The organism is Agromyces sp. NPDC058484 (genome assembly GCF_042720415.1).
Taxonomy (GTDB): Bacteria; Actinomycetota; Actinomycetes; order Actinomycetales; family Microbacteriaceae; genus Agromyces.
The window spans coordinates 1-57671 of sequence record NZ_JBHXMP010000022.1 but is presented as its reverse complement, the minus strand read 5'-3'; the positions used below and the strand labels follow the sequence as shown (position 1 = coordinate 57671).

Genomic DNA, 57671 nt, shown 5'->3' with positions numbered 1-57671 from the left:
CGCGGGTCGAGATCGCCGCGGCCGAGAACGCGGTGCGCCGCGGAGACCGGCCGGGTTCGGGCGGCGGGGCGCCGCGGCATCCGTACGTCCTGGTGACCCAGCCCAGCGTCGCCGACCCCAGCCGTGCCCCTGCGGGCAAGCAGGTGCTATGGGCGTACACGCACGTGCCGGCGGGGTCGACCTTCGACGCGACCGAGCTCGTCGCGGCGGAGGTCGAGCGGTTCGCGCCGGGGTTCCGCGACCTCGTGCTCGCCTCGGCGGCGAGCTCGGCGACGGAGATCGCCGGCCGCAACCCGAACTACGTCGGCGGCGACATCTACGCCGGTGAGCTCACGATGGCGCAGCTCGTGAAGCGGCCGGTCGTGTCGACCGCGCCGTGGCGCACGCCGCTCGAGGGCGTGTACCTGTGCTCGAGCGCGACCCCGCCCGGGCCGGCCGTGCACGGCATGAACGGGTGGTGGGCGGCGAAGCTCGCGCTGCGCGAGCGGTTCGGCATCAGGTCGTAGTCGAGGGTCTCGACGCGCCCGACTTCGTCGGGTTGTACTCGACCACCGGTGCCGCTCGACGCGCCGGAGACGGTGTCCCGTTCGCTCGTGTGAGCCGCGCCTCACATGAGGCGACGCGCACACGACGCATCGGGAGGAACTTCGCGGTCGGGTCGGGGGGCTCGATACGCGCCCGACTGCGTCGGGTGCTACTCGACCAACGCGGCGCGGCGTAGCGTGAGGACGTGGACTGGCTCGACTGGTTCGACGCGCACGACTACGAGATCGCCCGCCAGGTGCTGCAGCGCGGGGTGGGCGTGCTCGCGTTCGTCGCCTTCCTGTCGACGCTGAACCAGTTCCGGCCGCTCCTCGGCGAGCACGGGATGCTCCCGGTGCCCGAGCTGCTGCGGCGCTCGTCTCGACTGCGCGGACCGACCCTGTTCCGCTGGGGCTACACCGATCGGCGGCTGGTGGCGCTCGCGATCGCGGGGCTCGTGCTCGCGGCATCCGTCGTCGTGGGTCTTCCGCAGCTCGGCCCGCCGTGGGTGCCGATGCTCGTGTTCGGAGCGCTCTGGATCGGCTACCTCTCGATCGTGAACGTGGGACAGACGTTCTACGGGTTCGGCTGGGAGATGCTGCTCTGCGAGGCGCTGTTCACGGTGGCCTTCCTCGGCTCGAACGGCCAGCCGCCGCCCATCACGATCATCGTCGCCGTGTGGTGGCTCGTATTCCGGCTCGAGTTCGGCGCGGGCATGATCAAGATCCGCGGCGGCCGCGAATGGCGCGACCTCACGGCGCTCATGTACCACCACGAGACGCAGCCCATGCCGAACCCGATGAGCCGGCAGGCGCACCTGCTGCCGAAGTGGTTCCACCGTGGCGAGGTGCTCGGCAACCACTTCGCGCAACTCGTCGTGCCGTTCCTCCTGTTCGTGCCGGGGCCCGTCGGGTCGACGGCCGCCGTGGTGGTGATCCTCACCCAGCTCTGGCTCATCGTCACCGGCAACTTCGCGTGGCTCAACTGGATCACCGTCGTGCTCGCGGCATCCGCCATCACCGATTCGGCCTGGCACTGGCTGATCCCGGCGATTCCGGCGGACCTGGGCACGGATGCCGCCACGACGCCCATCTGGTGGGCGATCGTGGTGCTCGCGGCATCCGCTCTGCTCGTCCTGCTGAGCTTCTGGCCGATCCGCAACCTGCTCTCGCGGCGGCAACTCATGAACGCGAGCTTCAACCGGTGGATGCTCGTGAACGCCTACGGCGCGTTCGGCACCGTGACGAAGCGGCGCATCGAGATCGTGGTCGAGGGCACCCTCGACGAGACGCCCGGCGATGAAGCCGAGTGGCGCGAGTACGGCTTCAAGGGCAAGCCGGGCGACGTGCGGGCGATTCCCCGGCAGTGGGCGCCCTACCACCTGCGGCTCGACTGGCTGATGTGGTTCCTGCCGCTCGGGCGCATGTGGGAGCCGTGGTTCGAGGTGTTCCTGCTGCGGCTGCTCGAAGCGGATGCCGCGACGCTCCGCCTGCTCGCCATCGACCCGTTCGACGGCTCGCCGCCGCGGTGGGTGCGAGCGCGCGCCTACCGCTATCGGTTCACGACGCACGCGGAGTTCCGGGCGATGCGGCAGCGATGGGTGCGCACGCTCGAGGGTGAGGTCATCCGGCCCGCCGGCCTTGGGTGACGGTGACGCTCGGCGGTCGAGTAGCGAGCGCAGCGAGCGCGTACCGAGACCGGGGGTCGGACGCGCCGTCGACAGTCACGACGCAAAGAGGTCGAACGCAGGGGCGAGGAGACGTGCACAAGCGAGGAGATCTGCACAAGCGAGGAGACCTGCGCAAGGGAGGGCAACACGGGAGTCGACGATTCATTCCCGGAAGCGTCTCGGGCGCCGACGGTCGAGAGCGTGCACCACGGCGCGGCGCACCGTTCGTCGGCGACGAAGGCGTAGCGTCACTCGCATGTGGACACGGAGACGCCGCCCCCGCGCACTGGAGGAGACGCCGGCGGCCGAGGTCACCGGGAACGCCGGGTCGGGCGGTCCCGAGGTCAGGATCCGGGCATTCCGCATCGGATTCGTCGGCGCGCTGGGCGTGCTGCTCGCGCTGCTGCTCGGTGCCATCGTCGGCCAGCTCGGCACGGTGATCCTCTACGTGGCGCTGGCGCTCTTCCTCGCGCTCGGGCTCGACCCCGTCGTCAGCTGGCTGCAGCGCCACGACGTGCCGCGCTGGCTCGCGATCCTCCTCGTGTTCGTGGTCGTGATCGGGGTGTTCGTCGGGCTCATCGCGACGATCGTGCCGATCGTCGTCGAGCAGACGACGATCATCGTGCAGGACTGGGACACGATCGTCGAGAACGTGCGCAACAGCGATCTCGTCGCCTGGCTCAACTCCCTCACCGGGAGCGGGCACGCCATCCAGGAGGGCATCGATGCTGCGGGCGCGTGGCTCGCCGATCCCGCGAACCTCGGCATCCTGGGCGGCGGCATCCTCGCCGTCGGCGCGGGAATCGCGGGAGGGTTCACCGGCGCGACGATCGTGCTCATCCTCACGCTCTACTTCCTGGCCTCGCTCGACTCGATGAAGCGCTACGCGGCGAGGTTCGTGCCGGCCAGCTCGCGCGGCGGGTATCGCGCGGTCTCCGAGGAGATCACCGGCTCGGTCGGCCGATACGTGATCGGCCAGGTGAGCCTCGGCGCGATCAACGGCGTGCTGAGCCTCATCTACCTCTCGATCATCGGCGCGCCGGCCCCGATCCTGCTCGCGTTCATCGCGTTCCTGTTCTCGCTCGTGCCGCTCGTCGGCACGATCACGGGCGCGATCGTCATCTCACTCGTGTGCCTCGCCGCCTCGCCGGCGACGGCCCTCGCCGCGGCGATCTACTACCTGATCTACATGCAGCTCGAGGCGTACGTGCTGAGCCCGCGCATCATGACCCGGGCCGTCGCGGTGCCGGGCGCACTCGTGGTCATCGCGGCCGTCGCCGGCGGCACCCTCGGCGGCGTGCTGGGAGCGCTCGTCGCGATCCCGGTCGCGGCGTCGCTCATCATCATCATCGAGAAGGTGGTGTTCCCGCGCCAGGACGCGGTCTAGCCCCTTGAGTGCCCTGAGCCCGTCGAAGGGGCACCGCCCGGGCACGCTCGCTTCGACCGGCTCGCTTCGACGGGCTCGCTTCGACGGGCTCGCTTCGACGGGCTCGCTTCGACGGGCTCGCTTCGACGGGCTCAGCGAGCGAGCTCAGAACCAGATGCTGAGGTGCGGAGTGCGTTCGGCCGCGAACATGCGGTCGGCGAGAGCGAGCGACCGCGGCGAGAGCTCGGTGATGCGCGCGGCCCTGCCCAGCACCGACGGGCGCACCCCGCCGAGGTAGATCGCGCCGAGTTCCTGCACCCCGAGGCGCAGAGCGGGGGCGGATGCCGCGACATCGCCCTCCTCGACCCGCTCCACCTCGGCGCGCCCGCGGTCGTCGACGGCCAGCCGGAACCGCCCCGCCGCGAATCCGAGCGCGTCGCGGACCTCGAGCGCGAGAGTGCCGGCGGCCCCGTAGCGTCGAGCACCGAGCGCCTCGACGGGGTCGAGGACGCGCACCCACAGGTGATCGACGACGTCGCTGATCGTGACCGCGCGAGGATCCTCGAGCAGCCACGGCAACGGCTCATCGACCGAGCGGAGCCTGCCGCGCACGCCGTCCACGAAATCCTGCTCGACGAGGAACCGCCAGAGGGCCCGCTCGGCGTCGTCGGTTGCCGCGACGAGGAACTCGAACTCGGCGAAGCCGGGTGCATTGGGCTCGCGCGAGATGCGGTAGGCGACGAACCCCTGCGGCTGACCGCGCTCATCGTCGTAACGGACCGTGCGCAGGCTGCGGGCTGCCTCGCTCTCGGGATCGACCAGGCCGAGCGCACGGTCGAGGATGCCCGGCCACCGGTCGATCTCGCCCGGGGTGCGGGCGACGGCGCGACGCGCGATCGCGGGTGCGGCCTTGCGGAGGTCGCCGGGCTCGACGAAGTGCACGCGGCCCGGGACATCCGGACCGATCCAGTGGGCGCGGCGGCGGTCGACGGTGACCGTCGCGGCCTTCGCGGCGGGCGCGTACCCGTAGCGCCCGTAGATCGTCGCCTCGGTGACGGTGAGCATCGCGACGGCCGCGCCGGCACTGCGTGCGTTGGCGAGTTCGCCCTCCATGAGCGCACGCGCGATGCCGCGGCGCCGATGCGTGGGTGCGACGGTCACGGCGCTCACGGCCCAGGCGTCGACGCTGCTGCGGCTGCCGGGAACGCTGAGTCCCGTCGGCCAGCCGTCGACGGTCGCGACCGGCACGCCGGGGTCGGCGGCGGCAGGGTCGTACACCCCGTGCACCCGCCGCTCCGAGGCGACCGCGAGGTCGTACGCACGGTCGACCTCGCGCGGCCGGGGGTGGTGGAAGCCGCGATTCTCAGCCTCCACCCACGCGCGCATCGCGTCGTCGTCGTCGGGGTCGAGGAGTCGATACTCGAGGCCGTGGCGGGCGAGGGCGGCGGATGCGGCGGGGTCGACCGGGATGCTTCGAGGATCGAACGACATCCAGCCAGCGTACGTCGTCGCCCGCCCGACTCGATCAGCGGTGAGGTTCGTCCACGCGCTCCGTGCCGTCGCCGTCGAGCCTGCGGCCGACCCGGCGCCGGGGATGCTGTCCCGATTCGTCGTGTGAGGACTGCCTCATATGAGGCAGTCCTCACACGAGCGTGGGGCGAACGATGGCGGGGAACCGAGTGAGCGGGGCGAACCGGAGTGAGGGCGGGGCGAACCGAGTGAGGGCGGGGCGAACGATGGCGGGGAACCGAGTGAGCGGGGCGAACCGAGTGAAGGCGGGGCGAACCGAGTGAAGGCGGGGCGAACGATGGCGGGGAACCGAGCGAGCGGGGGAAATGAACGGCAGCCGATTCCGGGCGACGCGTCACCCGCCCGCGTGCGCCCCGAGGTGCGCGTGCACCGAGGAGACCACGACCGACCCCTCGCCGACGGCGGACGCGACGCGCTTCACCGAGCCCCGCCGCACGTCGCCGACCGCGAAGAAGCCCGGCACCGACGACTCGAGCAGGCCCGGTTCGGTGCCGGCGTGGCCGAGCCACGCCCGGCGCCCGCCCTCGGCGAGCACGTCCGTTCCCGTGATGACCGAGCCCCAGCGGTCCCGCAGCACCTCCGGCGCGAGCCACTCGGTGTGGGGGCGGGCTCCGATGGTGATGAAGACGGCGTGCGCGGGCACCTCCACGCGCTCGTCCGACTCGGCGCGCTCGAGCACCACGTGATCGAGCCGGTCGGCGTCGGCGGCGCCGGCGTCGACGACGCGCGAGCCCGTGATGAGACCGACGCCCGCGGCATCCAACTGGTCGATGAGGTACCGCGACATGCTCGCGGCCAGCGACTCGCCGCGCACCACGAGCGACACCGACCGTGCGTAGCGGGCGAGGTGCAGCGCCGCCTGTCCCGCCGAGTTGCCGCCGCCGACGACGAGCACGTCGCGGCCCGACTGCGCCCGCGCCTCGACCGATGAGGCGCCGTAGAAGACGGATGCCCCGACGAACGGCACGAGGCCCGGCGCGCTGAGGCGTCGATAGCTCACGCCCGTGGCGAGCACGACCGACCGTGCGCGCACGACGTCACCCGGCGCGCCGTCCGGTGCGCCCCGCGCGCCGCCCCGCGCGCCCCCTGTCGCAACGTCGAGCTCGAAGCCGCCGTCGACGACCCGCATGCCCACCACACGGCGGGTGTGCGCGAAGCGCGCCCCGAACACCCACGCCTGCTGGTACGCGCGCTGCGCGAGCTCGGCGCCCGACACGCCGCGCGAGAAGCCCAGGTAGTTGCGGATGAGCGAGCTCGACCCCGCCTGACCGCCGATCGACTCGCCCTCGAGCACGAGCGTGTCGAGCCCCTCGGATGCCGCGTACACCGCCGCGGCGAGGCCGCCCGGTCCGGCTCCCACCACGGCGAGGTCGACGGTGCCTTCCGGCAGTGACGTGTCGAGGCCGTAGGCGTGGGCGAGCTCCGCGTCGTCGGGATCGACGAGCACCCGTCCGTCGGCCGTGCGCACGAGCGGCGCGCCGCCGTAGTCGACACCGGCCCCTGCGAGGAGCGCCGACGCGTCGGGCGAGCCGGGGTCGAGGTGGTCGGTCGGCACGCCGCCCCGGGCGAGGAGGCTCCGCAGCACGTGCGTGCGCGGCTGGGCGTCATCGCCGATGACGGTGAAGCCCCGGTGCCGCTTGCCCGCCGCGGCCTCCCATTCGCGCAGGAAGTCGGTCACCGCGCGGTGGAACGATTCGTCGGGGGAGTGCACCGGGCGCACGACGTAGTAGTCGATCTGCACGTGCGTCATGAGCTCGAGCACCGCGTCGGCGGTGGCGCGATCGGCCCACGAGCCCCATTCGATGACGAGCCCGCGGCGCACGTCGGGGAAGCTGCGCCTGGCCGCCGCGAACACGCTCTCGTGCCCCGCGACGGGCGATGCGTCATCCGCCAACAGCAGCGCGATATCGCCGCCCGACGCGTGCAGGCCGTCGATCGCGGCGACCGCGGCATCCGGCCCATCGGCGTCGACGATGCGGTAGTCGGCGGCGTACCTGCGATTCAGCGGCTCCAGGAGCGCGGCGCGGACCGACGGATCGGCGGAGGCGACGAGGATCGCGGGCGGCCGACGCGCCGAATCTCGGGCATCCATGCGTTCGTCCCCTCGGAGCGCGGTGCGGCGGCCGGGGCCGTCACGCGGCGAGTGTACCGCCGGCGCATCACCGCCGGCCAGTCCCCGGCCGGCGCCCGACCTCGGGCCGGGGTATTTACACACGGATGCCGCGAGGAACAGACTGCAGATATGGGTCCGGTCAACCGGGCGATCCGCACACCCGACCAGCGTCTGCGCGTCTTCGTGAGCTCGACGCTTCGAGAGCTCGCGCCGGAACGCCGGGCCGTGCGTGCCGCGATCGAGCAGTTGAACCTCGCACCCGTCCTGTTCGAGCTCGGCGCCCGGCCGCATCCGCCGCGTGAGCTGTACCGCGCCTACCTCGACCAGAGCGACATCTTCGTCGGCCTGTACGGCGAGAGCTACGGGTGGGTCGCGCCGGGCGATGAGGTCTCGGGGCTCGAGGACGAGTACCTGCTCGCGCCGCACGAGATGCCGAAGCTCGTCTACGTGAAGGAGGGCGGCGAGCGCGAGGCCAGGCTGCAGGAGCTGCTCGGCCGCATCAAGGACGACGACCGCGTCTCATATGCATACTTCACCGACGCCGAGCAACTCGCCGAGCTCGCGCGCGGTGACCTCGCGACACTGCTGGCCGAGCGCTTCACGCTGGCGGCCGACACGTCGAGCGAGTCCGGCGAGCCCGGCGCCTGGACCGGCGGCGTCGTTGGACTGCCGGCGGCCCTCACCGCGCTCGTCGGGCGGCAGCGCGAGCTCGAGACGGTCGTGAGCCTCCTCGCCGACGAGGACGTGCGGCTCGTGACGCTGACCGGCCCCGGAGGAATCGGCAAGAGCCGGCTGTCGATCGAGGCGGCGAACCGGGTGCGCGACGGGTTTCCGGGCGGCATCGCCTTCGTCGACCTCGGGTCCGTCACCGACCCCGGTCTCGTGCCCGCAGCGATCGCCGCGGCGCTCGGCATCCGCGACGTGGGCGACGGGACGCTCCACGAGAAGCTCCGCATGGCGGTGCGCGACCGGCACATGCTGCTCCTGCTCGACAACGTCGAACAGGTGGTGGAGGCGGCCCCGGGCATCCGGTCGCTGCTGACGGATGCCCCGCACCTCACGGTGCTCGCGACGAGCCGGATCCTCCTCCGGATCACCGGTGAACACGGGGTCGAGCTCGGACCGCTCGCCCTGCCCGACATGCGGCATGGGGCGAACATCGCGCGCGCGCTCGCCGCACCGTCGGTCGACCTGTTCGTCGCGCGTGTGCGCGCCGCGAAGCCCGACTTCGAGCTCACCGAGGACAACGTGGAAGATGTCGAACGCATCTGCATCGCCCTCGACGGCGTGCCGCTCGCGATCGAGCTCGCCGCCGCCCGCGCGCGGGTGCTCACCCCGGCCGAACTCCTCGAACGGCTCGACCGACGACTCCTCGTGCTGAGCGGCGGTTCGCGCGACCTGCCCGAGCGCCAGCGCACCATCCGGTCCACGATCGAGTGGAGCACGCAGCTGCTGGAGCCCTCCCAGCGCGAGCTGCTCACGAGGCTCGGCCTCTTCGCGGGCGGATTCAGCCTGGACGCCGCCGAGTGGATCGCCGACGGCATCCCCGACGCGAACACGCTCGACGATCTCGGGGCGCTCGTCGACGGCAGCCTCGTGCACCAGGAGGACCGCGGCGACCGCGCGGTGTTCTCGATGCTCTCCACCGTACGGGAGTACGCACTCGACCAGCTCGCGAACCGGGCGGATGCCGCGGCGCTGCGCGACCGACAGGTGGCGTTCTTCGTGCGGCTCGGCGAGCAGGCGGAGTTCGAGCTCGAGGGCGCCGACCAACTCGAGTGGTTCGCCCTGCTCGCCGAGGAGAGCGACAACCTCCGTGCGGCGATGCGGCACCTCCTCGACACGAGGCAGTGGGCGGCCGCCGCGCACTTCGCGTGGACGCTCTACGTCTACTGGTGGATCGACGGCCACCTCGGCGAGGTGCACGGATGGATGGGCGAGGTGCTCGACTCGGGCGACGAACTCGACGACCTCACCCGCGCCACCGCGCTCTACTTCACCCGGGCGATCGCGTTCTGGCAGGACCCCGACGAGTGGCTCGTGCCCGGCCTCGACGAGAGCGCGGCGCTGTTCCGACGGGAGGGCGAGCGCTCCGGCGAGGCCCTCGCACTCATCTCCCTCGCCCTCGCCCTCCTGGGCGCCCGCGAGCCCGACACCGACCGCGCCGACGAAGCGCTCGACGCGAGCCTCGCCCTGTTCCGCGAGTCGGACGACCGGTGGGGCGAGGCGATGGCACTCGTCACGCTCGGGCGAGTGGCGCTGCTGAAGCAGGACGTGCGTGCCGCGCTCGCCCGCTTCGACGAGAGCCTCGCCGTCGCGAAGCGTCAGCACGACGACCTCGGCGAGACGATCGCGCTGCATCACCGCGGCTGGGCGCAGGTCCTCCTCGGCGAGTTCGGCGTCGCTCGCGCCTGCTTCGAGCAGAGCCTCTCGCTCTCGGCCCGACTCGGCCACGACGAGGGGGTCGCGTACGCGCTCGAGGGGCTCACCGCCGTCGCCGCAGGGTCGGGCGACGGCGAGCGGGCCGGCACCCTGTTCGGTGCGGCCCAGGTCGTGCGCGAGCGTACCGGCCTCTACGACGCGCCGTCGTTCTCGTTCCACCAGCAGTTCGTCGATGGCATCCTCGCCGGCCCGGGGGCAGGTGTGTTCGAGGCGGCTCGCACGCGCGGGCGGCACCTGCACGTCGACGATGCGGTGGCGTACGCCCTGGAGGCCGCGTGAGCGACATAGAACCCGATCTCGTTCGCGGTCCCGAGCGCCACCGCGCCGGACGGCTCGACCGTGTGCTGCCGTACACCCGCGTGGTCGCCTACGTGGTCCTCCCGTTCCTCGTCGCCGCCACGTTCCTGCTCGTCGTGCTTCCCGGCGGCACCGCGGCGCACTTCGCGTGGACGATCGACCCGCCGATCACGTCGATGCTGCTCGGCGCGGCGTACGCCGGCGGGATCTGGTTCTTCGTGCAGGTCGCCGTGCAGCGGCAGTGGCACCGGGTCCGGCACGGGTTCCCGGCGGTGCTGGTGTTCGCGAGCCTCGCCTCGGCGGCGACCTTCCTGCACTGGGACCGCTTCCACTTCGGTCACCTCTCCTTCATCACGTGGGTCGCGCTCTACATCACGACTCCCGTGCTCGTCCTGATCGCGATCGTCGTGAACCTCCGTGAGGACGACGGCGCACCCGAGGTGGACGACGTGGAGATCCCGGCGCCGTGGCGCTATTCGCTCGCGATCGTGGGCGCCGCGGCATCCGTCACCGGGCTCGTGCTCTTCGTCGTGCCGTCGCTCCTCGTCGATGTCTGGGCCTGGGACGTGACGCCGCTCACCGCGCGCATCGTCGGCACGGTGCTCACGCTGCCCGGCATGGTGAACGTCTGGATGCTGTGGGATGCGCGGTGGTCGGCGTTCCGCCGCGTGTTCCAGGCGCAGCTCGTGAGCCTCGCCGTCATCGTGCTCGCGCTCGTCGTGCGCGTCGGCGACCTCGTCTGGGCGCGGCCGAGCGCGTGGCTGTTCACGATCGGCATCATCGCCTCGGTGGGCGCCTACGTGGTGTTCACCGTCTCGCTCGAACGGCGGCGCACCTCGCTCGAACGGGGCCGCACGGCGTAGCCTGACAGGGATGCCGGCGCTGAGCCGCGCCGAGGTCGGGGGTGTCGATGCATTCGAGGGAACGTCAGCTGGTCGAGGCCTATGTCTTCGGCTACCCGCTCGTGTACGGCGTCTCATCGGTCCGTGCGATCGCGGCCAGGGGGATGGGATCGCTGCCGGCGGCGCCGTTCAACACCTTCGCGCACGCCGCGAGACTCGCGACCCCCGACGATCCGTTCGTGAGCGTCAACAACGACACGCTGTACTCCATCGCGCAACTCGACCTCTCGGGCGGCCCGCTGCTGCTGCACGTGCCCGACACCGAGGGCGCCTACTACGTGCTGCAGTTCGTCGACGCGTGGACCAACAACTTCGCGTACGTCGGGCGCCGGGCGACGGGCACGTCGGAGGGCACGTTCCTCATCGCGCCGCCTGGCTGGCCGGGCGACGCGCCCGAGGGTGCCCGGATCATCGAGTCGCCCACCGACATCGCCACGATCGTCGGGCGGCTCGCGGTCGACGGCGACGACGACCTTCCGCGGGTCCGCGCCCTGCAGTCGCAGTTCACGCTCACTCCGCTCGAGGGGAACGGACCGCTCCGCGGCATCCCGCAGCCGTCGTCCGAGATCCCCGAGCACCTGCAGTTCTGGGAGATGCTCCGGCTCTGGAGCCAGAGGTTCCCGCCGTCGGCCGCGGATGTCGCCTACCTCCGCCGGTTCTCCGACACCGGGCTCACCGACCACGGCAACCCCTTCGGGCTCGTCTCGCGCGAACTCGAGGAGCACCTCGCGCACGCCTCCACCGAGGGGCGTGCGCACGTCGAGGAGATCTCGAGGGGCGGCGCTTCAGGCGTGGTGAACGGCTGGCGGGGCTTCCCGCACGGCTTCGACTACAACGTCGACCACCTCGGCCTCGGAACCATCGACGCGCCCGAGTGGAAGATCGCCGACCGCACCGAGTCGTACGTGACGCGGGCGCGGTCGGCCCGAAACGGGCTGTGGGGCAACCACGGCTACGAGGCGTACTACGCCGAGGTCTTCGTCGACGCCGACGGCACGCAGCTGAACGGCGCGAACGCTTACGAGCTGCACGTGGCCGAACTGCCGCCGGCCGACGCGTTCTGGTCGATCACGATGTACTCGATGCCCGACTACCTCCTCATGCCGAACGTGATCGACCGCTACTCGATCGGCGACCGCACGCCCGGCATCGTGACCGGGGAGGACGGCTCGCTCGTGATTCGCATGCAGCACGAACGCCCCGACGACGAGACCGCCGCGGCGAACTGGCTGCCGACGCCCGCGGGCGACTTCCGACCGCTGTTGCGCATCTACCAGCCGCGCATCGAGGTACTCGACGGCACCTACGTGATGCCGGCGATCACGAAGCTCGGCTGACGCGGCGGGCTCAGCCGTCCCACACCACGGCGCCGTCGGCTCGCACCCGCGCGCCCTCGGCCGGGACGTGCGCCACGAGTCGGCCGTCGTGCATGAGGTGCTCGACGGTGCCCCGGGACTGCAGCACGGCCACGTCGGCCACGAGCCTCCGGTGGCACCGCCACCAGACGCTCTCGCTGCACATCATGGCGGTACGCGCGCGCGCCGACTGCCCGAGCAGGTCTGCGAGCGCCGCCTGGAACTCGGCCGTGCGCGTATGGGCGGCGTAGGCGGCGAACTGCTCCACCCGCCACCACGGGTCCTCTCGTGGCGCGTCGGCGGGCAGACGTCGTCGCCCGCCGAGGCGCTCGTCGGTGCGGTAGGCGATGCCGGCGGCCGGCAGCCATTCGGCCATGGCGTCGGCCGCGACATCCGGATTGCTCCGACTTCCGGGATACCGCCGGATGTCGACGAGAGCGTCGACCCCCGCCGACCTGAGCAGGTCGGTCAGCGCGACGCGATCGAGGCGGCCGTGGCCGACGGAGAGCAGCATGCCTGCGATTCTCCCGGATGTGCTCGCCGGCGCGGGAGACGTGCCGATCACGGGGCCGACGCGATCGGCGATGACGGCGACCCCCATACGGGGTTACGATGCACCCAACGGCGGAGGTGGCGACATGCGCGCGGTCATCCTCAGTGGCTCGGGCCGCTACGCCGACCCGTGGCATCCGTTCGCCGAGACGAGCGCCGCCCTCGCCGGCATTGTCGCCGGCGCCGGCTACCGCGTCGACGTGAGCGACGACCTGCTCGGCGGGCTGGCAGCGCTCGGCGATGCCGACCTGCTCGTCGTGAACGCCGGCGATCGCACGGGGTCGCCGCCCGATGCCACGGCCGAGGCCGGCCGCGACCCGGGCGCGTCCGACGAGGCCCGGCTCGCCGCCGCTGCAACGGGGTTCGACGCGGCCCTCGAGCGCGGCATCGGCATCCTCACGATGCACTCGGCCGCCTCGACGCTTCGCGAGCTGCCCGCCTTCGGCCGGGCGCTCGGCGCACGGTGGATCGACGGGGTGTCGTGGCATCCGCCCATCGGGGACGCCCGTGTGCACGTGGTCGGCACGCACGCCATCGCCGAGGGACTGCGCGACTTCACCGTGGCCGACGAACGGTACTCGGGCCTGCACCTCGAGGGCGTGATCGAGCCGATCGCCGAGCACGAGGAGGAGGGCCGGCGGCATCCGCTCGTCTGGGCCCGAGAGCTGGGACGCTCGCGGCTCGTGTACGACGCGCTCGGCCACGACGTGCGCTCCTACGAGTCGCCCGAGCACCGCGACCTGCTCACCCGGGCGCTCGACTGGCTCTCGCGCGTGCCCGCCCCCGTCTACGCCGCGCCGTGACGCGCGTCGCCATCGCCCCGACTCGTTCAAGGGCGGCCCCGGCCGCCGCTCTGGGTGGATGGCGTAGTGGACAGACCCACGCACTCGGCAGGAAACTGTGCACATGAGCCGGGTCGCCGGTGTCATCAGGACTCCGGACCAACATCTGCGGGTGTTCGTCAGCTCCACGCTGAAGGAGCTGGCGCCGGAGCGGCGCGTGGTGCGGTCCGCGATCGAGCGGTTGGCGCTCGCACCCGTGATGTTCGAGCTCGGCGCCAGGCCGCATCCGCCGCGTGAGCTGTATCGCGCCTACCTGGAGCAGAGCGACATCTTCGTCGGCATCTACTGGAAGGAGTACGGCTGGATCGCGCCGGGAGAGGACGTGTCGGGGCTCGAGGACGAGTGGAACCTCGCCCCCGACATCCCGAAGCTCATCTACCTCAAGCGCGGCGAACACCGACAGGAGCGGCTCGATGGCCTGCTCGGGCGCATCCGCGACGATGACAACGCCTCGTATGTCGCGTTCACGGATGCCGCGGAGCTCGGCGATCTCGTGACCGCCGACCTGGCGACGCTGCTCGCCGAGCGGTTCGACGCGGCCGGCATGCGGCGGCCCGGGCCGCTGGTGGAGGCACCTTCCGAGGTCGGTGGTGACAAGCTCGTCGGACTGCCATCACCGCTCACTCGAATGCTCGGCCGTGACGAGGAGTTGGAAACCGCGGTGCGGATGCTCGGAGTGGACGGTGCCCGGCTGGTGACGATCACCGGTCCGGGAGGCATCGGTAAGAGCCGCCTCGCGATCGCCGCCGCCCGCGCGGTCGAGGAGTTCTTCCCCGACGGCACGGCGTTCGTCGACCTCGCACCCGTGAAGGATGCCGACTTGGTGATCGCGGCCATCGCGCACGCGCTCGGCGTTCGCGACACGGGAGACGTCCCCATTGCCGAGAAGGTCGACCGCGCGCTTGCGGGCCGGCGTGTGCTCCTCGTGCTCGACAACGTCGAGCAGGTCGTCGATGCGGCGCCCCGGATCAGCGCTCTTCTGGCGCGGACAGCGGTGTCCGTGCTTGCCACGAGCCGGAAGCTGCTTCGGGTCAATGGGGAGCAGATCATCGATCTCGGTCCGCTGCCGGATTCTGCCGCGACCGCACTCTTCGTGGAGCGCGCACGCGCCGTGCAGCCGGGTTTCGACGGCACGGCGGCGAACGCAGCGGCGATCACCGGGATCGCATCGGCCCTCGACGGAACCCCGCTGGCCCTCGAACTCGCAGCGGCCCGCGTGCGCGTCTTCACGCCCGCCGAGATCCTCGCCCGACTCGACCACGCACTGCCGCTTCTCGTCGGGGGTCCTCGCGATCTTCCCGACCGGCAGCGAACACTGCGAGCGGCGATCGAGTGGAGCACCGAACTTCTGCGGGATGACGAGCGTGAGCTGCTGCTCCGGCTCGGCGTCTTCCCTGCCGGATTCGGCTTCGATGCGGTCGAGTGGATGGCGGATGGCATCGACGGCTCGGATGCCCTGGAGATGCTCGGCGCTCTCGTCGACGGCAGTCTCGTGCGTGAACGGGATCGCGGGAACCGGAGGTCGTTCACCCTGCTCGCCACCGTGCGCGAGTACACCCGAGAGCAGCTCGAAGCGCGTGGCGAGATGAGCGGGTGCGTGGAGCGACACGCGCGTTTCTATCTCTGGCTCGCCGGGGAGGCGGCCGGCCCGCTCACCCACGCGGGCCAGAGCGAGTGGACGTCGCGGCTCGCCGATGAACTCGACGGGCTTCGCGCCGCCATCACCCACTTCATCGCAACCCGGCAGTGGAACGAGGTCGTCGAGCTCGTGTGGCCGCTCACCCCGTTCTGGTGGATCTCGGGGCCGTTCGGCGAGGTCCGGACGTGGATGGACCGAATGCTCGAACCCGATGTCGACCTCACCGAGCGGAGCGAAACGATCGCGGTGTTCCTGAGCACGGCGATTGCGGCACAGCACGCGCCCGAGCCGAGGTTCATTCCAGTCCTGGCGGACTGCGTCGCGCGTTTCGGGCGTGATGGCGACGAACTCGGCGAGGGAGCGGCACTCGCGTCCCTTGCCATGGCGCACCTCATGCAATCGCCGCCCGACATCGACGTGGCCGAGGAGACGCTCACACGCGCTCTCCTTCTGGCGGAGCGGGCCGACAGCCCGTTCATGCATGGCACCATCGGACTGCTCCTCGGTCAGACCGAGCTCATGCGCGGTCGAATCCCCACAGCCCTCCGGCACTTCGAAACGAACCTGGCTCTGGCGCGAAGAAGCGGTGACAAGATGAGCGAGTCGGGAGCGCTCAACTATCTGGGCTGGACCAGGATCCTGATGGGTGATCTCGCCACCGCGCGCGAGTGTTTCGCGGAAACCCTGCTCCTCACGTCGTCGACCGGGAGCGAGTGGGGCACCGCGTACGCCCTCGAGGGCATGTCCGCCGTCGCGGCGAGCTCGAGCGACCTGTCGTTCGCCGGTCGGATGCTCGGTGCGGCCGAGACCATCCGGGAACGCAAGGCGATGTCCGGGGCAACGACCTTCTCGTTCCAGCAGCCGATTCTGGCGCGCATCCTCGAGGGGCCGGGTGCGGAGCGGTTCGAGTCGGCTCGGGCAGAGGGTCGCGAGGCCGAACTCGCCGACACCGTCGAGGCCGCACTCGCGTGGACGGTGCCGCCCGTCGACCCGGGTCAGCCCGGGACCGAGGCGCGTTCCTTCAGCAGCACCGGCTGACGGCCGCTCGGTCGACGGCCGTTCGCCCGTGCCCGGTCAGACCTTGTGCGGACCCGGGTGCGGCTTCGGGGGCTCGGTTCGCACGAACTTGCCATGCCGCTCGGACGGGTCGTGCGTGTGCGGATGCTCCTCCGTCGAGGTGTAGTCGCCGACGGCCGACTCGTCGTCGGCCACCCCGTCTTGCCGGACGTACGCCCCCGCGACGGTACGCTCGTGCGGCGCCTCGCCGTCGACCTCCGTGTAGCTGCCCTCGAGGCGATCGGTGGGATCGACCTGCTCGGCGGACTCATCCGGTTCGCGCGGTTCGATGGGCTCGCTCATCTTCGCTCCCTCACGTCGGCGTTGCGGGGCGTCGTCGGAGGCGACGTCTCACCTTCATGCTACGCGCCGGGCGGAAAGAGGGTCGAGAAGCGCTAGGCTGTACTGCAGTCGAATCGATTCGAGGCGCTTCCGCGCCGAGATCGCCTCACGACGGCGCCCCGCGGGACGCCGTCGTCTCTGTTTCCCGGCGTCCGAGGGCGTGCGCCGCCGCACTCGAGCCCGCCCAGGATCCCGCTTGTCCTCCACTTCCTCAATCCCCATCATCCGTCCCGACGACACCCGGTCGACCGCGGTCGTCGGCATGCACCCCGGCGACCTCCTCACCCGTCGCCAGCGCCTGGTCTACGTGCTCGTGCTGGGCGCGCTCACCGCGCTCGGCCCGTTCACCGTCGATCTCTACCTGCCCGCCTTCCCGGTGCTGCAGAGCGAGCTCGGCGTCTCGGCCGCCGCGGTGCAGCTCACCCTCACGGGCACCATGGTCGGCTTCGGCTTCGGCCAGCTGATCGTCGGCCCGTGGAGCGACAAGGTCGGTCGGCGCCTCCCGCTCATCCTCGCCACGGCGCTGCACATCGCGGCATCCGTCGCCGCAGCGCTCGCGCCCGACATCGCATGGCTGATCGTCTTCCGCCTGCTGCAGGGCTTCGGCGCGGCCGCGGGCGGCGTCGTCGCGATGGCGATGGTGCGCGACCTGTTCGGCGGCAAGCCGCTCGTGCGCATGCTGTCGCGGCTCGCACTGGTGAACGGCCTCGCGCCGGTGCTGGCCCCCGTCATCGGCTCGCAACTGCTCGCCGTCATGGACTGGCGCGGCGTGTTCTGGGTGCTCGGGGTCTACGGCGCGGCGGTCGTCGTGGCCGTCGCCTTCTTCATCGTCGAGACCCTCCCCGAGTCGCGTCGCCACGTCGCCGGGCACTCCACGCTGCGCGATCGTTACGCCGCGCTCTTCCGCGATCGCGTGTACCTCGGTGCGGCGATCATCGGAGGCATGACGTTCACGGGGCTGTTCGGCTACCTGTCGACGTCGTCGTTCCTCTTCCAGGAGGTCTACGCGTTCAGCGCCCAGGACTACGGCCTGCTGTTCGCGGTGAACTCGGTCGGCGTCATCATCGGCGTGCAGACGAGCTCCCGCCTGATGCGCGGGCCCGTGCAGCCGCAGTGGATCCTCGCCGCAACGACGATCGTGCACCTCGTCATGGCGATCGCGATCATGGTGCTCGACGGGGCGGGCGCGGGGTTCTGGGGCACGGCGATCCCGCTGTGGATCTACATCCTCGCGTGCGGCTTCTCGTTCCCCGCCGTGCAGGTGCTCGCTCTCGCGCACCACGGCGCCGAGGCCGGCACCGCCGCATCGCTCCTCGGTGCGCTGAACTTCGGGCTCGCGGGGGTCATCTCGCCGCTCATCGGCCTGATGGGCGTCGGCAGCGCCGTTCCGATGGCATTCGTCATGCTGCTGGCGGCCGTCGTCGCGATCGTCGCGCTGTGGTCGCTCGTGCGGCCGAATTCGGTGCCGCCGCTCAGCGATTGAGGGCGAGCGGATGCCGCGAGCGCGAGCCGCGGCATCCGCTCGCGTCGTTTCGCGGTTAGCGTGGTGGGATGACGGACCGCGACGACGACCTGCGGCCCGCGCAGCGCGAGGCGCGTACCCAGCTGATCGGCCGGCGCGCGCCCTTCGTCGGCGGCGTGGCGGCGGTCGTCGCCGCCGCCCTGCTCGGCGTGGTGGTCATGGCCCGCTCGGGCGGCCTCCCGTTCGAGTTCGACGAGGAGTGGGCCGAGGACCTGCTCGAACTTCGCGGTCCGTTCGGCGACGTGTTCGCCTACCTCATGAACGGACTCGGCGGCGGCGTCGTGGGGGTGCTCGTCGTCCCCATCGTGACGGCCGCCGTGCTGCTCATTCTCCGGCGGCCGTGGGCCGCGCTCTACTTCGTGGTGGCGTCGGCCGCGAGCGCCGGCGTCGTGCAGGTGCTGAAGGGCGTCTTCGGCAGGGCACGGCCCGAGAACATCGTCGTGCTCTCCGACTTCGGTTCGTTCCCATCCGGACATGTGGCGAACGCCGCCACCATCGCGGTTGCGCTGGGCGTGATCATCGTGCGCACCTGGGTGTGGGTGCTCGGCGTGGCGTACGCGCTGCTGATGGCGGTGAGCCGCACGTACCTGGGCGCGCACTGGCTCTCGGACACGATCGGGGGCGTGCTCGTCGGCGCTGGCGTGGCGTTCGTCGTATGGGCGGTGTTCGCCGTGCCGCTCGAGCGGGAGCGGCTGGCGCGACTGGCGCACATCTCCGCTCGCAACGCCGAACGCGCGCAGGCGCACATCACGCCGCCGACGGGCCGCAGGTGAGCTCCAGGGTGTCTCATTCGACGGACATCGGCAGTCGCACAGCGAACACGGCGCCGCCGCGGCCCAGCGCGCCGGCGCGGCCCAGCGCGCCGCCGCGGCCCAGCGCGCCGGCGCGCGCCTCGATCGTCCCTCCCAGGCGGGCGACCAGCCGAGCGGCGATCGACAGGCCGAGTCCCGTGCCCACCGGGCGCGAATCGCGGTAGCGCGCGTGCAGCGCGCCACGATCGAACGCGACCCCGAGATCGGCCGCGGCCAGCCCCGGGCCGGTGTCGGCGACCTCGATCAGCGCCGCGCCCGAGGCATCCGTCGTCACCAGAATGCTCACCGAGCCGCCCTCGGGGGTGGCGCGCAGCGCGTTCTCCACGAGCCCGTCGAGCACCTGCCGCACCCGATGCGCGTCGGTGCGCACCACCACGGGCGACTCGGTCCCGCTTGCTTCCAGCCGCACCCCGAGCGTGGCCGCGCGCCCCTCCCACGCCGAGGACGTCTCGCGCACGACCGCCCCGACGTCCACGGCGCTCAGGTGCAGCACGAAGTCGTCGGCTTCCAGCCGCGCGAGGGCGAGAAGGTCGGCGACGAACAGATCGAGGCGCTCGGTCTCCGCCACGAGGGTGCGTCCGACGTCCGCAGTGTCGCCCGGGGTCACCAGCCCGTCGGCCAGCGCCTCGCCGTATCCGCGGATCGCGGTCAGCGGTGTGCGCAGTTCGTGCGACACCGACAGCAGGAACTCGCGCTGACGGCCCTCGGATGCCGCGAGCGCGGCATCCAGTGCGGCGAGCGCTCCGGCCACCTCCCGGACCTCGGCGGGGCCATCCGGAGGCACGGGCACGGCCCGCTCGCCCGCGGCCATCCGCCGTGCGGAATCCGCGGTGATGCGCAGCGGGCGGGCCAGCCACCGGGCGAGCAGCCACCCGGCGAGCACCGCGACCGCGACGCCGAGCGCGAGCGCGAGCAGCACGCGCCCGGTCGCCCGGCCCTGGGTGCGCTCGACCTCCCGCAGCGGAAGCGCTCCGAGCACGCCGGCGCCGGCACCGGCCGCGCGGGCCTCCACGAGCGCGACCCCGTTGCCGCCCCGCACCGTGCCCGAGAACGTGCCGGCGCCGGCGAGCGCCGAGCGCACGGCACCCGTGGCGTACGAGGCGGCCGGGCCCTGCACCGCATCGCCGCGCACCAGCGCGAAGGTCGTGCCGTCTGCGGCGACCATTCCGACGGATGCCGCGGGCGCATCGATCGCGGCGAGCAGATCGACCTGGGCGCCGACGCGATCACGCGCCTCGGCGACGGCGGCGCCGCGGGCGAGCGGAATCGTGACGGCTCCGGTGATCAGCGCCGCCACGGCCGCCACGGCCGCCACGACGAGCGTGATCCGCGTGCGCAGCGTCGCCGGGCGGGTCATGTGACGACCTCGCCGGAACGGCCCGATTCGCTCGTGCCGTAGCCGACGCCGCGCACCGTCACGATCGGACTCGCGTCGCCGAGCTTCGCCCGCAGTTGGGCGACGTGCACGTCGACCGTGCGGCCGCCGCCGTAGTCCGCCTGCCCCCACACGCTCGAGAGCAGCTGCTCGCGAGTGAAGACGCGTCCCGGCGCGGAGACGAGCCGAGCGAGCAGGTCGAACTCCGTCGCGGTGAGCGCGACCACCTCGCCGTGCACCGTCACCCGACGGCGGGTCTCGTCGATCCGCAGCGCTCCCAGCTCGCGCACCGGGGCGGGCGGACCGTGCTGCCGGCGCAGGATGCCGCGCAACCGCACGACGAGCTCACGCGGCGAGAACGGCTTCGTGAGGTAATCGTCACCGCCGAGTTCGAGCCCCAGGATGCGGTCGACCTCGTCGTCGCGGGCGGTGACGAACACGATCGGGGTCCAGTCGCCCTCGGCGCGCAGCGCCCGGCACACCTCGATGCCGTCGAGCGAGGGCAGCCCGACGTCCAGTACCACCGCAACCGGGCGCAGACGGCGGATCGCCGCCAGCCCCGCGGCTCCATCGCGTTCGACGTGCACGCCGAAGCCCGCCCGGGCGAGGTAGAGCCGCTCGACATCGGCGATCGCAGGCTCGTCCTCGACCACGACGACGAGCCCGCGCGCCTGATCCATACGCATATTCAATACCCGGGCGGATGCCGCGTCCCACCGAACCGCGACGACCCGTACATTCCCCGAACACGACGCATGCGCAGCGGTGACACGGAGTTGTCACTGTGTCTTCGACGGCCCGGACTCCCGGGCCGATGGGCAACAGGAGGACGACATGAAACTCTCACACTGGATCGGCGCAGGACTCGCTGCGGCCGCAGTCGGATCCACGGTCGCATTCACGGCGCCCGCGTTTGCGACGCCGACGTCGGCGTCCGCCGACGTCTCGGCACCGGCGGCCGCGTCGCCGACCGCTGAGCCGACCGACTTGATCCGGCCAGATCTCTGCCCCGCGCAGCGGATCCGGATCCTGTGGGCGGCCGCACCCGACGAGCTGAAGGACGACCTCAGGGAAGCGTGGAACCTCGGTCCGGGCGAAGAACGGCGCGACGCGCTGAAGCAGGTCCGCGACGACGAGCTCGCGGGTGAGTACGGCAAGGGCGTTCAGAAATTCGCCGAGCGGCGCCAGACGGGGTGGGTGGCCGCCTGGAAGGGCGCGCCCGAGGAGCTCAAGAGCGACCTGAAGGCGTTGCGCGACCTCACGCCGGGAGAGGAGCGGCGCGATGCGGCCATCGACGTGTTCGACCGCGCGCTCGCCGGCGACTACGGCTCGGCCGCGCAGACCCGGGCCGCGCGCATGCTGGAGTGCCACGTCGCGAAGTAGGCCGCTGGGAGACGGGCCCGCCGCGCGGGGTGACCCGCGCCGTCGTGAGGTGACCCACCCGTCGAGACTTGGCCCACCGTCGAGACTTGGCCCACCGTCGAGACCTCGCTGCACCGTCGAGAGTGCACTCGGCGCCCGACGCAGGGCGGAAAGTGCACTCTCGCCGAGGTGACCTCGCCCGCGTGAGGTGATCCCACCGTCGAGAGTTGGTCCACCGTCGAGACCTCGCTCCACCGTCGAGAGTGCACTCGGCGCCCGCGGAAGGGCGCGGAGTGCACTCTCGGGCGCGAAGGGCGGGCGGGTCAACGTGCGGCCGCGCCCTGCTCGACGAGCTGCAGCACGCGCGCGGCCACGCTCACCGCGATCGCGGCCGGATCCTTCGACCGGATGCCCGCGATGCCGATCGGCGTCATCACCCGGGCGAGCGCGGCATCGTCGTGGCCGGCCTCGCGCAGCTGCTTCTGGAACCGCGCCCACTTCGCCGTCGAGCCGATGAGCCCGATCGAGCCGAGCCCCTCGGTGCGCAGCGCGGTCTCGACGATCGCGAGGTCCTCGACGTGGTCGTGGGTCATGACGAGCACGTGCGCGCCCGGAGGGAGCGAAGCGAGTCCGGCCTCCGGCACGGGCAGGTGATGCATCCGGATGTCGGCGACGGCGTCGGCGAACGCGCCCTGCGCGCCGACCGTGTCGGGCATCCCCGGCTCGCGCGGCACGCCGACCCGCTCGGGCGCGAGCATCTCGGCTCGCGAGTCGACGAGGTGCAGCTCGATCTGCTGGCGCGCGAGGATGCGGGCGAGCTCGAGCCCCACGTGGCCGATGCCGAAGATCGCGACCGACGGCACGACTCGCACGGGTTCCAGCAGCATGGTGACCTCTCCTCCGCAGCACTGCACGCCGTACTCGGTCGTGGACTTGTCGCTCAGCGTGAGCGTGAGCAGTTCCGGCTCTGCGGATGCTGCGGCGAGCATCTCGCGGGCCCGTGCGACGGCCGTGGCCTCAAGGTTGCCGCCGCCGACGGTGCCGAACAGGCCCTCGGCCGAGACGACCATCTTCGCGCCGCCGTTGCGGGGCGCGTGGCCGCGCACCATGGCGAGGGTCACGATCACGGCGGGCGCCCGCGCTGCTCGCAGCCGCTGCAGCGCGTCCAACCAGTCCATGGTCACCCGCGGCTCACCGACGGTGGCGCACGAGCGCCGGTGCGGTCGGATGCGGCGAAGCGGATGCCGCGGCATCCGTCGCCCGCTCCGTCGACCCCGCGGCATCCGTCGCCCGCTCCGTCGACCCCGCGGCACCCGTCGCCTGCTCCGTCGACCCCGCGGCATCCGCACCCGTGCCCTCAGCAGCGCGGCGGGCCTCCTCGATCGCCCAGAACACCGCCTCGGGCGTCGCGGGCGAACCGAGGCCGACGCTGTGGCCGACGGGCCCGAACGCCGCGACCGCCTCGCGGATCGCCTCGCGCACGCTGAACGCGAGCATGAGCGGCGGCTCGCCGACGGCCTTCGAGCCGTAGACCACGCCGTCTTCGGTCGCCCGCTCGAAGAAGTGCACATTGAACTCCTCGGGCATCTCCGAGAAGCTCGGCAGCTTGTAGGTGCTCGCCGACTGGGTGAGCAGGCGCCCCCGCCCCGGCCCGTCGGTCTCGTCCCAGCGGAGTTCCTCGAGGGTGAGCCATCCGGCACCCTGCACGAAGCCGCCCTCGATCTGGCCGAGGTCGACGACCGGCGAGAGGGAGTCGCCGACGTCGTGCACGATGTCGACGCGCCGGGTGCGGGAGGCGCCCGTGAACCCGTCGACCTCGACCTCGGCCGCGGCGGCGCCGTAGGCGAAGTACTTGAACGGCTCGCCCTGCATCCGCTCGGTGTCCCAGTGCAGCCCCTCGGTGCGGTAGAAGCCCGCCGCCCAGAGTTGCACGCGCTGATCGTAGGCGGCCTTCACCACCTCGGCGAAGGTGAGCGACGACGGGTACGGCGTTGCGGCCGTGCTCGGCGACGTCGGGCCGGGGTCGTCGGCCGAGCGCAGGGGGCCCGCGCCGAGCCCGCGCACCCGGCCGCCGGAGAAGCGCACGTCGCGCTCGTCGATGCCCAGCAGCCGCCCCGCCACGGCGGCCAAGCGCCCCCGGATCTGTTCGCAGGCCTGCTTCACGGCGCCGCCGTTGAGGTCGGCGCCGGACGACGCGGCGGTGGCCGACGTGTTCGGCACCTTGTCGGTGCGGGTGGGCGCGAGGCGCACCGTGTCGAGCGGCACGCCGAGTGCGGTCGCCGCGACCTGCAGCATCTTCGTGTGCAGCCCTTGCCCCATCTCGGTGCCGCCGTGGTTGACGAGCACCGAGCCGTCTTTGTACACGTGCACGAGCGCGCCGGCCTGGTTGTAGGCGGTGAGCGTGAACGAGATGCCGAACTTCACGGGCGTGACGGCGAGCGCGCGCTTCGTGTCGGGATGGTCGGCGTTGAACGCGGCGATCGCCGCACGGCGTTCGTCGAAGGCGCTCTCGTCGAGCACTCGCCGCCAGATCTCGTTCAGGCGCTCGGCGTGGCGCACCGGCTGCCCATACGGGGTCGTCTGCCCCGGCATGTAGAGGTTCCGCTGCCGGAGCTCGGCGGCATCGATGCCGAGCGCCGGCGCGGCGAGACCGAGCACGTTCTCGATCACGAACATGCCCTGCGGGCCCCCGAAGCCGCGGAACGCGGTCTGCGAGGTCTTGTTCGTCTTCGCGATGCGTCCCTGCGCGACGAAGTGGGGAATCCAGTACGCGTTGTCGACGTGGCACAGTGCGCGGCCCATCACGGGCTCGGAGAGGTCGAGGCACCAGCCGCCGTCGGAGGTGAGCGTCGTGGCGAGGGCGAGGATGTGCCCGTCGTCGTCGAACCCCGCCTTCCACACCAGGTGGAACGGATGCCGCTTGCCGGTCATCGTGAGGTCCTGCGTGCGGTTCAGGCGCAGCCGCACCGGCCGGCCCGTGAGGGTCGCGCCGAGCGCGGCGACGGCGGCGAGTCCGTGCGGCTGCATCTCCTTGCCGCCGAAGCCGCCGCCCATGCGCAGGCACTGCACCGTGACCCGGTTGCTCGGCACCCCGAGCACATGCGCGACGATCTCCTGCGTCTCGGAGGGGTGCTGGGTGCTGCAGTCGACGAAGACCTGTCCCTCGGAGTCGACGTGCGCGAGCGAGGCGTGCGTCTCGAGGTAGAAGTGCTCCTGGCCGCCGATCTCGGTGACGCCCTCGAACACATGCGGCGCGGTGGCGAGCACCGACTCGGGGTCGCCGCGACGGATCGTGCGCGGGATGCCCTGGAACGACCCCGCCTCGATCGCCTCGGGCACGGTGATGATCGAGGGCAGCGGCTCGTAGTCCACCTGCACGGCGGCTGCGCCGAGGCGCGCCGCCTCGGCCGTCTCGGCGAGCACCCAGGCCAGCGCGTGGCCGTGGAACATCGCCTCGCTCGGGAACAGGGGCTCGTCGTGCTTGACGCCGGCGTCGTTCTGGCCGGGCACGTCGGCGGCGGTGAGCACGTGCACGACGCCGGGCACGTCGAGCGCGGGCGCGACGTCGACGTGCACCAGCGCGTGCGCGTGCGCCGACTGCACAGGCCATGCCGTGAGCACGCCGGCGCGACGCGCGGCGAGGTCGTCGGTGTAGACCGCGGTGCCCGTCGAGTGCAGGGCGGCGCTCTCGTGGGCGACCGGCGTGCCGACCACGGGCTGCGACGGACGTGCGGCCAGCTCGCTCACGCCGGCACCTCCTCGGCCACGAGGGGGTTCGCCCGGTACAGCCTCAGCAGCGCCCGGTTCAGCATGAGCGCGCGGTAGTCGGCGCTCGCCCGGTGATCCGACATCGGGGAGCCTTCCGTGCCGAGCACGGATGCCGCGTCCCGCACGGTCTCGAGGTTCCAGGGATGCCCGACCAGGCGAGCCTCGGTGGCGCGGGCGCGCAGCGGGGTGGCGGCGGCGCCGCCGAGTCCGATCCGCGCGGAGGAGACGAGGCCGTCGCCGTCGAGGTCGAGGGCGAAGGCCACGGCGACGCTCGAGATGTCGTCGAAGCGTCGCTTCGCGATCTTGTGGAACGCGGTGAGCCGCGCGAGCGGCAGCGGGATGCGCACGGCGCGGATGAGCTCGTCGGGCCGGCGCGTCGTCTCGCGGTAGCCGGTGAAGTAGTCGGCGAGGTCGATCTCGCGCTCGCCGTCGGGCGAGACGAGCACGACGCGCGCTTCGAGGGCGAGGAGCGCGGGGGAGGTGTCGCCGATCGGCGAGGCGGTGCCGAGGTTGCCGCCGATCGTCGCGCGGTTGCGGATGAGCGGCGACGCGAACTGCGGGAAGAGCTCGGCGAGCAGCGGCACGCGGCCGTCGAGGCGTCGTTCGATCTCGGAGAGGGGCAGCGCCGCGCCGATCTCGATCGCGGCGTCGCCGAACGTGATCGCACGGAGTTCGGGCAGGTGCTCGATGGCGAGCGTGAGCGGCGCGCGCCGACCGCGCAGGTTCACCTCGACGCCCCAGTCCGTCGTGCCGGCGGCGACCACGGCGTCGGGCTCCTCGCGCAGCAGCCGGACCGCCTCGTCGAGGGATGCCGGGCGCACGAACCGCCCGCCCCCGGCGTCGAGGCGGGTCGCCCGGGACTCGGGGGCGGGTTGGGCGCGGCGTTCGGCGAGCGGGTCGCCCGGTTCGGGATCGCCCAGCGCGTACGCGGCATCCCGGATCGGACGGTACCCGGTGCACCGGCAGAGGTTGCCGCTCAGCGCGTGCAGGTCGAAGCCGTTCGGCCCGAGCTCGGGCTCGCCCGAGTCGGCCGAGACATCCGAGTCGCCCGATTCTGCTGAGACTCGGGCAACTCGACCGGGGCGGTAGAACTCGGCGGCCATGCTGCAGGCGAAGCCGGGGGTGCAGTAGCCGCACTGCGAGCCTCCGGCCTCGGCGAGTCCCGCCTGCACGGGGTGCAGGTGGTCGGGCGAGCCGAGCCCCTCGGCGGTGACGATCTCCTGGCCGTCGAGGGCGGCGACGGGCACGAGGCACGCGTTCACGGCCGTCCAGGTGGTGCCGCCTCGGTCGTCGGATGTCGCGAGCAGCATCGCGCACGCACCGCACTCGCCCTCGGCGCACCCTTCCTTGCTGCCCGTCAGCCCCGTGTCGCGCAGCCATTCGAGCGCGGTCGTATGCGGGCTGATGCCGACGAGCGGGCGCACCTGTCCGTTGACCGTCACCTCGATGTGATCCATGCTCGAACTCCTCGTTCTCGCGAGTCTACGCCGCGACCATTTTCCGTGGCGCTCGTTCAAACAGCCTCCCCGGCAGCCGTCCTCATCGGCGCCGACGAGTGGGAGTCCCTGTAGGAGACGCTCTTCTGGCTCTCGCAGCCCGGCACCACGGCATCCCGTGAAGCGGCGCGCGCAGGTCGCCCGTGGCGAAGGGATCACCGAAGAGCAGGTCCGCACCGAGTTCGGCGTGCCGAAGCGGTGACGTATGAGGTGATCTTCGCTCCGACCGCACGGCGGGACATGCGCGGCATCCCGCCCCGGATCGTGCCGGCGATCATCGAGTTCGTCTCCGGAGATCTCGCCGAGTTCCCGCGACGCGTCGGAACGTCGCTCGCCCGCGAGCTCGCCGGCTCGTTCAGCGCCCGTCGCGGATCGTATCGGGTTCTCTACGAGGCCTGCACCGACCCGAGCAGTCCGGTCAGCATGGCGCGGATGGCGTATGCGGCGTCGATGTCCTCGTCGGGCGCGATGATCCGGTGGGTGATCAGTCCGTCGGTGAGGGCGAGCAGCATGCGGTGATGCCGGGCGACATCGGTGGATCCGGCGCGCAGGAGTGCCGGCACCATCCAGTCGGCGAGGCGGTCGCGTGCGCGATCGATTTCGGCGCGAACCGTGGGCCGGATGCCGGCCTCGGCGAACACCGCCTGCCGCGCGAGCGTGGTGTCGCGGTGCTGTCCGGCGACGATGTCGACGACGTCGGCGAGCGCGTCGGCGAGCTCTTCGGCGTTCGCCGGTTCCGGCCGCACTGCTGCGAGCACGGCGCGTTCGCGTTCGAGGACGCGCTGCACGACGCCGACGAGCAGTTGGTCCCGGCTGCGGAACCGGTTGGAGGTGGACCCCGCCGGCAGCCCGGCGCGGGCGTCCACCGCACGATGCGTGAGCGAGCGCGCCCCGCCGTCGGCGAGCACGCCGATCGCGGCATCGAGGAGGACGGTGTTCCGCTGCATGCACCTGATACTACAGGTGTAGTCATGCCGATGGGCACGTCACCGGCCGACCTGCACGAGGCCGCTGAGCCCGATGGCCACCGAGGCGACCAGGAGTATCGGCGCGGCGAGGATGCCGCACCAGAAGCTCGGGGCCGGGGTATCCGCTCGCCCTCTCAAACGCAGCGAGAGGACCAGCGCGGCGATCGACGCGAGCGTGGTCAGCGCTGCCACCACGTGCATCGCGGGCATCTGGAAGACCGCGGCGAGCGAGAAGAAGTGCACGCCCACGATGAACAGCACGAGGACGGCGACGTAGGGGCGGGTCGCCTTCTTCACCGAGAGCGCGATCGCCCCGACGACGCACGCTCCGACCTCGATCGCGAGGATGACGAGGTAGGGGCCCATGCCCCCGCTGTCTGCACCGAGCACGCTCGGGGCGTCCCAGTTCAGCCACGCGGCGATGCCGAAGCCGACCGCGGCGAGCACGCCGAGCCCGCTCAGGATGCCGAGGACCACGGGCCATCGCTTCGGCGGTCGTTCCTGTGCCCAACCCGACCAGATGAAACAGGCCAGCCCGAAGACCGCCCCCGTCGTGATGAGGTCTCGAACGAACGGCGTCTCGGTGACCATGCCCCTATCCTGTCCGATGCGGTTCTTGCGCCGGCCGGCGCGTGCGCAGCACCGAAGTGAACGCCTCGACCCCGTCGACGACGGCACTGAAGCGGAACGAGTGGAACAGGTCGAATGCGTGCTGGCCGTGCGGCAACTCCGCGTACACCACCGGCGCCCGCGAGCCGGTGCGCAGGTGTGCCGCGGTCAGCCGGGCGTACTCCACCAGCGCGAGGGTGTCGTTCGTGCCGTGGGCGATGAAGAACGGCGGTGCGGAGGAGGCGTCATGCCCGAGCGGACCGGCCTCGGAGTCGACGCCGCCCAGCCCGTAGTACCCGTCGTACCAGCCGTAGAAGCTCGCGACCGCCGACATCGAGGTGTCGGCATCCTCGAACCCGTGCTGGTACCGCGGATCGTTCTGCGTCAGGCCCGCCATCGTGACCAGATGCCCGCCGGCGGAACCGCCCGACAGGACGATGGTGCCCGGATCGATGCCGTACCCCACGCCCTGGTCTCTGATCCAGGCGATCACCCTCTTCGCGTCGGTGAGGTGATCGGTGAACGTCGCGTCAGGGCGGAGCCGGTAGTTCGCGCTGATCGTCACCCAGCCGCGGCTGGCGAATCGGAACAGCAGGGCGCGGGCCTCGACGCTCTTACGTCCGCCGTTGTACCCGCCGCCGTGGAAGTACACCAGCACCGGCGCGCCCGCGGCGCCCGAGCGGGGCCGGTACAGGTCGAGCCGGTTCGCACGCCCCGCGGGTCCGTAGGAGATGTTCCGCATCCGCCGCACGTCGCCGCGCGGGAACACGATCGGCATCAGCACGATCCACCACCACGGCGGACGATCGCGTAACCCCGCGCGCAGGGCGGGATCGATGCGGTCCCGCCACCCGGCGCCGAACCCTTCGTCGAGGGCGCCCTCGATGACCGGGCGGGCACGGGTCCCCCGCCAGGCGATCACGCCGAGCCCAGTGGCCAACAGGACCAGCAACGTCCACGTGATCGCGTCTTCGGGAAGCACGGGTGCGCCGAGCAGCACCGGCACCGTGCCCGCAAGGATGATGATGAGGATGAGGAACGGCGCCTCGTTGTAGACGGAAGCGACGAAGAACGCGACCCGCGCCAGCCATGCCGGGCGGGGTGGAGCCGTCAGGGTCAGCGCGATCAAGATGCCGTGGAGCAGCAAGCCTGCGTAGAGTCCGAAAGGCATCAGTTCACCCCGATGGGCCACAGTGACGGCTGCGGAGGGGCTTGTGCCACATCGGTCCCTCCGCTACGTGCCGTCAGCGCCGGCGCGCGTGCCGTCCACCGCACGATGCGTGAGGGAGCGCGCCCGGCTTCGGCGAGCATGCCGATCGCCGCGTCGAGGAAGGGGAGAGTGTTCCGTTTCATGCTCCCTATACTACAGGTGTAGTTGCTTGTCGTCACTACAACTGTAGTACGTTGCTCTGTGGAGCACGACGGAGGGAGCTGAACCCATGCGGAGCTGTACAGCCAGGCGCGCCCCGCGATGACGACAACCGGAGACCCCGTGGCGCTGGCATATCCGATGGCCGGGCGGCTGATGGCGCGCAACAGCCCTGCGCGACGGGTGCCCAGTCACGGAACCCATCTCATGGGAACGACCTACGCCATCGACCTCATTCCGGTCGACGAGCGCGGACGGTCCGCGCCCTGGAACTGGCGTGCCCTGGTCGGGGTAGAACCCGCCGCACGCTTCGTCGGGTTCGGCGCGCCCGTGTTCGCGCCGTGCGCCGGGCGCGTCGTGATCGTCCACGACGGCGAAGCCGACCACGAGGCGCGACGGTCCCAGCTCACGCTGATCCCCTACATGGCCCGGCAACCCGACCGCATCCGCGCCGGCGCTGCGGGGGTGGCGGGCAATCATGTGGTGATCGCGATCGACCCTGTGGGGCCGTTCGTCCTTCTCGCGCACCTGCGCCGCGGCTCGATCCGGGTGCGGCCGGACGACCGGATCGAGGTCGGCGCGGAGGTCGCCGCGTGCGGCAACTCCGGCAACAGCACGCAACCCCATCTGCACCTTCAGGCGACCGACAGCACCGACTGGAACACGGCACGCGGACTGCCGATCGCGTTCCGAACCGCTCGCGGCCTCGAACTCCCGCGAGAATCCGAGATCGTCACGGTCCGATGAACCCTGACCATCCGAATCGGAACCAGCGCTTCCGGAGTCCGGGCTTCAGATTCTGATATTCTGAATCCATGCGTGAGATGTCGGCGTCCGAGGCATCACGAAGCTTCTCGGCCGTTCTGGACTCTGCCGAGCACGGCGAGACGATCGTGGTGACCCGTGCCGGTCGGCGCGTCGCCGCCATCACGCCGATTCCCCGGGCAAATGGTGCGGCGTTGCGTGAGGTGTTCGAGCGATGGCACGGTGATCCGGCGCTGGATGACGCACTGACCGCTCGCATCGCCGCGGCCCGTGAGGCCGCATCCGGCGAGTTGGATGCCGATCCGTGGCTCGACTGATCCTCGATACCGGCGTGCTCATCGCCGGTGTGCGCGGTCGCCTCGATGTGACCGTCTTGGCCGACACCGACGATGTGGCGATCCCGGCAGTGGCCGTGGCCGAGTACCTCGCCGGAACCCTGCTCGACACCGACCCGGCCCGGGCAGCTGCCCAGCGCGCGTTCCTCGACGATGTCCTCCAGGTTCTGCCTGTCCATGACTACGACCGCGCCGTCGCGGAGCACCATGCCGCGCTGTTGGCCTACGTCCAGCAGACCGGAGCCCGACGGGGCGCGCACGACCTCATGATTGCGGCCACAGCCCGCGCGGCCGATCGCATCGTGCTCACCACTGACGAGCGAGCCCGATTCGCTGAGCTCCCAGAGGTGGAGGCGCGCGTCGTCGGATCGTGACGGTGCTACGGAGACGTCGTGCCGCCACCCCGAATGACGGTTACGCCCGGGCGGCATCTGCGCGATGATGAGCAGAGCGTGTGGACCTACATCCCAGAAGGGAGCGGATGCCGCGTGAGCATCGAGATCGCCCGAGCCGCGGATGCCGCCGGCGCCGACGAGATCCTCACCGCCGACGCGCTCGCCTTCGTGGAGGAGCTGCATCACCGCTTCGACCCGCGGCGCCGCGAGCTGCTCGCCGCCAGGCACGCCCGCCGCGAGCGGATCGCCGCGGGTGAGCGGCTCGACTTCCTGCCCGAGACGCGCCAGGTGCGCGACGGCGAGTGGCAGGTGGCATCCGCTCCCGAGGCCCTGCTCGACCGCCGGGTCGAGATCACCGGCCCCGCGATGCCCGCGAAGATGGCGATCAACGCACTGAACTCGGGCGCCCGGGTGTGGCTCGCCGACCTCGAAGACGCCTCGAGCCCCACCTGGGGCAACATCGTGGGCAGCATCCGCAACCTCCGCGACGCCGCCAGCGGCACGCTCGCGTACACCTCGCCCGAGGGCAAGGCGTACGCGCTTCGCGGCGACATCCGCCGCCCGACGGTCGTGACACGTCCGCGCGGGTGGCACCTTCCGGAGCGGCACGTGCTGGTCGACGGCGAACGCGCGTCGGGCTCGCTCGTCGACTTCGGCCTGCACTTCTTCCACACCGCGCAGCTGCTCATCGACGGCGGCCATGGCCCGTACTACTACCTGCCCAAGCTCGAGAGCCACCTCGAGGCGCGGCTCTGGAACGACGTGTTCACGTTCGCCGAGGAGGCGCTCGGCATCCCGGCGGGCACCATCCGCGCAACGGTGCTCATCGAGACCATCCCGGCCGCCTTCGAGATGGACGAGATCCTCTACGAACTGCGCGATCACGCTTCGGGCCTGAACGCCGGCCGCTGGGACTACCTGTTCAGCCTCATCAAGGCGTTCCGCGACGCCGGGCCCGACTTCGTCGTGCCCGACCGCGCCGACGTGTCGATGACCGCGCCGTTCATGCGCGCCTACACCGAGCTGCTCGTGAAGACCTGCCACCGACGTGGGGCCGCCGCGATGGGCGGCATGGCGGCCTTCGTGCCGAACCGTGCCGATCCAGAGGCGACGGATGCCGCGTTCGAGAAGGTTCGGGCAGACAAGACGCGCGAGGCGAATGACGGGTTCGACGGCTCGTGGGTCGCGCACCCCGATCTCGTTCCCGTGTGCCGCGAGGTGTTCGACCAGGTGCTCGGCGACCGGCCGAACCAGTTCGATCGCCGTCGGCCCGAGGTCGAGGTGACGGCCGCCGAGCTTCTCGACGTCGCCTCTGCGGGTGGGCACGTCACCGAGGCGGGCCTCCGCAACAACCTGTACGTCGCCGTGGCGTACGTCGCGGCGTGGCTCGCCGGAAGCGGCGCGGTCGCGATCCACAACCTGATGGAGGATGCCGCGACCGCCGAGATCTCGCGCTCGCAGGTGTGGCAGCACCTGCAGCACGGCGTCGTGGTCGCCGACACCGGGCGCACGATGACCCCCGAGCTCGTGCGCGCCGTGCTCGACGAGGAGGTCGAGCGCCTCCGCGGCGAGGTGCCGGCCGACCGGTTCACTGCGTATCACGAGCCAGCCGCCCGGCTCATCGGCGATCTCTGCCTCGGCGGCGACTACGTCGAATTCCTCACGCTGCCGGCCTACGAGCTGCTGGAGTGAGGATGGGAGACGGCAATGCCACGGGCGTGCGGCGCACCGCGCTCACGTCCGCCGATCTCGCGGCCGTCGAAGCGCGGCTGGCCGCGACCGACGAGCTGCTCGCGCGTGCCTATCCCGGCGACGACGGCTCGCGCCAGCCCCTGCACACCGTCTACGTGCCGGCCGACCGGTACGCCCCCGAGCTGCCCGCCGTGTGGGGGCGGGCCGCGCTCGCCGCGGCCGATTCGGTCGGCGGGCTCGAGGCGCTCGCCGAGGCGGTGGGGCTCGACGCCGAGATCGCGGCATCCGTGGTGCCGCGCGTGCGTGAGAAGCTCGAACGCGAGCCGATCGAAGATCTGCGCATCGACTTCGAAGACGGGTACGGCGGCCGCGGCGACGACGTGGAGGACGCCGACGCGGTGCTCACCGCCAAGCGCGTCGCCGCGGCGGTTGGGGCGGGGCTGGCCCCGCCGTTCATCGGCATCCGGTTCAAGTCGTTCGAGGCCTCGACCCGGGCGCGCGGCATCCGCACCCTCGAGCTCTTCATCGCTGAGCTCATGGAGCACGGCCTGCCCGACGGTCTCACGCTCACGCTGCCCAAGGTGTCGACGATCGCGCAGGTGGAGGCGATGGCGGATGTCGCGGCCGCCCTCGAGCGTGCGCACGGTCTGCCCGACGGGCGGCTGCGGTTCGAGGTGCAGGTCGAGACGCCGCAGCTCATCCTCGACGCGCAGGGCCGCTCGCCCGTCGCCCGCCTGCCGCACGCGGCGCCCGGCCGCATCACCGGCCTGCACTTCGGCACGTACGACTACAGCGCCTCGCTGCAGATCGCGGCGCGGTACCAGTCGATGGCGCATCCGGCCGCCGACCTCGCGAAGGGGGTCATGCAGCTGGCGGTCGCGGGCACCGGAATCCGTCTCTCCGACGGGTCGACGAACATCCTGCCCGTCGGCGATCGCGGCGTGGAGGCGTGGCGGCTGCACGCGCGGCTCGTGCGCCGATCGCTCGAGCGCGGCTTCCACCAGGGGTGGGACCTGCACGCGCACCAGCTGCCGACGCGGTTCCTCGCGACGTACGCGTTCTACCGCGAGGGGTACCCCGAGGCATCCGCTCGGCTTCGTTCCTACCTCGACCGCACGGCCGGCTCGGTGCTCGACGAACCGGCCACCGCCCGCGCGCTCGCGGGATTCGTGCTGCGCGGCGTGCGCTGCGGCGCGATCGCGCCGGGCGAGGTCGCCGCAGACGCCCGGCTCGACGAGTCGGCGCTCGTCTCGCTGGCGCACCCGAGAGCGGTGGTCGCGTGAACGGATGCCGCACCGCACGTCCGAACGACCAGGAGGCGCCATGAGCTACTTCACCCCGCCCGGCGGCCTGCCGGCCCAGACCGAGTTGCTCACCGATCGTGCGATCGTGACCGAGGCGTACACGGTCATCCCGAAGGGCGTGCTGCGCGACATCGTCACGAGCAACCTCCCGGGGTTCCGGGCGGCGCGGTCGTGGATCCTCGCGCGGCCGGTCGCCGGGTTCGCGACGACGTTCTCGCAGCTCATCGTCGAGATCGCGCCGGGCGGCGGCGCCGACCGGCCCGAGCAGGAGGAGGGCGTCGAGGGGGTCGTCTTCGTGACATCCGGAGCGCTCACGCTCGAGCTCGAGGGCTTGCCGCACGTGCTCGGGGCGGGCGGCTACGCGTACCTCGCGGCGGGGGCGACCTGGTCGCTCGCGAACGAGGGCGACGCGCCCGTCTCGTTCCACTGGATCCGCAAGGCGTACGAGCCCGCCCCGGACATCGCCGCCCCCGCATCGTTCGTGACCCGCGACCAGGATGTCGCGCCTCGGGAGATGCCCGACACCGACGGCGCGTGGGCCACGACGCGATTCGTCGACCCCGACGACCTCGGGCACGACATGCACGTGAACATCGTGACCTTCCAGCCCGGCGGGTCGATCCCGTTCGCCGAGACGCACGTCATGGAGCACGGGCTCTTCGTGCTCGAGGGCAAGGGCGTGTACCGGCTGAACGGCGACTGGGTGGAGGTCGAGGCGGGCGACTTCATGTGGCTGCGGGCGTTCTGCCCGCAGGCGTGCTACGCGGGGGGGCCGGGGCCGTTCCGGTACCTCCTGTACAAGGACGTGAATCGTCAGGTGCGGCTGACCGGGCATTCCCGTATCGAGGGAGTTGAGCCATGACCGAAGAGCCACCGGCCGAGCAGCCGCCGGCCGAGCAGCCGCCGGCGGAGCAGCCGCCGGCCGAGCAGCTGCCGGCTTCGCAGCTGCCGACCGAGCCACCGGCGACGCCGGCGATCGTCCTCGGCCGGAATCAGTACGGCAAGGCCGAGGTGCGCGTCGTCAAGGTCACGCGCGACACCGCCCGGCACGAGATCGAGGACCTCAACGTCACCTCCCAGCTCCGCGGTGACTTCGCCGCGGCGCATCTTGCGGGCGACAACGCGCACGTCGTGCCGACCGACACCCAGAAGAACACGATCTTCGCATTCGCCCGCGACGGCATCGGCTCGCCCGAGGCGTTCCTGCTGCGCCTGGCCGACCACTTCACCGGTTCGTTCGCCTGGGTGACGGGCGGACGGTGGGAGGCCGAGGCGTTCGCCTGGCAGCGCATCCGGGTGGGCGGCGCCGAGCACGACCACGCGTTCGTGCGCAGCCGACAAGAGGTGCGCACGGCCGTCGTCGTCGCCGAGGGAGCGGAACGGCACGTCATCGCCGGCCTCAACGGCCTCACCGTGCTGAAGACCACCGCGTCGGGGTTCGAGGGCTACCCGAAGGACCGGTACACGACGCTGCCCGAGACATCCGACCGCATTCTGGCAACGGATGTCGCAGCCAGATGGCGCTACGGCACCGCCGACGTCGACTACGATGCGCTGTACGCGAGTGTGCGGTCGCTGCTGCTCGAGGCGTTCGCGTCGAAGTACTCGGCGGCGCTGCAGGCGACGCTGTTCGACATGGGACGCGCCGTGCTCGAGGCGCATCCCGAGATCGCCGAGATCCGCTTCTCGATGCCGAACAACCACCACTTCGTCGTGGACCTCGGCCCGTTCGGACTCGACAACCCCAACGAGGTGTTCTTCGCGGCCGACCGCCCCTACGGTCTCATCGAGGCGTCGGTCGAGCGCGACGGGGTCGTCGCTCCCGCCGTCGCCTGGGAGGGCATCGCCGGCTTCTGCTGAGCGGATGCCGCGGTGCGCGCGCCCGCGCCGCGCCGCGCCGCGCGGCTGCCGCGCGCGCGGTGCGCCCGGTGCGCCCAGGCGTGCTCCCGCGCCTCAGCACCGATAGTGCACTCCCTGCCCTCCCGGGGGCTGGGAGTGCACTCTCGACGTGGTTGCCTGCCCCCGCCGACATCGGCCAGGCGCCGAGAGTGCATTTCTCGCCCTCCCGGGGGCTGGGAGTGCGCTCTCGACGTGGTTGCCTGCCCCCGGACACCGGCCACGCGCCGAGAGTGCGTTCCTCGCCCTCCCGGGGGCTGGGAGTGCACTTTCGACGTGGTTGCCTGACCCCGCCGACATCGGCCACGCGCCGAGAGTGCGTTTCTCGCCCTCCCGGGGGCTGGGAGTGCACTCTCGACGTGGTTGTCTGCCCCCGGACACCGGCCACGCGCCGAGAGTGCATTTCTCGCCCTCCCAGGGGCTGGGAGTGCACTTTCGACGAGCGACGAGGACGAAGGTGCGGGTGCACGCTCGACGCGGTTGGTCGGCCTGCCGCGTCGACTTCTCCTCGACAGCCCTGGGATCGCACATGGCGTCGACATCTCCACCAGCAGGAGCCGGGCCCGCTCCAGGTGCCCGGCAGACTCGGCGCATGAGTCCGCGTCGTCCGCTGCCGCTCGATCTCTCACTCGCCCCGTTCACGATCGACGAGGCCCGGGCCCGCGGGCTGAGTGACAAGCGCCTTCGGGCTTCGGATCTTGTGGTTCCCGTTCGCGGCGTTCGGCTTCCTCGTGGAGAGGCTTCGTCGCTCACGGCACGCTGCGCCGCGCTCGCTTTGCACGTGCCGCATGCGACCGCGGCGTTCAGCCATGCCACCGCGGCGATGCTCTGGGGTCTGCCGCTTCCGGCTCGCCTGCAGTCCGCGAGCGTGCTGCACATCACCGTGTGGGGTGGGGCGTACCCACCGCGCGTGCGCAACGTCGTCGGGCACCGCACGACCGATCCGCCGCGAACCGCATTGCGCGGCGGACTGCTGCTGATCTCCCCGGCTGACTCCTGGTGTCAGCTCTCGAGGATGCTGGACGAGCTCGAGCTGATCGAAGCCGGTGATCGGCTGCTCGGCCGCCCAACCCCACTCGCCACAGTCCACGAGCTCGACGACGCGATCGCGCGGTATGGGCAGCGTCGCGGATGCCGCGTACTCCGAGCAGCGCGCGAGCGCCTCCGCGCCGGCTCGGAGTCGCCGAAGGAGACGGGGTTGCGCCTCGAGGTGATCGCAGCGGGCTTCCCCGATCCCGAGCCGAATGGCATCATCCAGCTGCGATCAGGACGCTCGACTCACGGGGATCTCGTCTTCCGACGCTGGAAGGTGCTGCTCGAATACGACGGCGACCATCATCGCGAAGACGCTTCGCAGTGGGCGAAGGACGTCGACCGCCTGAACGAACTGGCGGGAAACGGCTGGCTGGTCATTCGCGTCAACAAGCGTTCACGATTCGGGGAGATCGCGCGCCAGCTCGCCGATGCACTGGAGCTGCGTGGGTGGGTGCACGTACAGGCGTCTGGGCCGGCCGGCGAGAGTGCAGTCTCCGCCGATTCGAGGGCGAGGAGTGCACTTTCGGTGGAGAGGAGTGCACTTTCGGTGGATCTGAGTGAGGTCTGACGCCCGCCATCGACGCGACCCGCCGCCCGCGATAGCGTCAGGGGATGCGGATCCTCCTCGTCGGCGCCGGAGGCGTCGGAGACGCCATCGCCAAGATCGCGGCTCGTCGTGACTTCTTCGAGCTCCTCGTCGTGAGCGACTACGACGAGTCGCGCGCCCAGCGCACGGTCGACTGGATCCGTGCCCGGCACGGCGACGACGTCGCGGCCCGGTTCGCCACGGCGCGGATCGATGCGAGCGATCCCGAGGTCGTGGCATCCGTCGCCCGTGAGCACGGCGCGACGCACGTGATGAACGCGGTCGAGCCGAAGTTCGTGCCGTCGATCTTCGCCGGCGCGCTCGCAGCCGATGCCGACTACCTCGACATGGCGATGAGCCTGTCGGAGCCGCATCCGACCGACCCGCACTCGATGACGGGCGTGAAGCTCGGCGACGACCAGTTCGCCCAGACGGCCGACTGGGATGCTGCGGGGCGCCTCGCCCTCGTCGGTATAGGCGTCGAGCCCGGGCTCAGCGACGTGTTCGCGCGCTACGCGGCCGACCACCTGTTCGGCGAGATCGATGAGCTCGGCGTGCGCGACGGCGCGAACCTCGTCGTCACCGACGAGGAGGGCAACGAGATCTTCGCCCCGAGCTTCTCGATCTGGACGACGATCGAGGAGTGCCTGAACCCGCCCGTGATCTGGGAGGAGGAGTCCGGCTGGACCACGACGCCGCCGTTCTCGGAGCCCGAGGTCTTCGACTTCCCCGAGGGCATCGGCCCGATCGAGTGCGTGAACGTCGAGCACGAGGAGGTGCTCCTCATGCCGCGCTGGGTCGACGCGAAGCGCGTGACGTTCAAGTACGGGCTCGGCGAGGAGTTCATAGGCGTGCTGCGCACCCTGCACCTGCTCGGCCTCGACTCGACCAGCCCGGTACGCGTGCGCAGTGAGGACGGCCCGGTGCACGTGGCGCCGCGCGATGTCGTCGCCGCGGCGCTGCCGGATCCTGCGACGATCGGCCCCCGGATGACGGGCAAGACGTGCGCCGGGCTCTGGGTGACCGGCACCGGCATCGACGGCACGCCGCGCGAGGTGTACCTCTACCACGTCAGCGACAACGAGTGGACGATGCGAGAATACGACGCCCAGTGCGTCGTCTGGCAGACCGCGCTCAACCCGGTGATCGCGCTCGAGCTCCTCGCCGGCGGCGTGTGGCAGGGGCGCGGCGTGCTCGGCCCCGAGGCGTTCGACGCGGCGCCGTTCCTCGAGCTCATGGCCCGGCCCGTCGACCAGGGCGGGTACGGCCAGCCGTGGGGGATGGAAGACAGGCGCGCGTGACATCCGGATCGGGTGCGGGGTCGATGACGGCGGCAACGTCGATGACGACGGCGGTGCAACCGTCGGTCGTCGCCGAGGCCGAGGCGATGGCGGATGCCGCAGACGCGCGCGCCGGCATCCGCACGCGCCCTGCGCAGCCTCGCGAGCTCGACGGCGTGCTCGCCCGGTTCGAGGCCACGTGGGGCGCCCGACGGGGGCCGGATCGCTCGATGGTGCAGGCCATCGAGCACGCCGGCAATACGGTGCTCGTCGCCGTGCCGTCCCCGCCGGGCGGGGACTCCACGTCCGCGGCGGTCAATGGCCCCGAGGCCGCGCCCCTCGGCGCCACCCTCGGGTTCCTCGGCTGGTCGGGCGGGCTGCACCTGCACTCGCACATGAACGCCGTCGACCCCGCGGCGCGCGGACGCGGCATCGGGGTCGCCCTGAAGATCCGGCAGCGCGCCGTCTGCCTGGCGCACGGCGTCACCGAGATGCGCTGGACGTACGACCCCCTCATCCGCCGCAACGCGCGCCTCAACCTCGTGCGGCTCGGCGCGGAGGTCGCGGCGTACTTCCCCGACTTCTACGGCGAGCTCGGCGATGCGATCACGGGAGCCGACCGCAGCGACCGGTTCGAGGTGCGCTGGCGCCTCGACGCCCCGCGCACGGCGAGGGCGCTCGCCCAGGGGCCGGTGCCAGCGTGGCACGCCGAGGGCGGGGTGCCGCTCGTCGCCGACTACGAACGCGTGCGCGCCGAGGACCCCGCGCAGGCCGCACGGCTGCGCGACGCATCGCGCGCGGCCTTCGCCGTGCTCACCGGCGACACCGGCACCGGCACCGGCACCGGCACCGGCGCCGGAAGCGGCACCGGCGCAGGAACCGGCCTCCGCGTCGAGCTCGACGCGAACGGCGACTACGTCTTCACCCACGACGACCCTGACCGGGAGGCCTGATGAACGCGAACCCGTCCGACGCGGCGAACGCCATCGAGCGCATCCCCCGCATCGAGCGCATCGAGCTGCACCGCCTCGAGGTGCCGCTCGTGCGCCCGTTCGAGACGTCGTTCGGCCGCGAAACGGTGCGCGAGGTGCTCCTCGTGCGCGTGGTGACCGACGCGGGAGAGGGCTGGGGCGAGTGCGTCGCCGGACGCGACCCGTTCTACTCGGGCGAGTATGTCGACGGCGCGGCATCCGTCATCGAGCGATACCTCGGCCCGGCGCTGCTCGACGTTCTCGGTGGTCGAGGAGCGCGCGAATCGATATCCACCGGTCCGGGACGGCCAGCGGATGCCGAGGGGCCCGGCACCCGGGGATCGAGCATGCCGCTCGCGGCATCCGTCGCGTCGACGCTCTCGTTCGTCGCTGGGCATCGCATGGCGAAGGGAGCCCTCGAGGCGGCCGTGCTCGATGCCGAACTGCGTGCACAGGGCCGCTCGATGGGCGAGGCGTTCGGCGCCGCACGCGACTGGGTCGACTGCGGCGTCTCGGTCGGCATCGCGCCGACGCTCGAGGAGCTGCTCGACGAGGTGATGGGCTACGTCGAGGAGGGGTACCGGCGCATCAAGCTGAAGATCAGGCCCGGCTGGGATCTCGTGCCGGTCGGCGCGGTGCGCGAGCTGCTCGGTCGCGACGGGCTGCTCCAGGTCGACGCCAACACGGCGTATACCGCCGACGACATATCATTGCTCGCGGGCCTCGACGCGTTCGGCCTGCTGCTCATCGAGCAGCCGTTCGCCGAGGAGGACCTCGCCAGCCACGTGCGTCTCGCCGAGGCGTGCGAGACGCCGGTGTGCCTCGACGAGTCGATCCTCGACGTGACGACGGCGGTCGACGCGATCGAACGCGGCGCCACGAGCGTCGTGAACATCAAGGCCGGACGCATGGGCGGCTACCTCGAGGCGCTCCGCGTGCACGACGCGTGCCGCGCGCTCGATGTGCCGGTGTGGTGCGGGGGAATGCTCGAGACGGGCGTCGGCCGCGCGGCCAACGTGGCGCTCGCCGCGCTGCCCGGCTTCCTGCTGCCCGGCGACACGTCGGCGTCGTCGCGCTACTTCGCCGAAGACCTGACCGAGCCGTTCGTGCTCGGCGAGGGTGACCACCGTGGCCGGCTTCGGGTTCCGGATGGCCCGGGCACGGGTGTCACCGTGCGCGAGGAGCTCGTGCGCGAGTGGGCCTCGGCGCGGCCGGTCACGCTCACGCGCTGACGCGCCCGCGTTCGTCACGCTTCGCGGCAGACCAGACGCTAGGCGAGCCCGAGGGCGAGCTCGCCGATCGCCGCCGCGGAGCCGGCGTGCCCGGGGTCCTCGTCGATCTCGAACCAGGTCGACGAGAGCGCGCACCAGGCGACGAGCCAGCGGCCGAAGCGGCGCGGTTCGAGGCCCGACTCTTCGACGACCACGCGGAACCGCCGCTCCAGCCGGCCAGGCTCGAGGGCGCGCTCGTGCGACGGGTTGCAGAGCAGATTGCAGTAGTCGAACGCGGCCTCCCCGAACAGGCCCTTCGGGTCGATCGCGAGCCAGCCGCGTTCGCCGAAATCGAGCACATTGCCGTGGTGCAGGTCTCCGTGCAGCACGACCTCGTCGCGCGGATCGTCGAGCAGCGCCGCCGCGAACTCGGCGCCGCGACGATGGAGCGGTCCGAGATCGTCGGCGAGGGCGAACAGGTGCTGGAACCAGGTTCGCAGTTCGACGAGCGGCAGCGGGTCGTCGCCGCCGAGGACGCGGTCGGATGCCGCGTGGATGGTCGATGCCGCAGCGCAGATGATGCGCGTGGCCTCGTCGTCCAGTCCCGCGCCGACCATGCGCACGAGATCACGGGAGCCGGTGGCGCGTTCCAGGAGGAGCGCGGAGCCGCTGCGGCGCAGCACGCGTGCGACGCCCCTCCCGTCGAATCGGGCGAGCAGTTCGGCCGCGCGCTGCTCCTCGTCGGCGTGCGCGATCTTCAACATCGCCGGTTCCAGCGCTTGCGTGAGTACCGGCATGAGGGTGCTCGACGCCGTCGTGCGTGGGTCGCCGTCGAGGCGCAGCCGCCAGCGCCGCAACCACGCCGCGTCGGCCGCGTGGCCGGGGTCGACGGGTCCGAGGTCGCTCACGACTGCGGCCGGTCGCCGCGGTCGCCGCCTCCGCCGCCTCGGTACTCGGTCCACGGGTCGTAATCGACGATGAGCTCCTCTTGCGCGGGGCGCTGCGCCTCGGGCACATGCTGCAGGTTCACGCGGATGCGGTACCAGAGCGAGCTCCGGCCGCGCATGCCGTCGACGAGCACGTCGGCGGGCTCCAGCATGGTCACGACCGCCGCGTGCTTCGCCTTCCACTGCTCGAGCGCCTCGAGTGCCTCGGGTTTCGTCTTCGCGCGCGCGATCTCGATGAGCGGCATGGTGGAGGCGCGACGTCCTGTGCCGTCCGACGTCTTCGGCGGCTTCTCGGCGGGGCCGAGCTCTTCGGCGAGCCGAAGCAGCGCGTCGAGCGAGCCTGCGGCGTCGTCGATGCCGGATGCCGCGTCGCCGCGCTCGGCGAACCGCCGCAGCACGGTCGGCACCGTGAAGCGCTCGGGGTGGCTGCCGCGCACCTCGTCCCAGTCGAGCGGGGTCGACACGCGCGCGTCGGGAAGGGGACGCACCGAGTACGCCGACGCGACCGTGCGGTCCTTCGCGTTCTGGTTGAAGTCGACGAAGACGCTCTCGCCCCGCTCCTCCTTCCACCACCGCGCCGTGGCGAGCCCGGGCGCGCGGTTCTCCACCTCGCGGGCGAGGGTCTCGGCGGCCAGGCGCACCTCGCGGTAGTCCCAGCGCGGCTCGATGCGCACGGAGACGTGCATGCCGCGCGACCCCGAGGTCTTCGGCCAGCCGACGAGTCCGTGGTCGGTGAGCACGTCTCGCGCGACCAGGGCGACGTCGACGATCTGCCCCCATCCCACTCCCGGCATCGGGTCGAGGTCGACGCGCAGCTCGTCTGGGTGGTCGAGGTCCTCGGCTCGCACCGGGTGCGGGTTGAGGTCGATGCACCCGAGGTTCACGACCCACGCGAGCGCCGCGGCATCCCGAACGACGACCTCCTCGGCCGAGTTGCCCGAGGCGTAGTGCAGGGTCGCCGTGTCGATCCACTCGGGCCGCTTCTCGGGCGCCCGCTTCTGGAAGAACGCCTCGGCGTCGATGCCCTTCACGAACCGCTTCAGCACCATCGGGCGCCCGGCGGCGCCGCGCAGCGCCCCGTCGGCGACGGCGAGGTAGTAGTTCACCAGGTCGAGCTTCGTGAGGCCGGGCTCGGGGAACACGACCTTGTCGGGGTTGCTGACCCGCACCTCGCGGCCGTCGATCTCCAGCATCGTGGCCTTGCTCGTTGGGCTCACGCTCTCCACCCTATGGCGGCGCACCGACAAGCTGGGGAGGGCGTGCGGATGCCGCGCCGACGCGCCGTGTGACCGGATGCCGCCCGCCGCTAGTCTCGACGCATGGCCGATGACGTGGTGAAGCAAGCACAGGAGGCGGCCGCCGCTGCGGCCGAGGCGGCAGAGGCGTTGCAGGCGCAGGCGCAGGAGGCGATCCGCAAGGCCGAGGAGGCCGCGGAGCTCGCCCAGGCCGCGCTCGAGGCGCAGCAGAATGCAGCGGATGCTGCAGCCTCCGCGCAGCGCCACGACCTCTTGCGGGGTGACGACCCTGCACACGCGTCGTCGAGCGGGCAAAAGGTCGTGGCGCGTTCTGGTGGTGGGCCGGAGGGCACCGGCCCCGCGGCATCCGGCCCGCTCGACGCCGACGAGATCGCGGCGATCAGGGCCGGCTACGCGTTCGAGGGCGCCGCGCTCGAGATGGGCGCCCTCGTGAACGGCGACGCGATGCCGGATGTCCCGGTGCGGATCCCGCTCGCGATGACGAACCGGCACGGACTGGTCGCCGGCGCGACCGGCACGGGCAAGACCCGCACCCTTCAGGTGCTCGCCGAGCAGCTCGCCGCGAGTGGCGTCGCGGTGTTCGCCGCCGACATCAAGGGCGACCTCTCGGGACTGGCGACCCCGGGCGAGGGTAGCGAGAAGCTGTTGAAGCGCACCGAGGGCATCGGGCAGGCGTGGCGGGCGGCATCCTTCCCCGTCGAGTTCTTCTCGCTCGGCGGCATCGGCACCGGCGTGCCGATCCGGGCCACGGTCGCGGGCTTCGGGCCGCTGCTGCTCAGCAAGGTGCTCGGCCTCAACGACACGCAGGAGTCGAGCCTCGGGCTCGTGTTCCACTACGCCGAGAACGCCGGGCTCGCGCTGCTCGACCTCGACGACCTCCGCGCCGTGCTGCAGTACCTCGTGAGCGACGAGGGCAAGGCAGAGCTCGAGGGCCTCGGCGGTCTGAGCAGGGCCACCGTCGGCGTGATCCTGCGCGAGCTCGTCGCGTTCGCCGAGGCCGGCGCCGACGTGTTCTTCGGCGAACCCGAGATCGACACCGCGGAGTTCCTGCGTGCGACATCCGATGGCCGTGGCATCGTGAGCCTGCTCGAGGTGCCGGGCGTCGCCGACCGGCCGGCCCTCTACTCGACGTTCCTCATGTGGCTGCTCGCCGACCTCTTCAACGACCTGCCCGAGGTCGGCGACCTCGACAAGCCCAAGCTCGTGTTCTTCTTCGACGAGGCGCACTTGCTCTTCACGGACGCGTCGAAGGACTTCCTCGCGCAGGTCGTGCAGACCGTGCGGCTCATCCGGTCGAAGGGTGTCGGCGTCTTCTTCGTGACCCAGACCCCGAAGGACGTGCCCGGCGACGTGCTCGCCCAGCTCGGCTCGCGCGTGCAGCACCAGTTGCGGGCGTTCACCCCCGACGACGCGAAGGCCCTTCGTGCGACCGTGTCGACCTATCCGAAGTCGGGCTACGACCTCGAGGAGGTGCTCACGACGCTCGGCACCGGTGAGGCGATCGTCACCGTGATGAACGAGAAGGGCGCACCGAGCCCGGTCGCCTGGACCCGGTTGCGTGCGCCGCAGGCGTCGATGTCGCCGAGCCCGGATGCCGCGATCGACGCCGCCGTGGCGGCCTCGCCGCTGCAGGCGAAGTACGGCACGGCGATCGATCGCGAATCGGCGCACGAACTGCTCACCGACAGGATGAATGCCGCCGCGGCCGCCGAGAAGGCCGCCGAGGATGCCGAGGCCAAGGCCGAGGCCGACGCCGAGTTCGCGAAGCAGCAGGCGGCCATCGAGAAGCAGCGCGCGAAGGAGCAGAAGGCCGCGCAGGCCGAGTACGACCGGCTCATGAAGCGCACGTCGGGCTCGAGCCGCAGCTCGGGCTCGAGCCGCAGCTCGGGATCGAGCCGCAGCCAGAAGTCGCCGCTCGAGGAGATCCTCGGCTCGCGCACGACGCAGAAGGTGCTGACGGGGGTGCTCGAGGGGATCTTCGGCACGCGTCGGCGCAGGTGAAGCACGGCGCCGTCGCCCGTGGGTGCGACGCGCTCACGGTGTCACCGGTATCGCCGTGAGCTCATCACCCGGCCGCACCTCGTCCCAGTCGGCCGGCACGACCGCGAAGCCGTCCGCGGCGGCGAGTCCGCCGACCAGGTGCGAACCCGAGCCCCCGCTCGTCGCCGGACGCACGGTCGGCGCACCGCCGGGCGCGGTCGGGGCGCCGAAGGTGACGGGCATGAACTGCGTCCGCTCGGGCGGGGTGCGCCACCCCGCCGCCGCGATGACCCGCAGTGCCGGCCGATGCACCCGGCTCCGCCCCTGCATCCGCAGCAATGCCGGCCGCACGAGGACCTCGAACGACACGGCGACGCTCACGGGGTTGCCCGGCAGGCCGAACACGGGTGTGCCGCCCGGCAGCCGACCGAACGCCTGCGGCTTCCCGGGCTGCATCGCCACCTTCACGAACTCGACCGTGCCGAAGGTCGAGAGCACTGACTTGACGACGTCGTACACGCCCACGCTCACGCCGCCGGTGAGCACGACGAGGTCGGCGCCCGCCGCCTCGACCGACTCGAGCGTCGCGCGCAGCGCGTCCTCGTCGTCGGCGACCGTCGAGCGGTGCACCATCACGCCGCCCGCCTCGGCGACGAGCCCGGCGAGCAGCAGCGAGTTCGACTCGGGGATCTGACCGCGTTCGAGGCGGGCGCCCAAGGGCCGCAGCTCGCTGCCCGTCGAGATCACGGCGACGCGCGGCGCGGGCCGTACGTCGACCTCGGCCGCCCCGGCTCCCGCGGCCGCGGCGACGTGCCGGGCGGTGAGCAGCACCCCGATGTCGAGCACGATCTCGCCGGCCCGCACGTCCTCGCCTGCGCGACGGATGTACGCGCCGCGCTCCGGGGCGGTCGTGACGGTGATCGTCGGATGCGGGGGAGCGTCGGTCGCGGCATCCGACACCGGATGCCACCCGCCGGATGCCGCGTGCGTGACGAACTCGGCGGTGTGCTCGACGGGCACGACGGCGTCGGCGGCGCTCGGCACGGGGGCGCCGGTCATCACGCGTGCGGCGGTGCCGGCCGGGAGTGGCGGATCGAGGGGACTGCCCGCCGCCACGTCGGCGACGACCTCGAGCACGATCGGTGATCCGGCGCTCGCGGCGGCGACATCCGATCGGTGCACGGCGTAGCCGTCCATGCTCGAGTTGTCGAAGGGCGGCAGCGGATGGGCGGCGACGACGGGCGCCGCGAGCGTGCGACCGAGCGCGTCGGCGAGCGGCACGGTCACCGGAGCCAGCGGACGCACCGCGCCGAGCACCGCAGCCTGCTGCGCCTCGACGGACCGGAGGGGAGGGGGCGGCATGCCTCAACGCTAGGCCACGCCGGTCCCGTCGGCGCCGACGCGAGGTTCGCCTCAGCGGGCGAGTGAACGCCGCTCGAACCAGTAGAGGAGCTTCGGGTCGCTCCTCCGCAGCTCCGCGAGCGTGACCGGCTCGGCGTGCACCGTCTCCTCGGCTCCGAGGATCGGTGCGACGCGGTCCATCGTGGAGGTGTCCCAGAACGTGCCGCGCATTCGGAAGACGCCACGACCCGAGCGGCTGACGACGAAGAGCTCCTGCGAGACGTCGAGGCTGTTGCCGCGGTAGATCTGCACGCGAAGCACCCCGGCGATGTCGCGAGCGGCGACCGTGCTGGTGCCGCCGAAGAACCCGCGTTCGACGATGCCGTACATGCTGATCGATGCGTGCGTGCGCTGGTACGCGACCCACGCCACGACGAGGAGCACTGCGGCGAGCGCAACCGTCACCGCGACGAGCGGCCACGCGCCACGTGGGCCGAAGAGCCACAGTTCCGCAGCGAGCACTGGCAGCACGAGCGCCGCGAACGTCAGCCCGGTGCTCGACCCGAGCGTGCGACGCGGCCTCAGGGTGTACACCCTGAGGCCATCGCCCCCCTCTGCCGTCGGCCCGACGGAGGAGCCCCCTGCGTCCCCACTCCTCGTATCCATCGGTGCCGGCGACATCCCTCCCATCTTGCGCAGCAGGACTCGCGGCGCGCCATTCGGCATTAATGAGGACACGAGCGGATGCCGCGCGCCTCAGGTCGATGCCGGATGCGAGTGGCTCGGCGGTGATTCGGCGCGAGAATTCGGCGGGGCAGCGGCGGCGGGCGTGATGTGGGCGAACATGCTGCGGCCGTTCCAGGTCGGGAAGTCCCTGACGAGCCAGGATGGACCGTGGAGCTGGATCCGGGAGTCGCCGGTGGCCTCTGCCCAGGAGAGCCGCCCGGCGTGCCACTTGACGAACGCCTCGGCGTCGGCCGTGATGAAGAGGTCTTCGTCCAAGCCGGTGTACGTCTTGCAGATCTCGGCCTGACGATGTTCGAGCAGCAGCCAGTACCGCTCGTAGGGCCGGAAGCCGACGAAGTCCAGCCGAACGACAACGCGCCGGGCGGGGAGGCGGTCCGGTCGGAGCGCGTTGCACATCGACCACAGCGCCACGAACGGATCGAGGTTCTCGGGGGCGATCTCGAGCCAACGAGCTCCCCACTCGCCGAGGCTCTCGCAGACCTTGAACAGCTCATCGCCCGACATCGTGAGCAGGTAACGGTGACCGCGCCCCTGCGCCTTGGGTGTCACCTCGACGATGCCGAGGCGTTCGAGCTGGTGGAGCCGCTCCGCGAGCAGGGTGTGGGAGAGTCCGGGCGCGCCCTCGAGGATCTCACCGAAGGTCTCGCAGCCCAGATGCAGGTTGCGGATGATCAACGGCGTCCAACGCTCGCGAAGATCTCGGCGCCTCGGGCGATCGGACAGTACTGGCCGTACGTCCTCATGAGCGAAGTCTTCCACGCCCTCCGACCGGCGTGAAGTCCAGATTCCTTACCTCGAAGTCCAGATTGCTGACTTCTCCCCGGTGCGCCCCGATGTTGTGATGAGTCCATCAACCGAGGAGGAATGATGACAGCGCCGACCGCCATTCGGATCCCGGGGTTCCGAGGCAATCTCATCACGCCCGACCACCGTTGCTACGACGATGCTCGGGCCGTCTGGAACGGCGCGGTCGACCGGCGACCACGACTGATCGCCCGCTGCAGCGGCGCCGCCGACGCGGCCGCAGCGGTGCGACTCGCCCGCGACCGCGGCCTCGAGATCGCCGTACGAGGCGGGGGCCACAACGTGGCCGGCACCGCGGTGTGGGACGACGGCATCGTGATCGACCTCTCGGCGATGCGCTCGGTCTCGGTTGATCCCGTCAAGCGCACGGCTCTCGTCCAGGGCGGTGCCCTGTGGGCAGATGTCGACCACGAGACACAGGCACACGGTCTGGCCACCACTGGCGGCATCGTCAGCCACACCGGAGTCGGCGGCCTCAGCCTCGGCGGCGGCATCGGCTGGCTGATGCGCAAGCACGGGCTCACCGTCGACAACCTCGTGGAGGCCGAGGTGGTCACGGCGGAGGGCGAGATCGTCCACGCGTCGACCGATGACCACCCCGACCTGTTCTGGGCGCTGCGCGGCGGAGGCGGGAACTTCGGTGTCGTCAGCTCGTTCCGGTTCGCGTTGCATCCGGTGGGCCCCACCGTCATGGCCGGACCGGTCTTCTGGGCGGCCGCGAACACGACCGACGTCCTGCGCTTCTACCGGGACTTCATCGCCGACGCGCCCGACGAGCTCGGGACCATCGTTCGGCTCGGCACGATCCCACCGCTGCCGCTGGTCGACAGGGACCTGCGCTTCCGACCGGCCATCGCCGTGGTCAGCTGCTACGCCGGCCCCGTGGAGGCGGGTGAGCGTGCCCTCCGAGCGATCCGGCAGTTCGGAACTCCGCTCGTGGATCTGGTCGGACCGACGTCGTACGTCGACCACCAGAGTGGCATCGACGACACCGTTCCCCACGGCTGGCACTACTACTGGAAGGCCACGAACCTCGCCGGCCTGTCCGACGAGGTCATCGACATCCTCGCCGGGCACGCCTCCCGCGCCACCTCCCCGAGGTCGTACGCGGCGGTGTTCCACATGGGCGGCGCCGTTGCTCGAGCGGCTCGGGGGTCGACGGCCTACCCGGACCGCGACGTCGGTCACGACATGAGCATCGACGCGGTGTGGCTTCCGGATCAGGACGACACCGTCGCCTCGGTTGAGACCGCGTGGGCACGAGAGTTCTTCGACGCCCTCGAACCCCACCGTGCCGGCGTCTACGTGAACTTCCTCGACGCCGACGACGGCGAGGATCGCGTCCGCGAGGCCTACGGAGATGACACGTTCCGGCGGCTCGCCGACGTGAAAGCCAGGTACGACCCCGAGAACGTGTTCCACCACAACAAGAACATCCAGCCGCCGCGCATATTCGCTGACCGTTGAGGATTGTCTACTGTGACAACAACAGGCCCGGCCGTCGCCACCCGGGCGAGCCAGACCTGTTGCAGGTGGAGAATCGCCTCCCGTTACGCTGTTGCGCTTGGTGCGAACAGACCGAAGGTCGCGCCGTCCGGATCGCGCAGCACCGCCACTCGTCCGGTTCCCGGCACGTCTATCGGGCCGACGAGCACGACGCCGCCGAGGGCCTCGGTGCGTGCGGCGCCGCCGTCCACGTCATTCGAGGCGAAGTAGGCGACCCAGTGTCCGTCGGGTCCGCCCGATGGCCACCGATCGCTGTCGGGGCGCGGACCCGTCATCCCGCCGATCGGTCGACCATCGACGATGAGCAGGCGGTAGCCGCCCGCCTCAGGCCCGAGCGTCTGAACCGACAACCCCGCGACCTCCTGATAGAAGCGCTGCGATGTATCCGGATCGCGCGACATGAGTTCGTGCCAGATGAATGCACCGTTGTTCGGCCCAATCATGATGTTGTCCTTCCCGTTTGCCGATGCGGTACGGTGAGTTATACCGCGTTCAATTTAGTATTGTACGCTGTTCAATATAAGATGTCGAGGGGGCAGCAGATGAATACCGACCGGTCGACGGGTGTTCCTCGGCGGGGCCAAGGGGAACGGGCAGGGCTCAGCGCCGAACAGGTACTCGCGGCGGCGCGCCGCCTGGTGAAAGAGGAAGGGCTTGAGGCGCTGACGATGCGGCGTCTGGCGGGTCGCCTGGGCGTCGCACCGAACACGCTGTACAGCCACTACACCGACAAGGCAGCCCTGCTCGACGCGTTCCTCGACTCGCTGCTCGGCGAGATCGACGTGCCGGACCTGAACCAGCTCGACTGGCGCGAAGGACTGATTCAACTGATGAGGGCCTCCCGCGACATGCTCCTTTCACACGCCGATCTGCTGCCACACCTCTTTGCGCGCCCTCTCCGCGGGCAGAACGTGACTCGGCTCGGCGAAGCGTCGCTCGTCCTTCTGGCACGGGGCGGGCTCGATGGGCAGCCAGCGATCGATGCCCTACGGGCGATGCTGATGCTGACCTTCGGATCGGTCATCATCGAGGCGCCACGACGGCGCGAGCCCGATCCGGAAGCCCGACGTCGACAAGTTCACGCCGCCATCGTCGCCACCGGCGGCCACCCTCGAATGACGCGGCTCGCCGAGTCCGTGGCACAGCCGCCGGACGAAAGCACATTCGAGTCCGGCCTGCGCTGGCTCCTCGATGGCATTGCGCACAGCTGACCGAGAACACCGCCTGGTAAGGGCCCGAACGTCACAGCGTCGGGAACCCCCGCACGCCGGCGCGCAGGAGACGGAACGGCCCCTCACCGAACTCGTGGAGATCGATGAGGGGCCGAATTGCAATCGGCGGAGGATGGGGGATTCGAACCCCCGAGGGCTTTCACCCAACACGCTTTCCAAGCGTGCGCCATAGGCCACTAGGCGAATCCTCCACGGTGCGTGCGCTCGAGAGCGCGCGACCTCATGAAATCGTACCCGACTTCCACGAGCCGCAGGTTCGCGTCGGCGGATGAGACACGCGGACGCGGCATCCGTCGTCCCCTCGATGCGGCAGAGCACCCCCTCGATGCGGGTAAGATGGATGACGGCTCCCCGCGTGGCGCCATCCAGGCCAACTCCCCCAGGGCGGAAACGCAGCAAGGGTAACCGGGCTCTGGCGGGTGCGCGGGGGGTCTTCTTCATCTCCGGGCTGCAGGGGCGCCCCCGTTAGGCTGAATCCGTGGCGCACCGCATCTACATCTGCTCCGCTGAGGGCAACACCGGCAAGTCCACCGTCGCGCTCGGCGCGCTCGACACCCTCACCAGGCGCGCGACCCGCGTCGGCGTGTTCCGCCCGATCTCCCGCTCCACCGACGAGCGCGACTACGTGCTCGAGCTCCTGCTCGCCCACGAGGGCGTCGTCGCGATCGACTACGACGACGCGATCGGCGTGAGCTACGACGACGTGCACGCCGACCCCGACGCCGCCCTCGCGACGATCGTGCGCCGCTTCAAGGCCGTCGAAGACCGGTGCGACGCCGTCGTGATCATCGGTTCCGATTTCACGGATGTCGGAAGCCCGACCGAACTCGCCTACAACGCGCGCATCGCCGCGAACCTCGGTGCACCCGTTCTGCTGGTGCTCGGCGGCCGCGTCGGCCAGGGCCGCGGAGCGGAACGGCTCGGCCACGCCGACGCCCGCTCGGCCGGCGAGCTCGCCCAGCTCGCCGAGCTCGCCATCGAGGAGCTCGCGCGCGAGCACGCCACGCTCCTCGGCATCGTCGTGAACCGTGCCGACGCCGACCGGCTCGACGAGATCATCGGGCAGGTCGGCGCAACGGCGAGGTGGGAGGCCGGCGAGATCGGCGGGCCCGAGACGCTCGACGCGGCATCCCTTCGACCGGCTCAGGACAGCGCCGTCGCCGTGTGGGCGATCCCAGAGGATCCGTACCTCGTCGCACCGTCGATGCGCACGATCATGCAGGCGGTCGGCGGCGAGCTCTACGCCGGCGACCCCCAGTTGCTGAACCGCGAGGCGCTCGGCGTCGTCATCGCGGCGATGTCGATGGAGAACGTGCTCAGCCGGCTCATCGAGGGCTCGGTCGTCATCGTGCCCGGCGACCGCAGCGAGGTGCTGCTCGGCGTGCTCACCGCCCACTCGGCCGCCACCTTCCCGTCGATCTCGGGCATCGTGCTGAACGGCGGGTTCCCGGTCTCCGAGACCGTCGACCGGCTCATCGAGGGCCTCGAGGCCGGCCTGCCGATCATCCGCACCCGGCTCGGCAGCTACGACACGGCCCTCGCGATCACGCAGAGCCGCGGCCGCCTCGCCGCCGAATCGCAACGCAAGCGCGACACGGCCCTCTCGCTCTTCGAGAAGCACGTCGACGGGCAGGCCCTCCTCGACCTGCTCGACGTCGCCCGGCCCGAGGTCGTGACGCCGCTCATGTTCGAGCACGGCCTCCTCGAACGCGCCCGGCGCGAACGCAAGCACATCGTGCTCCCGGAGGGCTACGACGACCGCATCCTGCGCGCTGCCGCCACGCTGCTCGCGCGTGACGTCGCCGACCTCACGATCCTCGGCGAGGAGATCGAGATCCGATCGCGCGCCATCGGGCTCGGTCTCGACATCTCGCGCGCGACCGTGCTCTCGAACCACGACCACGTGCTCGTCTACCGCTTCGCCGACGAGTATCGGCGCCGCCGCGCGCACAAGGGCGTCACCCTCGAGGTGGCGCGCGAGACCGTGCAGGACGTTTCATACTTCGGCACGATGATGGTCGCGCTCGGCCTCGCCGACGGCATGGTGTCGGGGGCGATGCACACGACTGCCCACACGATCCGCCCGGCCTTCGAGATCATCAAGACGAAGCCCGGTGTCGACGTGGTCTCGAGCGTCTTCCTGATGGCACTCGCCGACCGCGTGCTCGTCTACGGCGATTGCGCGATCGTGCCGGTGCCGACGTCCGAGCAGCTCGCCGACATCGCGATCTCGTCGGCGGCGACGGCCGCGCAGTTCGGCATCGAGCCGCGCGTCGCGATGCTCTCCTACTCCACGGGGGAGTCGGGTTCGGGCGCCGACGTCGACAAGGTGCGACGCGCCACGCGGCTCGTGCGCGAACGGGCACCCGAGCTCGCGGTCGAGGGCCCGATCCAGTACGACGCGGCCGCCGACGCTGCCGTCGCCCGCGCGAAGCTGCCCGAGTCGGCCGTTGCGGGCCGCGCGACGGTCTTCATCTTCCCCGACCTGAACACGGGCAACAACACCTACAAGGCGGTGCAGCGCTCGTCGGGCGCCGTGGCCATCGGGCCCGTGCTGCAGGGGCTCGACAAGCCGATCAACGACCTCTCGCGCGGCGCGCTCGTACAGGACATCGTGAACACCGTCGCCATCACGGCGATCCAGGCGGCGGATGCCTCGTGAGCGTGATCCTCGTCATCAACTCGGGCTCCTCCTCGCTCAAGTACCAGTTGATCGACATGGACGCCGAGCGCACGCTCGCGACCGGGCTCATCGAGCGCATCGGACGCGGTGAGAGCGCCGCGACGCACACGGTGCGGCATCCGTCATCGAGGTCGGATGCCGCAGCCGAGACGTTCCGGGTCGACGCCGACGTGCCCGACCACGACGTGGCGTTCGCGCGCATGCTCGACGCGTTCGCCGAGCACGGCCCGTCGCTCGACGCGAATCCGCCGATCGCCGTCGGCCACCGGGTCGTGCAGGGCGGGGCCCGCTTCTTCGAGCCCACCATCGTGACCGACCGCGTGAAGCGCGACATCGAGGAGCTCGAGGAGCTCGCCCCACTGCACAACCCGGCGAACCTCGCCGGGATCACCGCGGCCGAGCGCGCGTTCCCCGGCGTGCCGCACGTCGCGATCTTCGACACGGCGTTCCACCAGACGCTGCCGCCGGCCGCGTACACGTACGCGATCGACGCGGATGTCGCCGAGAAGTACCGGGTGCGCCGCTACGGGTTCCACGGAACCTCGCACAAGTACGTGTCGGAGCAGGCGGCGCTCATCGTCGGGCGACCGCTTGCCGAGCTTCGCCAGCTCGTGCTGCACCTGGGCAACGGCGCGTCGATCACCGCGGTCGACGGCGGGCGGTCGGTCGAGACGTCGATGGGACTCACCCCGCTCGAGGGGCTCGTCATGGGCACCCGCTCGGGCGACATCGACCCCGCGGTGCTCTTCCACCTGCATCGGCGCGCCGGTCTCGACGTCGACGAGCTCGACTCGCTGCTCAACAAGCGGAGCGGGCTGCTCGGCCTGGCGGGCACGAACGACGTGCGCGACGTGCTCGAGCGCCGCGCGGCGGGCGATGCCGCGGCGACCCTCGCGTTCGATGTCTACGTGCACCGGATCAAGGGCTACGTGGGCGCCTACTTCGCCCAACTCGGCGGGGTCGACGTGATCTCGTTCACGGCGGGCGTGGGCGAGAACGCCGCGCCCGTGCGCGCGGAGTCGCTCTCCGGGCTCGAACGGCTGGGCATCCTGATCGACGCCGAGCGCAACGAGTCGGCCTCTCGCGAGGCCCGCGTCATCTCGACGGATGACTCGGAGGTCACCGTGCTCGTCATCCCCACGAACGAGGAGCTCGAGATCGCGCGCCAGACGCTCGCGATCGTCGAGGGCTGAGTTCGGTTCGGGTCGCTGCCCGATACCGAGGTTCACTCCGCGTCGCGCGCGGACCTGCGCACTGTCCTCACGCGTCGCGCACCCACCTGCGCACTGCCCTCGCGCGTCGCGCACCCACCTGCGACGTGCGTTCGCAGGACCACAGTCGTCACACGGCTCGTGGAGGGGGTGAGCCGGCTCTGATCCTGCGAACGTCGAACGTCGAACGTCGAACCGTCGCTCGGGCCGCGGATGCGCGGCATCCGTCTGGCCGAGTCCCTGCCCGACCAGCGCATCCACCCTCAACGATCGCTCGAGTGCGCATCGTGGGCTCGAGTTGAGCGCGAAGCCGCACTCAAGCGCGCGCCGCTCACTCGAGCCGAGACGCTCAGCGCGCGAGCCGCGCGCAGTCGATGCAGAGCGTGGCGGTGGGGCGTGCGTCGAGTCGCGCGACCGCGATGCGCTTGCCGCACCGGGCGCAGATGCCGTAGCTTCCGTCGGCGATGCGGGCGAGCGCGTGCTCGATCTCGGTGAGCTCGGAGCGCACATCGGCCAGCACCGCGGTGCGCTGCGACCACTCCTGGGTCATCGTCGGACCTTCGGGGTCGTGCTCGTCGTCGGCCGTGGCATCCGATCTCGCGACCCGCACCTCGGCCATCGCATCGTCGAACTCGGCCAGCCGCTCCTCCGCGTCGCCTCGCTCGCGCTGCAGCCGGGCTTCGAACCTCTCGAGCTGTGCCGGAGTCATCGTCGTCGCCGTCATCTTGCCCCCTTCCGGTCCCAGAATGCTAGCCCAGCGGCATCCGGACCCGGTGTCGGACGCGGCAACTACGATGGATCCGTGGTCACCGCACTGTATCGCCGCTACCGGCCAGAGACGTTCGCCGAGATGATCGGCCAGTCACAGGTGACCGAGCCGCTCATGACCGCGCTCCGCACCGATCGGGTGAATCACGCCTACCTCTTCAGCGGGCCGCGCGGGTGCGGCAAGACCACCTCGGCCCGCATCCTCGCGCGGTGTCTCAACTGCGTCGAGGGCCCGACGGATGTCCCGTGCGGAATGTGCCCGAGCTGTGTCGAGCTCTCCCGGGGCGGCGGCGGTTCGCTCGACGTCGTCGAGATCGACGCGGCCTCGCACAACGGCGTCGACGACGCTCGCGACCTGCGCGAGCGTGCGGTGTTCGCGCCGGCGCGCGACCGCTACAAGATCTTCATCCTCGACGAGGCGCACATGGTGACGCCGCAGGGCTTCAACGCGCTGCTCAAGCTGGTTGAAGAGCCGCCCGAGCACGTGAAGTTCATCTTCGCCACCACCGAGCCAGAGAAGGTGCTCGGCACGATCCGCTCGCGCACGCACCACTACCCGTTCCGGCTCGTGCCGCCCGGCCCGATGCTCGAGTACGTGCAGCAGCTCTGCTCCGACGAGGGGGTGGATGTCGCGCCGGGTGTGCTGCCCCTGGTCGTGCGCGCCGGCGGCGGCTCGCCCCGTGACACGCTCTCGCTCCTCGACCAGCTCATCGCCGGCTCAGAGGGCTCGACGATCGACTACGAGCGCGCGGTGGCGCTGCTCGGCTACACCCACGGCGCGCTCCTCGACGAGGTCGTCGACGCGATCGGTGCGAACGACGCGGCGGGGGCGTTCGCGGCATCCGATCGCGTCGTGCAGACCGGGCAGGATCCGCGTCGCTTCGTCGAGGACCTGCTCGAGCGCCTGCGCGACCTCATCGTCGTCGCGGCCTCGTCGCCCGAGGCCGCGGCCGCGGTGCTCCGCGGGGTGCCCGCCGACGAGCTCGCGCGCATGGCCGCCCAGGCGGCCGCCTTCGGGCCGGCCGAGCTCTCGCGCGTCGCCGACCTCGTCAATCAGACCCTCACCGAGATGACCGGCGCCACGTCGCCGCGTCTGCACCTCGAACTGATGCTCGCGCGGGTGCTCGTGCCGTCGAGCGACGACACCGAGCGGGGCGCGCTCGTTCGCGTCGAACGTCTCGAGCGCCGCATCGGCGTCACGGATGCCGCCACGGATGCGCCGGGCGATGATCCCCGGTCGTCGAGTGGCGGCGCGCCAAGCGAGACGCGTATCGAGACGTCCGACCGCGGGTCGTCGAGGAGCGCCGCGCGCAGTGCGACGCGTATCGAGCCGCCCGAGCCCCAGCAGCCCGCGCCGCCCCAGCCACAGCGGGCCGCACCGCCCCAGGGCCGGCACCCCGAGCCCCAGCCCGCGCCGCCCCAGCAGGTCGCGCCGGTCGGTCCCGTCACGCTCCAGCAGCTGCGCGATGCATGGCCCGAGGTGCTCGCCTCGCTCCAGCGCTCCAAGCGCAGCGCGTGGATCGTGGCCGTCACGGCACAGGTCCGCGAGTTCCGCGACGGAGAGGTGCTCGTGCTCACGTTCCCGAGCGAGCAGGATGTCGCAGGGTTCCGCGGCGGCGCACCGGGCCAGAGCGTCAGCGAGCTGTTGCGCAGCGCCATCGCCGAGGTGTTGGGCGTCACGGTCAAGTTCATCGCCAAGGTCGAGGGTGGCGGCGCGCGGCCCGGCGCCAGCGCCGGCGCCGGCGCCGGCGCTGGCGCGGGCACGGGTGCGCCGTCACGGCCGAGTGCACCGACCGCCGGTTCCGCGGTGCCCGGAGC

47 protein-coding genes, 1 tRNA gene and 1 other RNA gene (1 of these 49 running past the window's edge) are annotated in these 57671 nt (G+C 71.4%); 29 read left to right on the top strand and 20 right to left on the bottom strand.

All coding sequences use genetic code 11. The features are described 5' to 3' along the window. From ACFWN7_RS16090 to ACFWN7_RS16080, 3 genes are all read left to right on the top strand, one after another. On the top strand, positions 1-506 hold the 3' portion of the coding sequence (locus tag ACFWN7_RS16090) for a phytoene desaturase family protein (RefSeq protein WP_376939860.1). It extends 934 nt beyond the left edge of the window; the window shows 506 of its 1440 coding nt (coding positions 935-1440); the start codon falls outside the window, past its left edge; its stop codon occupies positions 504-506. A 224-nt stretch (positions 507-730) separates the two neighbouring features. Continuing rightward, complete coding sequence (locus tag ACFWN7_RS16085) at positions 731-2170, top strand: lipase maturation factor family protein (RefSeq protein WP_376939859.1); 1440 nt, start codon at positions 731-733, stop codon at positions 2168-2170. Between the two features lie 277 nt (positions 2171-2447). Continuing rightward, positions 2448-3578, top strand: a complete 1131-nt coding sequence (locus ACFWN7_RS16080) for an AI-2E family transporter (RefSeq protein ID WP_376939858.1) — start codon at positions 2448-2450, stop codon at positions 3576-3578. 144 nt (positions 3579-3722) lie between these two features. Here ACFWN7_RS16080 and ACFWN7_RS16075 read toward each other — a convergent pair whose 3' ends face one another. Beyond that, on the bottom strand, positions 3723-5048 hold the full coding sequence (locus ACFWN7_RS16075; RefSeq protein WP_376939857.1) for a GNAT family N-acetyltransferase: 1326 nt from the start codon (positions 5046-5048) through the stop codon (positions 3723-3725). A gap of 373 nt (positions 5049-5421) precedes the next feature. After that, positions 5422-7179, bottom strand: coding sequence for an FAD-dependent oxidoreductase (locus ACFWN7_RS16070; protein ID WP_376939856.1), 1758 nt, complete (start codon positions 7177-7179; stop codon positions 5422-5424). A 150-nt stretch (positions 7180-7329) separates the two neighbouring features. Here ACFWN7_RS16070 and ACFWN7_RS16065 point away from each other — a divergent pair, with 150 nt between their 5' ends. The 3 genes from ACFWN7_RS16065 to ACFWN7_RS16055 are packed head-to-tail and all read left to right on the top strand — an operon-like array spanning position 7330 to position 12178. Continuing rightward, entirely contained in the window at positions 7330-9921 is a 2592-nt protein-coding gene (locus ACFWN7_RS16065; protein ID WP_376939855.1) for an ATP-binding protein, read from the top strand. Beyond that, the gene (locus ACFWN7_RS16060) at positions 9918-10802 is read left to right on the top strand and encodes a hypothetical protein (protein WP_376939854.1); all 885 of its coding nucleotides are present in this window, start codon (positions 9918-9920) and stop codon (positions 10800-10802) included. Before ACFWN7_RS16065 ends, ACFWN7_RS16060 begins: the two co-directional genes overlap by 4 nt. 47 nt (positions 10803-10849) lie before the next feature. Then, positions 10850-12178, top strand: coding sequence for a DUF1254 domain-containing protein (locus ACFWN7_RS16055; RefSeq protein WP_376939853.1), 1329 nt, complete (start codon positions 10850-10852; stop codon positions 12176-12178). 10 nt (positions 12179-12188) lie between these two features. Here the strand turns inward: ACFWN7_RS16055 and ACFWN7_RS16050 are convergent, their stop codons facing one another. Then, positions 12189-12710 carry a DUF488 family protein gene (locus tag ACFWN7_RS16050; RefSeq protein ID WP_376939852.1) on the bottom strand — a complete coding sequence of 174 codons (522 nt, stop codon included), beginning with the start codon at positions 12708-12710 and terminating at the stop codon, positions 12189-12191. Between ACFWN7_RS16050 and ACFWN7_RS16045 the strand changes: the two genes are divergently transcribed. Continuing rightward, complete coding sequence (locus tag ACFWN7_RS16045; RefSeq protein ID WP_376939851.1) at positions 12709-13551, top strand: ThuA domain-containing protein; 843 nt, start codon at positions 12709-12711, stop codon at positions 13549-13551. The two genes, ACFWN7_RS16050 and ACFWN7_RS16045, sit on opposite strands and share 2 nt — an antisense overlap. Positions 13552-13702: 151 nt before the next feature. Beyond that, complete coding sequence (locus ACFWN7_RS16040) at positions 13703-16267, top strand: DUF4062 domain-containing protein (protein WP_376939850.1); 2565 nt, start codon at positions 13703-13705, stop codon at positions 16265-16267. 36 nt (positions 16268-16303) lie between these two features. Here ACFWN7_RS16040 and ACFWN7_RS16035 read toward each other — a convergent pair whose 3' ends face one another. Next, positions 16304-16588 (bottom strand): hypothetical protein, encoded by a 285-nt coding sequence (locus ACFWN7_RS16035; RefSeq protein WP_376939849.1) that lies wholly within the window; start codon positions 16586-16588, stop codon positions 16304-16306. Positions 16589-16889: 301 nt separating this feature from the next. Between ACFWN7_RS16035 and ACFWN7_RS16030 the strand changes: the two genes are divergently transcribed. Further along, positions 16890-18110, top strand: a complete 1221-nt coding sequence (locus tag ACFWN7_RS16030) for a multidrug effflux MFS transporter (protein ID WP_376939874.1) — start codon at positions 16890-16892, stop codon at positions 18108-18110. A 68-nt stretch (positions 18111-18178) separates the two neighbouring features. After that, positions 18179-18922: a phosphatase PAP2 family protein gene (locus tag ACFWN7_RS16025; protein ID WP_376939848.1), complete on the top strand. Its 744-nt coding sequence runs from the start codon at positions 18179-18181 to the stop codon at positions 18920-18922. A 13-nt stretch (positions 18923-18935) separates the two neighbouring features. Here ACFWN7_RS16025 and ACFWN7_RS16020 read toward each other — a convergent pair whose 3' ends face one another. After that, positions 18936-20318, bottom strand: a complete 1383-nt coding sequence (locus ACFWN7_RS16020; RefSeq protein WP_376939847.1) for a sensor histidine kinase — start codon at positions 20316-20318, stop codon at positions 18936-18938. After that, positions 20315-21016 (bottom strand): winged helix-turn-helix domain-containing protein, encoded by a 702-nt coding sequence (locus tag ACFWN7_RS16015; protein WP_376939846.1) that lies wholly within the window; start codon positions 21014-21016, stop codon positions 20315-20317. Before ACFWN7_RS16015 ends, ACFWN7_RS16020 begins: the two co-directional genes overlap by 4 nt. Positions 21017-21170: 154 nt before the next feature. On the opposite strand from ACFWN7_RS16015, the gene ACFWN7_RS16010 reads away from it, so the two are divergent. Further along, entirely contained in the window at positions 21171-21719 is a 549-nt protein-coding gene (locus ACFWN7_RS16010; protein WP_376939845.1) for a hypothetical protein, read from the top strand. A gap of 302 nt (positions 21720-22021) precedes the next feature. Here ACFWN7_RS16010 and xdhC read toward each other — a convergent pair whose 3' ends face one another. The 6 genes from xdhC to ACFWN7_RS15980 all read right to left on the bottom strand — a co-directional run bounded on the left by xdhC (position 22022) and on the right by ACFWN7_RS15980 (position 29710). After that, a complete protein-coding gene (xdhC, locus tag ACFWN7_RS16005; protein ID WP_376939844.1) occupies positions 22022-22876 on the bottom strand; it encodes a xanthine dehydrogenase accessory protein XdhC in 855 nt (284 codons plus the stop codon). Positions 22877-22889: 13 nt separating this feature from the next. Beyond that, positions 22890-25445 (bottom strand): xanthine dehydrogenase molybdopterin binding subunit, encoded by a 2556-nt coding sequence (xdhB, locus tag ACFWN7_RS16000; RefSeq protein WP_376939843.1) that lies wholly within the window; start codon positions 25443-25445, stop codon positions 22890-22892. Next, complete coding sequence (locus tag ACFWN7_RS15995) at positions 25442-26923, bottom strand: xanthine dehydrogenase small subunit (protein ID WP_376939841.1); 1482 nt, start codon at positions 26921-26923, stop codon at positions 25442-25444. Before ACFWN7_RS15995 ends, xdhB begins: the two co-directional genes overlap by 4 nt. Positions 26924-27348: 425 nt before the next feature. Then, the gene (locus tag ACFWN7_RS15990) at positions 27349-27909 is read right to left on the bottom strand and encodes a TetR/AcrR family transcriptional regulator (RefSeq protein ID WP_376939840.1); all 561 of its coding nucleotides are present in this window, start codon (positions 27907-27909) and stop codon (positions 27349-27351) included. Between the two features lie 39 nt (positions 27910-27948). Beyond that, on the bottom strand, positions 27949-28521 hold the full coding sequence (locus ACFWN7_RS15985; protein WP_376939839.1) for a hypothetical protein: 573 nt from the start codon (positions 28519-28521) through the stop codon (positions 27949-27951). 4 nt (positions 28522-28525) lie between these two features. Next, positions 28526-29710 carry an alpha/beta hydrolase gene (locus ACFWN7_RS15980; RefSeq protein ID WP_376939838.1) on the bottom strand — a complete coding sequence of 395 codons (1185 nt, stop codon included), beginning with the start codon at positions 29708-29710 and terminating at the stop codon, positions 28526-28528. A 339-nt stretch (positions 29711-30049) separates the two neighbouring features. On the opposite strand from ACFWN7_RS15980, the gene ACFWN7_RS15975 reads away from it, so the two are divergent. From ACFWN7_RS15975 to menC, 11 genes are all read left to right on the top strand, one after another. After that, positions 30050-30655 (top strand): M23 family metallopeptidase, encoded by a 606-nt coding sequence (locus tag ACFWN7_RS15975; RefSeq protein ID WP_376939837.1) that lies wholly within the window; start codon positions 30050-30052, stop codon positions 30653-30655. A gap of 68 nt (positions 30656-30723) precedes the next feature. After that, the gene (locus ACFWN7_RS15970) at positions 30724-30990 is read left to right on the top strand and encodes a type II toxin-antitoxin system Phd/YefM family antitoxin (protein WP_376939836.1); all 267 of its coding nucleotides are present in this window, start codon (positions 30724-30726) and stop codon (positions 30988-30990) included. Next, positions 30978-31382, top strand: coding sequence for a PIN domain-containing protein (locus ACFWN7_RS15965; RefSeq protein ID WP_376939835.1), 405 nt, complete (start codon positions 30978-30980; stop codon positions 31380-31382). Before ACFWN7_RS15970 ends, ACFWN7_RS15965 begins: the two co-directional genes overlap by 13 nt. Before the next feature lie 114 nt (positions 31383-31496). Then, positions 31497-33095 carry a malate synthase A gene (aceB, locus tag ACFWN7_RS15960; RefSeq protein ID WP_376939834.1) on the top strand — a complete coding sequence of 533 codons (1599 nt, stop codon included), beginning with the start codon at positions 31497-31499 and terminating at the stop codon, positions 33093-33095. Positions 33096-33097: 2 nt separating this feature from the next. After that, entirely contained in the window at positions 33098-34378 is a 1281-nt protein-coding gene (locus tag ACFWN7_RS15955) for a DUF6986 family protein (RefSeq protein ID WP_376939873.1), read from the top strand. Positions 34379-34418: 40 nt separating this feature from the next. Next, on the top strand, positions 34419-35261 hold the full coding sequence (locus tag ACFWN7_RS15950) for a bifunctional allantoicase/(S)-ureidoglycine aminohydrolase (RefSeq protein ID WP_376939833.1): 843 nt from the start codon (positions 34419-34421) through the stop codon (positions 35259-35261). Further along, on the top strand, positions 35258-36259 hold the full coding sequence (gene pucL / locus ACFWN7_RS15945) for a factor-independent urate hydroxylase (protein ID WP_376939832.1): 1002 nt from the start codon (positions 35258-35260) through the stop codon (positions 36257-36259). The genes ACFWN7_RS15950 and pucL overlap by 4 nt, the downstream gene beginning before the upstream one ends. 817 nt (positions 36260-37076) lie before the next feature. Next, positions 37077-37898, top strand: coding sequence for a hypothetical protein (locus ACFWN7_RS15940; RefSeq protein ID WP_376939831.1), 822 nt, complete (start codon positions 37077-37079; stop codon positions 37896-37898). Between the two features lie 44 nt (positions 37899-37942). Beyond that, positions 37943-39217 carry a saccharopine dehydrogenase family protein gene (locus ACFWN7_RS15935; protein ID WP_376939830.1) on the top strand — a complete coding sequence of 425 codons (1275 nt, stop codon included), beginning with the start codon at positions 37943-37945 and terminating at the stop codon, positions 39215-39217. Continuing rightward, complete coding sequence (locus ACFWN7_RS15930; protein ID WP_376939829.1) at positions 39214-40149, top strand: hypothetical protein; 936 nt, start codon at positions 39214-39216, stop codon at positions 40147-40149. Before ACFWN7_RS15935 ends, ACFWN7_RS15930 begins: the two co-directional genes overlap by 4 nt. Continuing rightward, positions 40149-41399: an o-succinylbenzoate synthase gene (gene menC / locus ACFWN7_RS15925; protein WP_376939828.1), complete on the top strand. Its 1251-nt coding sequence runs from the start codon at positions 40149-40151 to the stop codon at positions 41397-41399. The genes ACFWN7_RS15930 and menC overlap by 1 nt, the downstream gene beginning before the upstream one ends. Positions 41400-41437: 38 nt before the next feature. Here the strand turns inward: menC and ACFWN7_RS15920 are convergent, their stop codons facing one another. After that, positions 41438-42286, bottom strand: a complete 849-nt coding sequence (locus tag ACFWN7_RS15920; RefSeq protein ID WP_376939827.1) for an aminoglycoside phosphotransferase family protein — start codon at positions 42284-42286, stop codon at positions 41438-41440. Then, positions 42283-43518: a non-homologous end-joining DNA ligase gene (gene ligD, locus ACFWN7_RS15915; RefSeq protein ID WP_376939871.1), complete on the bottom strand. Its 1236-nt coding sequence runs from the start codon at positions 43516-43518 to the stop codon at positions 42283-42285. Before ligD ends, ACFWN7_RS15920 begins: the two co-directional genes overlap by 4 nt. Positions 43519-43644: 126 nt before the next feature. On the opposite strand from ligD, the gene ACFWN7_RS15910 reads away from it, so the two are divergent. Further along, complete coding sequence (locus ACFWN7_RS15910; protein WP_376939826.1) at positions 43645-45582, top strand: helicase HerA-like domain-containing protein; 1938 nt, start codon at positions 43645-43647, stop codon at positions 45580-45582. 33 nt (positions 45583-45615) lie between these two features. Here the strand turns inward: ACFWN7_RS15910 and glp are convergent, their stop codons facing one another. From glp to ACFWN7_RS15895, 3 genes are all read right to left on the bottom strand, one after another. Next, positions 45616-46923: a gephyrin-like molybdotransferase Glp gene (gene glp / locus ACFWN7_RS15905; RefSeq protein WP_376939825.1), complete on the bottom strand. Its 1308-nt coding sequence runs from the start codon at positions 46921-46923 to the stop codon at positions 45616-45618. Positions 46924-46974: 51 nt separating this feature from the next. Then, complete coding sequence (locus ACFWN7_RS15900) at positions 46975-47496, bottom strand: hypothetical protein (RefSeq protein ID WP_376939824.1); 522 nt, start codon at positions 47494-47496, stop codon at positions 46975-46977. Between the two features lie 162 nt (positions 47497-47658). Continuing rightward, complete coding sequence (locus tag ACFWN7_RS15895) at positions 47659-48408, bottom strand: winged helix-turn-helix transcriptional regulator (protein ID WP_376939823.1); 750 nt, start codon at positions 48406-48408, stop codon at positions 47659-47661. A 108-nt stretch (positions 48409-48516) separates the two neighbouring features. Here ACFWN7_RS15895 and ACFWN7_RS15890 point away from each other — a divergent pair, with 108 nt between their 5' ends. Further along, positions 48517-49920: an FAD-binding oxidoreductase gene (locus ACFWN7_RS15890; RefSeq protein WP_376939822.1), complete on the top strand. Its 1404-nt coding sequence runs from the start codon at positions 48517-48519 to the stop codon at positions 49918-49920. Between the two features lie 83 nt (positions 49921-50003). Here the strand turns inward: ACFWN7_RS15890 and ACFWN7_RS15885 are convergent, their stop codons facing one another. Beyond that, a complete protein-coding gene (locus tag ACFWN7_RS15885) occupies positions 50004-50402 on the bottom strand; it encodes a VOC family protein (RefSeq protein ID WP_376939821.1) in 399 nt (132 codons plus the stop codon). 99 nt (positions 50403-50501) lie between these two features. On the opposite strand from ACFWN7_RS15885, the gene ACFWN7_RS15880 reads away from it, so the two are divergent. After that, positions 50502-51170, top strand: coding sequence for a TetR/AcrR family transcriptional regulator (locus ACFWN7_RS15880; protein ID WP_376939820.1), 669 nt, complete (start codon positions 50502-50504; stop codon positions 51168-51170). 127 nt (positions 51171-51297) lie between these two features. Here the strand turns inward: ACFWN7_RS15880 and ACFWN7_RS15875 are convergent. Beyond that, a tRNA-Ser gene (locus ACFWN7_RS15875) sits at positions 51298-51382 on the bottom strand. A gap of 151 nt (positions 51383-51533) precedes the next feature. Here ACFWN7_RS15875 and ffs point away from each other — a divergent pair. The 3 genes from ffs (at position 51534) to ACFWN7_RS15860 (ending at position 55067) form a co-directional block, all read left to right on the top strand. Continuing rightward, positions 51534-51630: signal recognition particle sRNA small type (ffs, locus tag ACFWN7_RS15870), an RNA gene on the top strand. A gap of 39 nt (positions 51631-51669) precedes the next feature. Next, complete coding sequence (gene pta, locus ACFWN7_RS15865; protein WP_376939819.1) at positions 51670-53853, top strand: phosphate acetyltransferase; 2184 nt, start codon at positions 51670-51672, stop codon at positions 53851-53853. Beyond that, a complete protein-coding gene (locus ACFWN7_RS15860; RefSeq protein WP_376939818.1) occupies positions 53850-55067 on the top strand; it encodes an acetate kinase in 1218 nt (405 codons plus the stop codon). Before pta ends, ACFWN7_RS15860 begins: the two co-directional genes overlap by 4 nt. Positions 55068-55434: 367 nt before the next feature. Here the strand turns inward: ACFWN7_RS15860 and ACFWN7_RS15855 are convergent, their stop codons facing one another. After that, entirely contained in the window at positions 55435-55809 is a 375-nt protein-coding gene (locus ACFWN7_RS15855; protein WP_376939817.1) for a TraR/DksA family transcriptional regulator, read from the bottom strand. Between the two features lie 78 nt (positions 55810-55887). Here ACFWN7_RS15855 and ACFWN7_RS15850 point away from each other — a divergent pair. After that, the coding region (locus ACFWN7_RS15850; protein WP_376939816.1) for a DNA polymerase III subunit gamma and tau at positions 55888-57671 on the top strand (1784 nt) is incomplete at its 3' end.

Coding starts and splice junctions, on each gene's coding strand:
- menC (WP_376939828.1), top strand. CDS start 40,149: ATGAACGCGAACCCGTCCGACGCGGCGAACGCCATCGAGCGCATCCCC.
- ligD (WP_376939871.1), bottom strand. CDS start 43,518: ATGCTGGAGATCGACGGCCGCGAGGTGCGGGTCAGCAACCCCGACAAG.
- ACFWN7_RS15890 (WP_376939822.1), top strand. CDS start 48,517: ATGACAGCGCCGACCGCCATTCGGATCCCGGGGTTCCGAGGCAATCTC.
- ACFWN7_RS16075 (WP_376939857.1), bottom strand. CDS start 5,048: ATGTCGTTCGATCCTCGAAGCATCCCGGTCGACCCCGCCGCATCCGCC.
- ACFWN7_RS15950 (WP_376939833.1), top strand. CDS start 34,419: ATGAGCTACTTCACCCCGCCCGGCGGCCTGCCGGCCCAGACCGAGTTG.
- ACFWN7_RS15935 (WP_376939830.1), top strand. CDS start 37,943: ATGCGGATCCTCCTCGTCGGCGCCGGAGGCGTCGGAGACGCCATCGCC.
- xdhC (WP_376939844.1), bottom strand. CDS start 22,876: ATGGACTGGTTGGACGCGCTGCAGCGGCTGCGAGCAGCGCGGGCGCCC.
- ACFWN7_RS15975 (WP_376939837.1), top strand. CDS start 30,050: ATGGCCGGGCGGCTGATGGCGCGCAACAGCCCTGCGCGACGGGTGCCC.
- ACFWN7_RS16045 (WP_376939851.1), top strand. CDS start 12,709: ATGCCTGCGATTCTCCCGGATGTGCTCGCCGGCGCGGGAGACGTGCCG.
- ACFWN7_RS16030 (WP_376939874.1), top strand. CDS start 16,890: ATGCACCCCGGCGACCTCCTCACCCGTCGCCAGCGCCTGGTCTACGTG.
- ACFWN7_RS16015 (WP_376939846.1), bottom strand. CDS start 21,016: ATGGATCAGGCGCGCGGGCTCGTCGTCGTGGTCGAGGACGAGCCTGCG.
- ACFWN7_RS15990 (WP_376939840.1), bottom strand. CDS start 27,909: ATGCAGCGGAACACCGTCCTCCTCGATGCCGCGATCGGCGTGCTCGCC.
- ACFWN7_RS16020 (WP_376939847.1), bottom strand. CDS start 20,318: ATGACCCGCCCGGCGACGCTGCGCACGCGGATCACGCTCGTCGTGGCG.
- ACFWN7_RS15980 (WP_376939838.1), bottom strand. CDS start 29,710: ATGCCTTTCGGACTCTACGCAGGCTTGCTGCTCCACGGCATCTTGATC.
- ACFWN7_RS15970 (WP_376939836.1), top strand. CDS start 30,724: ATGCGTGAGATGTCGGCGTCCGAGGCATCACGAAGCTTCTCGGCCGTT.
- ACFWN7_RS15955 (WP_376939873.1), top strand. CDS start 33,098: ATGGGAGACGGCAATGCCACGGGCGTGCGGCGCACCGCGCTCACGTCC.
- ACFWN7_RS16055 (WP_376939853.1), top strand. CDS start 10,850: ATGCATTCGAGGGAACGTCAGCTGGTCGAGGCCTATGTCTTCGGCTAC.
- ACFWN7_RS16010 (WP_376939845.1), top strand. CDS start 21,171: ATGAAACTCTCACACTGGATCGGCGCAGGACTCGCTGCGGCCGCAGTC.
- ACFWN7_RS15880 (WP_376939820.1), top strand. CDS start 50,502: ATGAATACCGACCGGTCGACGGGTGTTCCTCGGCGGGGCCAAGGGGAA.
- ACFWN7_RS16065 (WP_376939855.1), top strand. CDS start 7,330: ATGGGTCCGGTCAACCGGGCGATCCGCACACCCGACCAGCGTCTGCGC.
- ACFWN7_RS15885 (WP_376939821.1), bottom strand. CDS start 50,402: ATGATTGGGCCGAACAACGGTGCATTCATCTGGCACGAACTCATGTCG.
- ACFWN7_RS15995 (WP_376939841.1), bottom strand. CDS start 26,923: ATGGATCACATCGAGGTGACGGTCAACGGACAGGTGCGCCCGCTCGTC.
- pucL (WP_376939832.1), top strand. CDS start 35,258: ATGACCGAAGAGCCACCGGCCGAGCAGCCGCCGGCCGAGCAGCCGCCG.
- ACFWN7_RS15855 (WP_376939817.1), bottom strand. CDS start 55,809: ATGACGGCGACGACGATGACTCCGGCACAGCTCGAGAGGTTCGAAGCC.
- ACFWN7_RS15910 (WP_376939826.1), top strand. CDS start 43,645: ATGGCCGATGACGTGGTGAAGCAAGCACAGGAGGCGGCCGCCGCTGCG.
- ACFWN7_RS16070 (WP_376939856.1), bottom strand. CDS start 7,179: ATGGATGCCCGAGATTCGGCGCGTCGGCCGCCCGCGATCCTCGTCGCC.
- ACFWN7_RS16025 (WP_376939848.1), top strand. CDS start 18,179: ATGACGGACCGCGACGACGACCTGCGGCCCGCGCAGCGCGAGGCGCGT.
- ACFWN7_RS16080 (WP_376939858.1), top strand. CDS start 2,448: ATGTGGACACGGAGACGCCGCCCCCGCGCACTGGAGGAGACGCCGGCG.
- ACFWN7_RS16050 (WP_376939852.1), bottom strand. CDS start 12,710: ATGCTGCTCTCCGTCGGCCACGGCCGCCTCGATCGCGTCGCGCTGACC.
- ACFWN7_RS16035 (WP_376939849.1), bottom strand. CDS start 16,588: ATGAGCGAGCCCATCGAACCGCGCGAACCGGATGAGTCCGCCGAGCAG.
- glp (WP_376939825.1), bottom strand. CDS start 46,923: ATGCCGCCCCCTCCCCTCCGGTCCGTCGAGGCGCAGCAGGCTGCGGTG.
- ACFWN7_RS15985 (WP_376939839.1), bottom strand. CDS start 28,521: ATGGTCACCGAGACGCCGTTCGTTCGAGACCTCATCACGACGGGGGCG.